Genomic DNA, 55,968 nt, shown 5'->3' with positions numbered 1-55,968 from the left:
ACTCGCGCAGCACCAGGGCGCGGATCACGTCCATGCCAGGCTCGCTGTCGTTGAGGCAGGGGATCGCGGCAAACTGCTCGCCGCCATTGTGCTTGAAGATCTCGGCATTCTCCTGCGCGATCTCCTCCAGCGTCTCCAGGCAGTCGGCGGCAAAGCCCGGCGTCACCACCGCGATGCGGCGCACACCCTCCTTGGCGAGGCGCTCCATGGTCTTGTCGGTGTAGGGCTGCAGCCACTCGTCATTGCCGAAGCGGGACTGGAAGGTCAGCAGCAGTTTCGATGCGTCCATCCCGAGCCGGCGGCGCAGCGCCTCGGTCGTGGCGACGCAATGGTCCTGATAGGGATCGCCCTTGTCGACATAGGATTTCGGCATGCCGTGGAAGGAGGCGACGATCAGCTCCGGCTTGAACGGCAGCGTGGCAAGGTGCGCCTCGATCGAAGTCGCGAGCGCCTCGATATAGGGCTCGTCCTCGTAATAAGGCGGCGTCACCCGCAGCGTCGGCTGCGCGCGCAGGCGGGCGAGCACACGGAACACCTCGTCGCAGACGGTCGCCGAGGTCGAGGCGGAATATTGCGGATAGAGGGGAACGGCGAGGATGCGCTCGCATCCCTTCGCGATCAGGGCGTCGATGCCCGAGCGGATCGAGGGATTGCCGTAGCGCATCGCCCAATCCACGACGACGTGCGCGCGGTCCGATAATGCGGAGGCGAGCTTCTCGCTCTTCGAGCGTGTGATCGTCTTCAGCGGCGATTCGTTCTTCTCGTTATTCCATATCTTGCGGTAGTCGAGCGCCTTGGTGCGCGGCCGCCGGCGCAGGATGATGCCGTTGAGCACGAACTGCCAGACCAGGCCCTGGTCCTCGATCACGCGGGGATCCGAGAGAAACTCCTTCAGGTAGACCCGGACGCCCGGAGCGTCGGCCGTATCGGGCGTACCGAGATTGATCAGGAGCACGCCGACGCGCGGCAGGCTCGCTTGCACGGCGGGCTTCGCGGTCTCAGTGGGGACAACGGTCGTCATGGCGTCCGTGGGTCGCGCGTTGCGCCGAACTTGTCAAGATGAGCCCGATTTGGCTAGGGTCGCCCCCAAGCGGGGGAGGACCGATGACACTCGCGGAATGGTGCGTTCTTGGAGCGCTGCTGCTCTACCAGGCGACGATCGTCTCGATCAAATGGATCAGGTTTCGCCGCTTCGACAATTCCCGGCCGCGCGACCCCGCCTTCTTTGAGGACTCCCTCTCGCAGCGCGCGCTCGGCGCGCACCAGAACGGCATCGAGACCTTCCCGTTCTTCGCCTTCGCGGTGCTGCTCGCCGAATTCCGCGATTCGCCGCAGCGCCTGATCGACGAGCTCGCCGTGCTGTTCCTGATCGTGCGGGTCGCCTACGTGCTGACCTATCTCGGCAACCGCCCGACGCTGCGCTCGATCCTCTGGAGCATCGGCTTTGCGATCAATCTCGGGATCTTCTTCATGCCGGCGCTGAAGCGGTTTCTGCCGGTGTGAGTTTCGACCAAGCGCAACATCGTGTCCCGGACGCACTGCAACGCTCTTGGCGTTGTGGTGCAGAGCCGGGACCCAGAAGGCCACACGCGACTGCGCGGGGAAATGGGCCCCGGCTCTGCAGCGCATCGTCGAAGGGACGCTGCGCTGCGTCCGGGGCACGAGAGCTCCGCTCAAAAACACGTCGTTCGTTCGGCGGCGATGTAGCCGAACAACAGGCCTGCGCCGAACAACAGAACGAGACCGGCGGCGGCGAATTCGATGCCGTGCATAAACAGGGCGCCCCTGCCGTCACGCGCGCCGCTGAGGCGACCGGCGACGTCCTTGGCGGAGACGGCGACGACGGCGATGGCCGCGACCGTGATTGCGGTGCCGAGCCCCATCAGGAAGGTCGCGGCGATGCCGGCCCAGAACAGGCCCTGGGCAAGCGCGAACACCAGGACCAGGATCGCGCCCGAGCACGGACGGATGCCGACGGTGAGGATCGCGGCGAACCCGCGCCGCCAGCCGCCGGGCCCGGCCAGCTCGCTCGGCGCGGGGCCGTGGGAGTGGCCGCAATGCTCGTCATGAACGTGGTCATGACCGTGGTGGTGATGGGCGTGACCATGGCCATGGCCCTGGTCATGATCATGGCCGTGATCATGGCCCTGATGATCATGCGCATCGTGATGGTGGTGATGGTCGTGATCATGCTGATGCGGGACGCCTGCGATCGCCGGCACCGGCTGGGCCGCCTGGAGCGTGCGAATGAAGGCGCCGCCCTTGACCCAGACGAGGCGCAGGCCGAACGCCGCGATCAGCGCGTAGCTCACAATCTCGATCGCCCCCTCCGCCTTGCACATGGTTTTCGCGGTCGCATTCAGCGCCCAGGCCGAGATGACGACGATGAGGATCGCCACCAGCGACTGCATCAGCGCCGAGGCAAACGACAGCGCGATGCCGCGCCGCGCGGTCTCGCGGTTGGCGACGAGATAGGAGGCAATCACCGCCTTGCCGTGACCCGGACCGGCCGCATGGAAGATGCCGTAGGCGAAGGAGATCGCAAGCAGCGTCCACACCGCCGAGCCGTCGGATTTGGCGGCGCGGATGGTCGCCGACATCTGACGGTAGAATTCCGATTGCTTGGCCAGCAACCAGCCGATGATGCCGCCGGCCTCGGGCTGGGCAGCCTGCGCGGGGCGCGGCGCACCAAACGGATTCTGCGCGAGGAGATCGTGAAGCGCGGCATCCGCCACGCCCACGACGAGGAAAACCACAGCGCAGGCGACGAGCCCACGCGTCAGTCGGGAATGAGGACGACCGATCAAGGGCAATCCACCGTGATCTTGTTGGCGAACATCATGCCGAAATTGGTGTTCTCGCCGTTGATAAAGGTCTGCTCATTGAGCTTCTGGGCGGTGGCGGAGCCGTCGCCCGGCCGCTCCAGCTTCATCTGGCAACCGGCGGGCGCGCCAACCAGCTTGACCGGGTTGTCCTTGGCCATCTGGAAATCGATGAAGAAGGAACGGTCGAACACCTCCAGCACCAGCTGCTTGGACTTGACCGGAATCTTCAGCGGCAGCGTAAAGTGCAGGGTCAGGACCGTATCCTTGTAGTCGAGGAAGTAGTCGACCGGCTCCTGGAAACGCTCCTTCTTGCCGTCGGCGCGCGCGAACGTGAAGTAGGCGTATTCCTTCAGCGACTCGACGTTCGTCTGCGCCAGCGGCGTCAGCTCCTCGCGCGTATAGGTGCCCTTGGTCTTGCCCTCGAGCCCCTGCACCGCATAGGCCGAGAACATGTCGTCGAAGGTCCAGGCGTGGCGGACGCCGGTGATCGTGCCGTCCTCCGCATAGATCAGCTCGCTGGTCGCGGTGATCCAGACATGCGGATGCGCCTCCGCCGCGCCGGCCGCAAGCGAAAGGCCGGCGCCAAGCAGCAGCCCGAACAGGCGGCGCATGTCCATCAGGCGGCCTTCGCGTCGTCGAGCAGGCCGCGGCGGCGAAGCAGCGCGTCGGGCTCCGGTGGACGGCCGCGGAAGGCCTCGTAGGCGGCTTCCGGATCGACCGATCCACCCGACGAGTAGATGTCGTCGTGCAGGCGCTTTGCCACCGCCGGATCGAAGATGTTGCCGGCCTCCTCGAACGCGCCGAAGGCGTCGGCGTCCATCACCTCGGACCACATGTAGCTGTAATAACCGGCGGCGTAGTGGTCGCCGGAGAAGATGTGACCGAATTGCGTGGGCCGGTGGCGCAGCGAGATCTCCTCGGGCATTCCGATCTTCTCCAGCTCCTTCTTCTCGAAGGCCCGGACGTCGGTAGCCGCCGTGGCTGGCTGGGTGTGGAATTCGAGGTCGACCAGGGCCGAGGAGACAAACTCGACGGTGGCAAAGCCCTGGTTGAACTTTCGCGCGGCGAGGAAGCGCTGGAGCAGGTCGTCAGGCAGTGGCTCACCGGTCTGATAGTGGCGGGCGAACTGCTGCAGCACCTCGGGCCGCTCCTGCCAATGCTCGTAGAGCTGGGAGGGCAGCTCCACGAAGTCAGTGAACACGGAGGTGCCCGACAGCGACGGGTAGGTCACGTTGGAGAGCATGCCGTGAAGGCCGTGGCCGAACTCGTGGAACAGAGTGCGGGCATCGTCGGGCGAGAGCAGTGAGGGTTCGCCGCCGGCGCCCTTGGCGAAGTTGCAGACATTGATGACCAGCGGCGCGATCTCGCCGTCGAGCTTCTGCTGGTCGCGCAGCGAGGTCATCCAGGCGCCGGAGCGTTTTGACGGCCGGGCGTAGTAGTCGCCATAGAACAGCGCCTTGTGCTTGCCGTCGCGGTCCCGGACCTCCCAGACCCGGACGTCCGGGTGCCAGGTGGGGATGTCCTTGCGCTCGACGAAGGTAATGCCGAACAGGCGTGTGGCGCAGTCGAAGGCGGCGGCGATCATGTGGTCGAGCGTCAGATACGGCTTGATCGCGGCGTCATCGAAATTGGCGCGCTGCAGGCGGAGCTTTTCGGCGTAGTAGCGCCAGTCCCAGGGCGCGAGCTGGAAATTGCCGCCCTCGGTCGTGATCATCGCCTGCATCTCGTCGCGGTCGGCGAGCGCGCGGGCCCGAGCCGGCTTCCAGACCCGCTCCAGCAGGCCCCGCACCGCATCCGGCGTCTTGGCCATGGAGTCCTCGAGCCGGTAGGCGGCGAAGGTCGGGTAGCCCAGGAGATTGGCGCTCTCCTCTCGCAGCTTCAGGATCTCGACGATGGTCGTGTTGTTGTCGTTGGCGTTGCCGTTGTCGCCGCGCGCCGTGAAGGCCTTGTAAACCTTCTCGCGGAGATCGCGGCGGCCCGAGCTCTTCAGGAACGGCTCGACCGAGGAGCGCGACAGCGTGACGATGGCCTTGCCGGCCATCCCGCGCTCTTCTGCCGCAGCCTTGGCGGCCGCGACAAAACTGTCGGGCAGGCCCTGGCCGTCGTCCTCGCTGAGCTCCATGAACCACTCCTGCTCGTCGCCGAGCAGATGATGGCTGAAGGTGGTGCCGAGCTGGGCGAGCCTCTCGTTGATCTCGGCCATCCGCGTCTTGGCCTCCTCGGAGAGGCCGGCGCCGGCGCGATGGAAGCGGGTGTAGGTGCGCTCCAGGAGACGAAGCTGCTCCGGCGTGAGATTGAGCGCGGTGCGATTTTCGTGCAGCTGGGCGATGCGACCAAACAGCACGGCGTTCATCATGATCGGATTCCAGTGCCGCGCCATCCGCAAGGAGACCTCCTTGTCGATCTCCAGGATGGCCGGATTGGAGTGCGCCGAGACCAGGTCGTAGAAGACGGCCGCGACCTTGTTCAGGAGCTTGCCGGAGCGCTCCAGCGCCGTGATCGTGTTGGCGAAGTCGGGCGCGGCCGGATCATTGGTGATCGCCGCGACCTCGGCGGAGTGGTCGGCGAAGGCCTGCTCGAAGGCCGGGACGAAGTGCTCCGGCTGGATCTCGTCGAACGGCGGGGTCGCAAACGGCGTCACCCAGGCCTTCAGCAGCGGATTGTCGTCGGCCGGCGCGGCGCCGGTATCTTCGCGGGTCTCTGACATCGTTGGTCCCGTTTTTTTGAGCTGGTTTGTTGCGGCCAGCTATAGCACGCCATGGGGCTTTTTTGGGCCTTTTGCCCTTGCTCCCGGCCGCCTTTTCGGGGAGATTGCGGCCCTCCCAGACCACGGACCTTTTGCCTATGAACGCGCCTGCCTCTTCCTCCCGCCAGATCGTCTGGCGCAGCGTCATCACCGTCATCAGCGCCGCCATCCTGATCGGCGCGGAGGTGTTTGGCGCGGCGTTCGCCGGCGGCTGGGCGCTCGCGATCCTGTTCGGGCTCGGCGACCAGGGCGCGCACATCCTCCAGGCCGCGCTGTTCGCACTCGGCGTGCTCGTGATGACCGCCTTCATCCGCGCAGCTCAGCGCGTCGAGCCCTTCATCAAGCGCATCTGACGCACACGCGCGCGAGCGACACGCGCGCCGCGCAGAGAACTTAACGCCTGTTCATCTTGAGCGTCGCTTGCGCATCACAGCGCAAGCAGATGTTAGGCAATTCTGTCCTCAGCCTAAAAAAATTCTTGCGAAGCCGAGTCAAAACGCTTATGTGCGGACTTGCCCAATTTCGCACGTGCCTGTGGTCGTGTGTCAGTCGGTAGGTATCCGGACAAGAGGCCGGACAGCCGCCAAGGGGTGAAGAAGCCGAGGGGCTCTTCGGAAGTGCAGAAGTCGGCAGACTGAAGAAGTCCAAGACCGAAGCAAACCCGAAGCGTCCAGCATCTCTCTCAAAGAGATGCCATGTCGAAGGTGACTTCGCTCTTTGCAACCGTGACTGGCAGCCGGAGGCGAACCGGCGCACCTCGTTCTCAACGGGGGACGCGACTTAAAGCAACGACGGATCGGGCTTTTTTGGTCTCTACCGGCATTCCAACGCCGGCGCGGGCTACTGAAAAGGCTTGTCCTTCATTGCCAGGTGAGCGGGCGGGAAAATTCCCAACCAATCCACGGCAGCACAATTCGGTCTAGGGTTCTTGGCCCTGTCGCGTCTCCATCGTGCGGCAGCGGCAAAGCACCCTTGTCCGAGAACATTTTGAACGGGCTCCGTCGCTGGGGCCGTTTGGAGGGTGCTATGACCGATCGCATCAGGGAATTCCTGCGCAACCGCAGCAGCGAAGGCCTCGACACCGAGCCGTGCCTCGTCGTCGACCTCGAGGTCGTGCGCGACAATTACCAGAGCTTTGCCAAGGCGCTGCCCGACAGCCGCGTGTTCTACGCCGTGAAGGCGAACCCGGCGCCGGAAGTGCTGTCCCTGCTCGCCTCCATGGGCTCCTGCTTCGACACCGCAACGGTCGCCGAGATCGAGATGGCGCTGGCCGCGGGCGCGACGCCCGACCGCATCTCCTTCGGCAACACGATCAAGAAGGAGCGCGACATCGCGCGCGCCTTCGCGCTCGGCATTCGCCTGTTCGCGGTCGATTGCGCCGCCGAGGTCGAGAAGGTCGCCCGTGCCGCCCCCGGCGCGAAGGTGTTCTGCCGCATCCTCTACGACTGCGCCGGCGCCGAGTGGCCGCTGTCGCGCAAGTTCGGCTGCGACCCGGAGATGGCGGTCGAGGTGCTCGACGTCGCCAAGCGTCTGGGCCTCGAGCCGTGCGGCATCTCCTTCCATGTCGGCTCGCAGCAGCGCAAGGTGAAGGCGTGGGACCGCGCGCTGGCGATGGCCTCGCAGGTGTTCCGCGACTGCGCCGAGCGCGGCATCAACCTCTCCATGGTCAACATGGGCGGGGGCTTCCCGACCAAGTACCTGAAGGACGTGCCGCCGGTCGTCACCTACGGCCGCTCGATCTTCCGCGCACTGCGCAAGCACTTCGGCAACCAGATTCCGGAAACCATCATCGAGCCGGGTCGCGGCATGGTGGGCAATGCCGGCATCATCGAGTCCGAGGTCGTGCTCATCTCGAAGAAGAGCGACGAGGACGAGGTGCGCTGGGTGTACCTGGACATCGGCAAGTTCGGCGGTCTCGCCGAGACCATGGACGAGTCGATCCGCTACGCCATCCGCACCCCGCATGACGGGGCGGACATGACGCCGTGCGTGCTCGCAGGGCCAACCTGCGATTCCGCCGACGTGCTGTACGAGAAGAACCCGTATCCGCTCCCCGTCACGCTCGAGATCGGCGACAAGGTGCTGATCGAAGGGACCGGGGCCTATACGTCGACCTACTCGTCGGTGGCGTTCAACGGCATCCCGCCGCTGAGGACCTACCACATCTGATCCGCCTCCTTTTCGAGGCTCGATGAACCGGGAGCCGGCCGTGCCGGCTCCTCCCTGACATCTTCGATTTCTGACGACGCCTTGGACCGGCGAGCCTTCGGGCCCGTGGGTTCAAGCGGGGACTGACGTGTCATGACTGCTCTTCGGAAGCCACAGGTCTCCCTCACCTCGAAAGCCGCTCCGTTCGCGATCCGTGCGGAGCGTGCTGCCGACGTTGCGATGCGTGAAGCGCTGCTCGATGCCTGCTTTGGCGAGAACCGCCATGGCCGCACCTGTCAGCGCCTGCGCGACGGACGCGCACCCGCCGCCGGCCTTGCGCTGTCGGCTGTGCGCGAGGGGAAGCTCGTGGGTACCGTGCGGCTGTGGCATGTCAGCGCCGGAGGCAGGGCCGCTTTGGTCCTCGGACCGCTTGCGGTCGACCCTGCCTGCCGCGAGCTCGGGATCGGCGCCGCGCTGATGCATCAAGCGCTGGCCGCCGCCCGGGCGCGCGGGCATGCTGCCGTGATCCTGCTCGGCGATGCCCCCTACTACGCCCGCTTCGGCTTCTCGGGCGAGAAGACCGGCGAGCTCTCGCTGCCCGGCCCGTTCGAACGCGACCGCCTGCTGGCGCTCGAATTCACCGCGGGCGCGCTCGATGGCGCGTCCGGGATGGTCGTTGCGACCGGCGCTATCTTGCCCAAACGGAGGGCGGTTCGCGCCCTCCAAGCACACGCGGCCTAAGGGATTGCCATGATGGCGAAGACCGAAGCCGCATACCGCGGCGATGCCCGGCCGCGCCTGAGCTAATCCCCGCTCCTTTGGGGTTGCGCGCCCCCCGGAAACGCCCTTTAACCCGCGAAACATCCCCTTCAGCCGAGGTCCAGCACCATGTCCCGTCGCCTGATTTCCACCGGCTCCCCATTCGAGAAGACCGCGGGCTACAGCCGTGCCGTGATCGACGGCGACTTCGCCTTCGTCGCGGGAACCACCGGCTACGACTACGCGACGATGAGCATGCCGGCCGATGTCACGAGCCAGTCACGCAACTGCTTCAAGACCATCGAATCCGCCCTGAAGGAGGGCGGCTTCGAGATGGCCGACATCGTCCGCGCGACCTACTACCTCACCGACGCCAGGGACGCGGACGCGCATTTCGCCGTCTGCGGCGCAGTCCTCGGCGAGATCCGCCCGGCGGCCACGCTGCTCGTCGTCTCGGCACTCTACAAGCCCGAGATGAAGGTCGAGATCGAAGTGACCGCGAAGCGCCGCACCTGACCCACCAACACCCAACCTAGACCGTTCACTTAGACCGTCTCCTGGAGATACTTGATGAGCCCCGCCTCGCAGATCTACGCGAAGATCACCGGCCCCATCGTCATGGTCGGCTTCGGCTCCATCGGCAAAGGCACGTTGCCGATGATCGAGCGGCATCTCGATTACGACAAGTCGCGCATCACCGTGATCGACCCCAAGGACGAGGGCCGCAAGGCGCATTGCGAGAAGCACAACGTACGCTTCATCCAGAAGGGCGTGACCAAGGACAATTATCGCGAACTGCTGACCCCGCTGCTCACTGAAGGCGGCGGCCAGGGTTTTTGCGTCAATCTCTCGGTCGATACCGGCTCGACCGACATCATGGAGCTCTGCAACGAGCTCGGCGCGCTTTATATCGACACCGTCAACGAGCCCTGGCTCGGCTTCTATTTCGATTCATCGAAGGGCCCGGAAGCGCGCTCCAACTACGCCCTGCGCGAAGTGACGCTCGCCGCCAAGAAGGCGCGCCCCGCGGGCTCGACGACGGCCGTCTCCTGCTGTGGCGCCAATCCCGGCATGGTCTCCTTTTTCGTCAAGCAGGCGCTACTCAATGTCGCCGCCGATCTGAAGCTCAATGCTCCCAAGCCGAAGACCAAAGCCGAATGGGCGGACTTGATGCGGCAGGCCGGCGTCAAGGGCATCCATATCGCCGAACGCGACACCCAGCGCTCCAAGTCGCCGAAGGAGCCCGATGTCTTCGTCAACACCTGGTCGGTGGAAGGCTTCCTGTCGGAAGGCGTGCAGCCGTCCGAACTCGGTTGGGGCACCCATGAAAAATGGATGCCCGAGAATGCGCGCACCCACGAAGCCGGCTGCGGCGCCGCCATCTATCTGATGCAGCCGGGCGCCAACACGCGCGTGCGCACCTGGTGCCCGACCCGTGGCGCGCAGTATGGCTTCCTCGTTACCCACAACGAGTCGATCTCGATCTCCGATTACTTCACGGTGCGTGACGCATCGGGCACGGCGATCTATCGGCCGACCTGCCACTATGCCTACCATCCGGCCGACGATGCCGTGCTGTCGCTGCATGAAATGTTCGGCCGCGCAGCGAAGATGCAGGAAAAGCACCACATTCTCGATGAGAACGAAATCGTCGATGGCATCGACGAACTCGGCGTGCTGCTGTTCGGCCATGACAACAATGCCTACTGGTACGGCTCGCAGCTCTCCATCGAAGAGACCCGCAAACTCGCGCCCTATCAGAACGCGACCGGCCTGCAAGTGACCTCCGCCGTGCTCGCCGGCATGGTGTGGGCGCTGGAAAACCCGAACGAAGGCATCGTCGAAGCCGACGAGATGGATTTCGATCGTCTGCTTGAAATCCAGATGCCGTATCTCGGACCGGTGAAGGGTTTCTACACCGACTGGACGCCGCTGACGGATCGTCCGGGACTGTTTCCGGAAGATATCGATACGAGCGATCCCTGGCAGTTCCGGAATATCCTGGTGCGCTGAGGCGCGCTCCCTCCACCCGTCATTCCGGGGTGCGCCACTTGGCGCGAGCCCGGAATCCATCGAGCGGCAGTACGTGTGGATGCATGGATTCCGTGCTCGCGCTACGCGCGCCCCGGAATGATGGCGGAGAAACCTACTTCTCCTTGGTCGGCGGCTCCTTGATCGGCGGGGCGATCTTCTCGGCAGGGGCCTGCGGCAGGACTGGCTTCGCCGCCCCCTGCGTCTGCGGATCAGGGCGTGCGGGCTCGGGCGCGGGCGTGGTCGGGCGCTCGCCGCCGGGCTTTGATTGCGCGGGAGTTTTGTCCTGATCGTCGGACGGTTTGCCCTGGAGTGGTCCCGTCGCCTGCGCCGTCTGCATCCGATACTCGGCCCGGATCTGCGCCAGTGACAGGCCCGATATCACCACGCCCGCCGCAAACAGCGAGCAGGCGACCATCAGGTCAATTTTCAGTCCGCGTTTATCCTGGTTGCCGGGCATGTCGATCACCGTCACTCATTCAGGAGATCAACGAATTCAAGGAAGCGCGGTTCCGCACCCGACCAGCCGGGAACCACGCGCTCGCGCGCCGGAACGTCGCGTCACTCGGTGGTGCTGACTTCCCAGGTGGCGTGCCGCACGCCCGGCAGGTGCTGGAGGTCGGTCGCCACCGCGTTCAGTTCGTTCGGATCGACCGCGGTCGCAACCAGCTTTGCGACGATCTCCAGATTGTCGTCCCCGATCTCGACCACGTCGACATCGGCCACCGGATATTTGGCGACCTCGAGCTTGTCGACCAAACGGTCGCGCATGTCGGGCAAGGCGTCGGTCGCAACCGCGAGCTTGAAATAATAGGTCGCCTCCAGGGCCTTCTCGTTCAGCGGGATACGGTTGATGGCGTTGACCAGAGGCCGCAGCAGCGTGTTGCCGGCGATGATGAATACGGTCAGCAGCACGGCTTGGGCGACGAGATCCGCGCCGGCGCAGGATCCGACCGCCGCCGAGGCCCACAGGGTCGCCGCGGTGTTGAGACCGCGCACGTCCATGCCCTGCTTCATGATGACGCCGGCGCCGAGGAAGCCGATGCCCGAGACGACGTAGGAAATCACCCGCACCGCACCGTCGGCCCCGGTCAGATGCATCGCCAGGTCAACGAACGCCGCGGCGCCGACAGCGACCAGCACATTGGTGCGCAGGCCCGCGGTACGCTGCCGATATTGCCGCTCGGCGCCGATCAGCGTGCCCAGCACAAAGGCCGTGAACAGGCTGACCAGGGTGTCGGCGAAGTCAGCAAGCTGGAAGGTCGTCAGAAACCGCATGGCCCCCTATACGGTCAGAACAATGACAGATTAAAGCTCCAGAAGGCCGCCGTCCCCATTTTCATCCGCAAAGGCGAGCAGCGTGCCCTTGGCGTTCCAGGCGAGCGCTGCAACCGGCGGGGTGCCGTTGCGGCGGACCAGGATCTCCGCGCCGTCCTCCAGACGCACCATCAGCACGGTGCCGTCGCCATAGCCCGCAGCGAGGATGTCGTTTTTTGGATGGCAAGCAACCACCGACACGCGCGCCTGGAGCGGCGCGATCATCGCGGGCTCCTTGCCCATCGGACCGTCCTTGCTCGCGAACGGCCACAGGATCACGGTGTCGGCGCCCGACGTCGCCAGTGCCTTGCCGCCCGCGCTCCAGGACATCGAGCGGACGCGGCCGGGATAGCCGGTCATGCGCATGTGCCGGTTGTCGGCGAGCCGCCAGCCATGCAGCGCCGGCTCGTGCATCGCGGTAACCAGGAATTTGTTGTCGGGGCTGAAGGTGACGCCGAGATGCGAGCCGGCCCAAGGCAGGAATTCGGCCGTGGCCGCCATGTTGGGAAACCACAGCGTCGCGCCATTGTAATGCGCGATCGCGAGCCGCAGGCCCTTTGGCGCGAACGCAAGACCGCCGACGGTCGAGGGCACCTCGATCGATTTCTCCTCGTTCTTGCAGCTCTTGACGACAGCCGTCTTGCCGGCCGACCAGGCGAAAGCGCCATCGGCGTGCAGTGCCACCGCATCGATCCAGCGCCGCTTCGGATCGGTGGCGAGCAGCGTCACCTCGCCCTTGGCATCGAGGCCTGTGACCTTGCCGTCGTCGCCGCCCATGACGAGGCGTTTGCCGTCGGATGCGGTGGAGAGAATGCCGCCGCTATGAACGGCAACCTTGGCGACATCACCGCCCGCATCCACAAGCGCGACATTCTCCTCACCGCCGACAAAGGCGGCACGGTCGCCGAGGAAATGCACGGAGGTCACGCCCATCCCGAGCGCGACCGGTTTGACCCGGTCGGTGACGGAGACGATCGAGGGTGAATCGGGGGCCGGTGTAAACTCTTTCATCACGAGACGATGCAGCTCTCAAAACCCTGGCGGATGGCCTCTTCCGGCAGTTCGCGGCCGATGAAGACGAGGCGGCTTTCGCGCGGCTCGCCTTCCTTCCATTTCCGCTGGTGGTTGCCCTCCAGCATCATGTGCACGCCCTGGAAGACATAGCGGTCTTCGTCGTCGTGGAAGGCGAGGATACCCTTGGAACGCAGGATCTTCTGGCCCTCCATCTGCACCAGGTTCTGCAGCCAGGGCATGAACACGTTCGGATCGAGCGGCTTGTCGGTCTTGAGCGCCAGCGACTGCATCTCCTCGTCGTGATAATGCTTCAGGCCGTGGTGATCGTGGTGGTGATGATGGTCGTGGCCGTGATGGTGATGATCGTGGTCGTGATCATGATCGTCGGCCTCGAGAAAATCCGGCTCGATGTCGAGGATACGGTCGAGATCGAACGCGCCGCGATCGAGCACATCAGCCAAGGCCACCGAGCAGCGCTCGGTGCGGTGGAGCTTTGCATAAGGATTGATGCCGCGGATACGGGCCTCGACTTCGGCGAGCTCCGGCTTGGTGACGAGATCGGTCTTGTTGAGCACGATCACGTCGGCGAAGGCGATCTGGTTCTTGGCCTCGGGCGCATCCTTCAGCCGGTCGGACAGCCATTTGGCATCCGCGACCGTGACGACCGCATCGAGGCGGGCGTTCTTCTGCACGTCCTCGTCGACGAAGAATGTCTGCGCGACCGGCGCCGGATCGGCGAGGCCCGTGGTCTCGACGATGATGGCGTCGAACTTGCCCTTGCGCTTCATCAGCCCTTCCATGATGCGCACGAGATCGCCGCGCACGGTGCAGCAGATGCAGCCATTGTTCATTTCGAACACTTCCTCATCGGCGCCGATGATGAGGTCGTTGTCGATGCCGATCTCGCCGAATTCGTTGACGATGACGGCGTATTTCTTGCCGTGGTTCTCCGACAGGATGCGGTTCAAAAGCGTGGTCTTGCCGGCGCCGAGATAGCCGGTCAGGACGGTCACGGGAATCTTGGGGGCGGTCGCTTCAGACATAACAACTCCGGACTTCGGGCTTTTTCGCGCGACGCGAGGCGGGGTGGCCCCCGCCCTATTGGTCAAGCGCGCTGGTCAGGGCCTTTATATTGTGCCTGACCATATCAATGTAAGTGGGGGCTGGCCCCTTTTCGCCGGTCAAACCGTCCGAAATCAGGGTCCCGCCGACCCTTGCCCCGGTCTCCGCGGCGATCCGCCGGATCAGCCGGTCGTCGCTGATATTCTCAAGGAACACCGCCGGGATCTTTTGGGCCCTGATCTGGCCAATGATACCAGCGATATCGCGTGCGCTGGGCTCGGTTTCCGTCGAGACCCCCAAGGGGGCGATGAACTGGACGCCGTATTCGGCGGCAAAATAGCCGAAGGCATTGTGGGTCGAGATCACCTTGCGCCGCTCGAGCGGGATTTGTGCGATCGCCTCGCGCACCTCGCGGTCGAGCGTTTCGAGCTTTTCCAGATAGGTCTTGGCCTGGGCGCGGAAGAAGTCGGCGTCATCCGGGTCGGCGGCGGCCAGTGCACCGGCAATGTTCGTTACATAGAGCTTGGCGTTCGTGACCGACTGCCAGGCATGCGGGTCGGCGTCCGATCCAAGCTTCAAGGGCACGATGCCGGCACTCGCGGTGACCACCTGCGCCTTGCCGCCGGAAGACTGCACGAGCCGCGGCAGCCAGCCCTCGAGGCCGAGCCCGTTGACGATCACGAGCCTTGCATCCGCGACCCGCTTCGCGTCACCCGGCGCCGGCGTATAAACATGGACGTCGCTGTCGGCGCCGACCAGTGTCGTGAGATTGATGCGGTCGCCGCCGACATTGCGGACGAAATCGCCGAGGATCGAGAAGCTCGCAATCACGTTGAGCCGCTCTGCGGCGTTGAGCGGCGAAGCGATCAGCAAGAGCACACAAAGCAGGACAAGCCGCATCGGCCTCACGCTTCCAGATGCCGGCCGGGAAACATCTGCCTGACGACGCCGCCGACACGGCCGAACAGGACGGAGACGACGTAGAACACCGTCGCGACCAGGATGATCGCAGGGCCCGAGGGTACGCGGGTCTGGAACGACAGCACAAGGCCGGCGTAGCCCGAGACGGCGGCGGCGATCACGGCGATGCAGATCATGGCGGTGAGATCGCGCGACCAGAACCGCGCAATGCCCGCCGGCATGATCATCAGGCCGACGGCAAGCAAGGTGCCGAGCGCCTGGAAACCGTTGACGAGGTTGATGACCACGAGCGCGAGGAATGCGAGATGCGCCGGCCCGCCGGCGCGGCTGACGGTTCGCAGGAACAAGGGATCGACGCTCTCGATCACCAGCGGGCGATAGATCACCGCGAGCACCAGCAGCGTGATCGTGGCGTTGAAGGCCACCACCAGCAGCGTCTGGTCGTCCATGGCAAGGATGTTACCGAACAGCACGTGCAAGAGATCGATATTGGTGCCCTTGATCGAGACGATGGTGACGCCCAGCGCCAGCGAGGCGAGATAGAAGGTCGCGAGCGACGCGTCCTCCTTCAACCCGGTCGAGCGCGCGACCACGCCGGCGAGGATCGCGACCGTAAAGCCCGCGATCAGTCCGCCCGCGGTCATCGCAAACAGGTTGAGACCGGAGAGCAGGAAGCCAACCGCCGCGCCCGGCAGGATCGCATGCGCCATGGCGTCGCCAACGAGGCTCATCCGCCGCAGCATCAGAAACACGCCGATCGGCGCACCGGCGAGCGACAGCGCGACGACGGCTGCAAGCGCGCGCCGCATGAACTCGAATTCGGTGAACGGGCCGATCAGGACATCATGGATCATCGGATGTCACGCCGCCTGCGAGCGCCCATCTTCGCCGCAGGCCGCGGCGCCGTCGTCGAAGGCCTCGCACATCCGCATCGCCACCAACAGATTCTCCGGCGTCAGCACCTCCGCCGTCGGTCCCCACGCCACCGGCCCGCGCGCCAGCACAAGCGTCTCGGTGAAGTGGCTGCGCACCATCTCCATGTCGTGCAGCGCGGCGAGCACAGTGCGGCCTTCGCCGTGCCAGCGCTTCACCAGCGCCAGCAGATCGGCCGTGGTCTTGCTGTCGATGGCGTTGAAGGGCTCGTCCAGCACGATCAGGCTCGCGTCCTGGAGCAGTACGCGCGCGAACAGCACGCGCTGCATCTGCCCGCCGGAGAGCGTGCCGATCGGGCGGTTCTCGAAGCCGTTGAGACCAACGGAAGCGATCGCGCGGAGGATTTTTTCCCGCGCGACCTTGCCGATGCCGCCGAACACGCCGGTCCCGCGCCAAAGCCCGGTGCCGACGAAGTCGAACACCGAGATCGGGAAGCTGCGATCGATCTCCGCACTCTGCGGCAGATACGCGATGTCCCTCGCATCGAGGCTGCCGAGATGGATGCTGCCATCGAGCGGCCTGAGGATACCGACGATGCCGCGCAGCAGCGTCGACTTGCCGGCGCCGTTCGGCCCGATCACCGCCACCAGCGTGCCGGGCGCGACCTCGCCGCTGAGGTGGTGCACGGCCGGGTGCCGGTCGTAGCCGAGCGTGACATTGTGGAAGTGCAGCGCCGCCATGCTCACCTCATCGCAAGCCAGACCACGCCCCACAACACGGCACAGACGGCCAGCGCCGCAGCAAGGCGGCCCGCCATCGTCATGCGCAGGATCGACCAAGGCGCGGCCTGCGCCGGGTGCGGGGCCGCGGGGTCGTGGACATGGGCATGCGTATGGTCGTGCCCATGAGAATGGGCGTGGTCATGGGAGTGATCGTGATGGTGGGCGTGGGACGCGGCGGGAACCATTTGAAGACGTTATATTATAACATTACGCCTGTCCACGCCCCGGCTCACGGCTTGCCGATCACCATCGCGATGGCCGCCGCGACGAATGGGAACGGCACCGAGACAGCGCAGCGGAACCAGACGAAACGGGCCGGCATGAACGGGATTTCCCACAAGATCACCCGCTGGAAGGCAAATAGGGCCCAGGCGACGACATAGGCGACCACCTGCGGGACGCCCCCGCCCGACTTTAGCGCCACCGTGCCGATCGAGAAGCCGATCACGGGACCGCCGGGCGTCGCGGCCCCGGCGACCACGGCGGTTGCCACCCCAAGCCAGCCGCTGTCCGGGCCGAGCCAGCCGGTGATCACCTCCTGGGGGATGATGGCGGCGATATAGCCGGAGCCGATCACGCCCAGCGCGATCCGCGGCACGATGTTGATGAAGTCCATCAAGCCTTCGCGGAGCGAGGACTTGAACACGGGAGGACCGCGGCGGAAGGCGATCAGGCCGACGCCGAGCACCGAACCCCACAGCAGGATGTCGATGAGAAGCGCGGCGCTCACGTCTCGTCTTCCTTGGCGATCGGCTTCGGGTAGAGCCGGACATAGACGAAGCGGCCGAGCGCGCCCGCGAGCACCGGCAGCGGAAGCGAGATCACGATCCGCCACAGCGTGAAATCCGTGCCCATGATCGGGATTTCCCAGGCTACCGCGCGGCCATAGCCGATCAGAGTCCAGCTCACGACCATGGCGATGGTGGCGCCGAAATCGGCGCCGACCGCGAGCAGCGCGCTCGCCACCGGATAGGCGGTGAACGGCCCGCCCGGCAGAATCGCGCCGAAGGCGGTGCCGATCAGAAGGCCCATCAGGCCGGACTTCGGCCCGAGCGAGCGCGAGACTTTTTCGTGCGGCAGGATCTCCGAGATGAAAGCCCCGAGCAGGCAGCCGGCCAGCACGCGCGGCAGGATGCCGCCGAACAGCGAGAGATCGTGGGTCAGAATGTCGAGAACACCGTCGGTCCCGTCACGCCGCCAGACCAGCGCCGCGCTCACCGCCACCAATGCCGCGATGATGATCGTCGACCAGCCGATCGGCTTGCGGATGCGCCCCGGCCGAGGCTCGGATTCAGCGTCCTCGGCAGTCGCCGGCTCTTTCGGGAAAGTCTCTGACAACGGGCTCGGGTCGGATTGAGGGGATGCCCGTTCTGATTAAGGGCGGCGCCGACGTGATGCAAACTGAACGGCGACGGGAGCGATGCGCGCCCTGCGCAGGGCTATGCCGGATGAGGGCCGAATTCCGCGCAGCAAAAAAGGCGGCCGCGGATGCGACCGCCTTTGTTGTTCTGTCATTCCGGGGCGGCGCGCCAGCGCCGAGCCCGGAATCCATCGAGCGTAAACCCGAGCGGATAAATGGATTCCGGGCTCGCGCTTCGCGCGCCCCGGAATGACTCCAAATACTTACGCCTTGTCGAACAGCGACTCGACGTATTCCCAGTTCACGAGGTTCTCGACGAACGCCTTCAGATAGTCCGGGCGACGGTTGCGATAGTCGATGTAGTAGGAGTGCTCCCAGACGTCGCATCCGAGGATCGGGGTGGCGCCGTGCACCAGCGGATTCTCGCCGTTCGGGGTCTTGGAGATTTCGAGCTTGCCGTTCTTGACCTGGAGCCAGCACCAGCCGGAGCCGAACTGACCGACGCCAGCCGCCTGGAAATCCGTCTTGAACTTCTCGAAGCCGCCGAGGTCCTCGTTGATCTTCTTCTCGAGCTTGCCCGGCAGCTTGGTGCCGCCGCCGTTGGGCTTCATCCAGCTCCAGAAGTGGATGTGGTTGTAGTGCTGGCCGGCATTGTTGAACACCGCGGGGTTCTTGCCGAACGAGCCCTTGACGATCTCCTCAAGGGACTTGCCTTCCCATTCGGTCCCCTTGAGCGCGTTATTGCCGTTGGTGACGTAGGCCTGATGATGCTTGTCGTGGTGATATTCGAGCGTTTCCTTCGACATGTACTGGCCGAGGGCGTCATAGGCGTAAGGGAGTGGGGGCAGCGTAAAGGTCATGGGTTCTTGTCCGCAACTGGTGGGGAACGTTCTAACGGTCACCCCTTATAGAAGGTTCCTGCGGCGTTAAATACCGCCAATTTGCGAAAATGCGTCATGCGGTCGCTTGGCCCGATTGCATAAAATCGGCGCGGCGGAGCGGCGTTCAACCGGGCCCGGTCGTTCGCCGCAAAATATCATTGCCTTTGAGGTGCTTATGGCAGAACGAATGCATGCGAAAGAGAGAGCCATGAGCATCGAGATCGACATTTTGAACGGCGACGCCTCCTGGCCGATCGCAAAGCCGCTGCTCAGCGCGATCTGGGGGCGCCACGCGGACGAGAAGCCGCCCTGGAGCCACATCAAATGGGCCAATGCCGATCTCCGCGTGCTGATCGAGACGCCGGAGGACGGCCTCGTCTGCCATGTCGGCATCCACTTCCGCACCATCAGCTGGAACGGGCGCAAGGTCCATGTCGGCGGGATCGGCGGCGTCTGCACGCGCGAGGACCGGCGCGGACGCGGCTACGCGACGATGGCGATCGATGCGGCGGTCCACACCATGCGGGCCAACGAGGCGGTCCGCTTCGCGGTCCTGTTCTGCGAGCCGCACAATTTCGCGTTCTATGAGGCCCGCAACTGGCATCGCTTCACCGGCGATGTCTTTTGCGAGCAGCCGGAGGGGCGGATCCGCTTCGAATACATGGCGCCTTTCGTGTTCGACGTCGTCCGCGCGCCGCGCCTCGGCACGCTCGACCTCTGCGGCCTGCCCTGGTGATCTCGCGATTGCCACTGATTGCGTCCAGCGGCACATGATCATTGCGGCTACCTGGCGTCGCCGTTTTCGTCCGCTGGGGCAAATCAACGCAGGAATGTGATTCCGTCGAGCGTTACACTATCCTGATTTGCTGCTATGGAGGCGCCTTCATTTTCGGGGCTCTCCATGTTTTCCAGATTCGCCGTTTCCACCGTCCTTCTGGCTGCGCTGCTCGGCGCGACCACTGCCCACGCGCAAAGCGCCGATGCCAGCGGCACCTGGCTGACCCAGGCCGGCGATGCCCGTGTGAAGATCAGCAAATGCGGCGGCGGCATCTGCGGCGTCATCGTCTGGCTGCGCGAGCCCTACGACACCGCGACCGGCCAGCCCGCCACCGACAGCAAGAATCCCAATCCCGCGCTGGCCCGGCGGCCGATCATCGGACTGCCGCTGTTCAGCGCCATGCAGCCCGCAGGTCCGAACAAATGGTCGGGGCAGATCTACAATGCCGACGACGGCAGCACCTATGCGAGCAGCATCACGGTGAGCGGCGCGGAAAGCTTGCGGGTCGAAGGCTGTGTCGGCGCGCTCTGCGGCGGCGAGACCTGGAGCCGGGTCGGCCACTAACTTTCTCACGCCATCATCGCCTTCAGCGCCGTTGCCGCCGAGGCGTAGCCGCCTCGCGCACCGTCGATGAAATGGACGTGGTCGCTGCGCAGCGCCGACGGCGTGAAGCAGGTCATCATCGCCGCGTCCTGCCGGTGCAGTCCGTAGCGCACGACGCCGTCGCGCGCGCCGGCCGCAAGGCGCTCGCTCAAGGCGCGTTCGAGCTCGGGCGCGCAGTCGAGGATCATGCGCAGACCGTCGTCATATTTGCGGAAGTCGGAATTCTCGACCACCTGTTGCTTGTAGCGCTTCGGCACGAAGCCGCCGACCTTGATGTCGAAGCGCATGATCAAATAGGCGAACAGCGTGTAGATGAGGACGCTGGCGCGGCGTTTGAGCAGCGGCCCGCCACGCGCCGCCCGCGCCTCATAGTCGAGCCCCTGCGGCGGCCACCGCAAAGGTGGCCCCTGCGCCGGCACGGGACGGCCGGAATCCGGGCTGCGTTCGACGAGGTGGATCACGTCCTCGATCACCTTGCGAAAAGCTCTGGGATCGGCGCTACCCGCCGGCACTACCAGCACCGACAGGATCAGGCCGCGCGAGGCCGGAATCTCCTCGAAGCGGCAGGATAGTCCGGAGAGATCCGGCTGCGTGCCGGCGGGCGCCGCGGGAAGCGCGAACTCGCCGCGCTTCATCGCGGCTTCGGCCCACCCCAACCCTCCGCCGGAGAACATCGCATAGGACAGGTTCGCCGACGGGCCGAAGCGCGCGACGCGGACATCGAGGCCTTGCGCGCGAATGGCGCTCACCGGCACCAGCGCGACGCGCATCTTCAGATCGAGATCCTCCCGCACCCAGGCCGCGGTCGCCTCCAGCGCCTCCCGGGCACGATCGAGATCATCGGGCGCGACCGCAAAGCTCGCGCCGTCGCCGCCGAACACGAAGGGGAATTCCCGCCCCTCCAGTGCATTTGTCACCGACGCGATCACGGCAGCACCGGCCATATTGACCGCCTTGTAGCGCTGTGCCGCGATCGCCTTGGTGGAATCGACGATGTCGGCGACGCCGATGTTCCAGTCATCCGGCAGCGGCGCATAGAGCGCCGGATCCATCAGGCTGGTGAAGCCGCGGAAGACGCGGATGTTGCCGTAGAAGGAATCGCCTGATGTCATCGCGTGATGCCGATGGTTGGGAAGCGCGTCCGAGGGAGATACGGGGCAGGATCGATCCGGGTTCGCCGGCCGGCGCGCCCTTCGAAGTCCCGATCATTGGCTGAAACGGGGGCGGACAACAAGATCGCGCCGCGCTGCATTGCCGCAGCCGGTCATTGATCCGCATCAAACAGCCTCCCGAAAACGTTGCCTATTGTCCGATCATCCAAGGGGATCAATCGAGGTGTCTGACTTCGGCAACAAGGACTCGGCCGCTCCGGTGCACCGGCATGCGGCATGCGACGTGGTCAGCGCCGTGAAGATGCCGGAAGGCTTGACCGCGGCCGTCGATGCCTGGGCTGAGGCCCATGAGCTGGTGCGCTCGGATGCGATCTGCAAGCTGGTCGAGCTCGGCCTGAAGCATGCTCCCGCGGCGGCGCCGCCGTCCCGCGCAACGGTCGACGCGGACTTCACCAGGATCGAGGAGCTCGCCGTGCACGAGATCGACCGCCTGCTCGATCCCGCGCTGCCGCTAGAGGAGCGCGAGCGCCGCATTCGCCGCCTCACCGAAGGGCCGCCGGAATTCTCACACGAACGGATTGACCTGCCGAAGCAGCGGACATGAGCGCGGGTGCGAGCTAGTGCAGCTTCCCGTCCTGCAGTCTGCGCAGCAAGGATGCCGGCACATCGTGACAGCCCACGAGACGGACGAATTGCTGCGGGTACATTTCGTGGCCGTGACCACCGGAATTCTGATTTGACATCGGCTGGCAGTTGATCTCGCCCGGCTTCGCGCCCGATGGCTCTGCCGATGTCCGGTCCTGGTTCGAAGCGGTCATGTTTGAAGCGGGCATGGACTGCTCCCTATCGATTGGGGCAGATCGATTGACGTAATCCAATCGATTGCGCGGCATCTTACGACCAAATCCGGTGAAATCAAATTGAGCCGGATCAACCGTGTTGTCGGGGCACAGTTCCGCTTACGCCGTATTGCCCGCGTCGATCGTGAAGACGGTGCCGGTCACGTTGCGGCCGCCCTCGCCGAGCAGATATTCCACCATGCGTGCGACGTCGTCCGTCTCCGGCAGGCGCCGCAACGCGCTGCGGCCGGCGATGCGCTTGCGTCCCTCGTCCGACAGATTGTGCGTGAGTTCGGTGTCGATGAAGCCCGGAGCAATCGCGTTCACGGTGATGCCGAGCTTACCGACCTCGCGCGCGAGCGAGCGGGTGAAGCCGGTGGCGGCGGCCTTGGTCGCGCCATAGACCGACAGGCCGTTATAGCCGGTGGTGGCGATGATGGAGGAGATGTTGATGATACGACCCGCACCATCCGCCATCATCTGGCGCGCGACATATTTGGTGAGGATGATCGGCGACAGCACGTTGAGCTGTACCAGCGCCTCGATCTCGGAATTGTGCATGGTGGCGAGCAGGCCTTCGGTGCCGAGGCCGGCATTGTTGACGAGGCCGTAGATCGGGCCGAATTCGTCGCGCACGAGCTTGGCGAAGGCCGGGATCGCATCGATCACGGCAAGGTCGCAGGCGCGGAAATGCAGACGGCCTTCGGACTCGCCGATCGCGGCCTTGAGCTCCCCGCTCTCGCGCCGCGCGGTCACGACCACGTTGTAGCCGGTGCCAATCAGACGCCTGGCGATCGCGAGGCCGATGCCGCGGCTGCCGCCGGTGACGAGAACATTATGCATCGGTGCGCGCCAGTTTGCCGGCCGGTGTGACGTCGAGCGCTTCGACGAAGCGGATCACGGCCGGCACCTTGTGCGAGGCGAGATGGGCCCGGCACTGATTGAGAATCTGATCGCGAATCTCCTTCGCGCGCGCCGGATCGGTCCCGTCGGCGAGGATCACGTCGGCGACGACGATGCCACCGGTGATCGGGCTGCGCCGCGATTTGGCCCGCGACATCCTCACATCGGGATGACGGTTGATGACCGCCTCGATCTCCTCGGGATGGACCTTCAGCCCACCGATATTGATGATGCCGCCGCGACGACCTACGAAATAGTAGCGGTCGCCGCGCAACTCGACCATGTCGCCGCTGTCGACAAACCCATCATCATCGGTGAGTGCGGTGGCGTTGCGGCCGATGTAAGCGTGGGCCGTGCGCGTCGAGCGGATGCGCAGCGAGCCGTCGACGACTTTCATCTCGACGCCATTGCGGTTGCCGAGATAGTCGGCCGGAAAGCCCTCGAGCCCGTCATTGACGGCAAAGCCGACGCCGGCTTCGGTCGAGGCATAGGCATGACCGACGGACGCGTTCGGAAACGCCGTCTTCAGGCCGTCGAGCACCGCCTGGTCGGCGATCTCGCCGGACAGGCGGACATAGCGCGGTGCGAACTGCGCCGCCGAGCCGCTCATCAGCAGCTTGCGCCAATGCGAGGGCGTGCCGGAGATGTGGGAGACTGCGCGCGCATTCAGCCGCGCGACGTGATCGGCGAGTGCCTCATGCGGGTCGGACAGCACCATCGAGCCGCCAGAGAGGATGGCGCGGAGAAATATCTGCAGGCCGCCATAGCGGCGAATGTCGTAGAACGTGGCCCATACCGGCGCCGGTCCGCGCGCTGGGCCTTCGGCGACGATCGCGCCGGTCAGCGCCTCCAGCGTATGGCCGGCGATCTTCGGCACGCCCGACGTGCCCGAGGTGAGCATCAGCCATTCGGTGGCGCGCTCGGTCTGCGCCGGCGTGGCGGGCGCGAGCGGCAATTCTGCGGTGACGATCAGCGCGACGCCGCTCCCCGTCCAGCGCGCAGGCTCGTCGGTGACGACGGCATCGATGCCGGCATCGGCGATCAATGCGTCGAGATGCGCCGGATTGAGATCCGGCGGGCACAGCAGCATGCGACGGGCGATGCCGTCGAGCTCGATCATGGCAAGGCCTGACCGGAGCTGGTCGGATAGCTTGAGCAGCACTGCCCGGCTCGACAGCTCGCGCAGGCGGCCGCCCAGCACTGTCTGCGACAGGATATCCGTCAGCGACGCGCTATTGTGCGCGTCCGACAGGGTGCGGCCCTTCAGCTCCGCGCCGAGATGGTCACGGAGCGCGAAGATTTCACGCGGGGACATTTTCGTAGGCCCGCACGAAATCGCCCACGGTGGCGGGGAACGCCGCGTCCTCGGAAATGGTGAAGGGATCGACGCCGGTCTCGTCCTCGAGGCGCGCAACCAGGATGGCGAAGGCGAGCGAATCGAAGCCCGTCTCGTGCAGGGACAGATCGTCCGAAAGTTCGGGAAGCGTGACGTGCTGCTCTTTGGCGATCTGCTTGATCGCTTCAATGACCTTTAACCTTACCGACATGGCTGGCTCGCTTCTTGTTATCGATCGTTCGTGTTGCGGCGGTTCTTGCTGACCGCCTCCCGAGGCCCACGCTGTTTACCGGACAGAAGTAAATGGCTTCTTGGACAATTCAGGTAAAATTGGACCCATCTCCGGATTTTCGCGCGGCTACAGCCTGATCGCGCCGTCGATGATCTGTGCATATGCGTCCTGATCCAGCGCGACATAGCTGCCGGATTTCGGATCCGCCATGTACAGCACATCGGAGATCTTGCCGGGATCGAATCCCTCGCGTGCGAGATCGCCCTTCTTCTGCTTGAACGTTTCGGTTGCATCGAGCTCGTGCGAGATGCGGATGAAGACGGGGCGTGCGTAGGCCGGCAGGCGCTGCGCCAGATGCGCCGGCAGGCTCGCGATGTCAAAACCTTCGTTCACGACGATCGCGCTCATGCCGGCACGACCGTCGGCGCCGGGAATGCTGACGCCGTAGGTGGTGGCGTCGACCACGCCGGTGAAATCGCGAACGGCGTCGTTGACCTCCGAGGTGGCGACGTTCTCGCCCTTCCAGCGGAAGGTGTCGCCGATGCGGTCGACGAAATGGAAGAAGCCCTCGTCGTCGATCCGCATCAGATCGCCGGTGCGAAACCAGGCATCGCCCCTGGCAAAGACATCGCGAAGGATCTTCTTCTCGGTCTCGCCGGCGTCGGTGTAGCCCTCGAAGCGGCCGCCGCCCTCATCCGCGGTGCCAATGCGGCCGATGGCTTCGCCGGCCTCGCCGCGGGCGCAGGCGACGCAGAAGCCTTCGTCATTGCGCCATGGCACGCCGCTGTCGGGATCGAGCTTGACGAGACTTGCGGGAAAGCGATGGGCAAGCAGCGGCGGGATGCGACCAATCGCACCGGGCTGCCCCTCGACATTGAACAGCGAGAAATTGCCCTCCGTCGCCGCATAGAATTCGAGGATGCGGGGAATGGAAAAGCGCGCCTGGAAATCCTCCCAGATATCGCCACGCAGGCCGTTGCCGCAGACCAGACGCAAATGGTGGCTGTTCTCGTATTCGGACGGCGGCGCCTTGAGGAGATAGCGGCAGAGCTCGCCGATATACTGAAACAACGTGCAGTCGTGCCGCACGATGTCGTGCCAGAAGTTCGACGCCGAAAATTTATCCGCGATCACCACCGAACCGCCGGCGGCGAGCATGCTGCAGGGCGCGACGATACCGCCGACTGAATGGAACAGCGGCAGGCAGTCGTAGAGCCGGTCCTGCGGCGTCGCGCCAGCGAGGCCGGCGAACCAGAAGCCCCAGTTGAGGATGCGGCGGTGGCTGATGCTGGCGGCCTTCGGCAAGCCTGTCGTGCCGGACGTGTAGATCAGCAGCGCGCGATCATCGATGGTGACGTTGCCATGCTCGTCCTGAGACAGCGGACCATCGTCGAGCGCTGCGAGCGCAACGTCGATGGCGCGCTCGCTGCGGGCATCGCCATGGGTCCAGATCTTGGCTGGCGTCTTCAGGTGTGGCGCTGCGCCGTCCAGCGCCTCCGTCAGGTCATGCGCAATGATGATATGCGAGGGTCTTGCCACGTCGATGCAATGCGCCAGCGACGGACCGACGAGCTTGGTGTTGATCAGCGCGACCACGCCGCCGACGCGGCTGATGCCGAGCCAGGCGGCGACGTAGTCGATGCCGTTCGGCATGATCAGGCCGACGGTGTCGCCCTTGGCGACGCCCGCCGAGCGCGCCCAGCGCGCATAGCGATTGATGCGCCTCGACAGCCCCTCATAATCAAGGCTTGCATCGTCCATGACCAGCGCGGCGCGGTCGGGCTGGCGCCGCGCCCAATCGTCGACGACGTCGGCGAACAGCCGGCCCGGCAGCGTCTCGATGCGCGCGGTGAGCTCGATCGCCTTCAGCCAGATCCTTGAAGCCGAGGGCGGACGCGCGGCTTTCGGCTGCTCGATGACGCCGGTGATCATATTGTTCATTCTTTCGGGCCGTCTCTGCGTATTCCCAGCAACTTAGACCGCGGGCTCCTGACCAGGTGTTAAGAGACAAGGTAAAACTCGGTTAGCTGATGATTAAATGCAGTCATCCTTTACCAAGCCGACGGGAACGGCGTGCGAGCCGGCGCAATTCTTGCGATAGCACTCCAGTCATTCGGGCACGCGGCCTCTCCCCGCAAGCGGGGGCGAGGTGAACTGGAGGCCAACATGATCACCAAGAGATTATTCCTTCAGACCGCCGCCTGTGCTGCGGCAACGCTCGCCGCGCCGCGCGCCTTTGCCATCGGCAATCCCTCCTATCCGTCGCGCAGCGTGAAATGGGTGGTGCCATATGCACCGGGCGGTGCGACCGACGTGCTGTCACGGCTGATCTGCCAGCGCCTGTCGGACCGGCTCGGCCAGACCTTCGTCGTGGAGAACAAGCCCGGCGCCGGCGGCAATATCGGCACGCAGGCGGTGATCACATCTGCGCCTGACGGCTACACGCTGCTGCTCACCTCGACCGCCAACGCCATCAACGCCTCCTTCGATCCGGCACTGCCTTACGATTTCGCCAAGGGCATCGCGCCGGTCGCGGGTGTCGCGCGCATTCCACTGGTGCTGGTCGTCAACAATGATCTGCCGGTGAAGACCGTTGCCGACTTCATCGCCTACGCCAAGGCCAATCCCGGCAAGCTGTCGATCGCCTCCTCCGGCATCGGCACCTCGCTGCATCTCTCCGGCGAGCTGTTCAAGTCGCTGGCCGGCGTGCAGTTCACCCACGTTCCCTATCGCGGCTCGGCGCCGGGATTGACCGACGTGATGAGCGGGCAGATCCAGGGCATGTTCGACAACGTCAGCTCGTCGTTTGAGCTGGTGCGTGCCGGGAAGCTGCGCGCGCTCGGCATCACCATGCGCGAGCGCTCGGAGATCTTGCCGGACGTGTCCCCCATCGCGGACACGCTTGCCGGTTATGAGACGAGCTCGTTCTACGGCGTCGGCGCGCCGCGCGACACGCCGCGCGAGATCATCGACCTCCTCAATCGCGAGATCGACGCCGCACTCTCCGACACCGAGATCAAGACCCGCATCGCCGAGCTCGGCGCGATCCCGCTGCACGGCAACGCAGGCGAGTTCGGCAGCATGCTGGGCGCGGAGACCGACCGCTGGCGCAAGGTCGTGGAACTGTCCGGCGTGAAGAAGGAGTAACGGCGGTATCTGCCTGCTGGGCAAAGCGGCAGTTAGCGACGCGGTCATCCACACCCACCATTCCTAGCGGCTTGCGTTCGCGTCTTGTGCGCGCGCATGTTGCCGCGCCATGACGACCAAATCCCGCGAGCGAATCTACGGCGCTTCCGTCCGTGCGGCGGCGGAACAGGCAGCGGAGGCGCGCAAGGGGGCCGACCGGCTCGCCTGCGAGGCCTGGAACAAGCGCATGCTGGGGTTCCGGGGGCCGGCGCAGCCCTCCCCGACGCTGGGAGATGCGCTCAACGCGGGCTACCTCTATCTCGAAGTGAAGTGCCTGGGGTGCGAGACGCACCAGACGGTCGCGCTCGATATCGTCAGGCGAAGGAAATCGACGCCGATCCACGAGCTCGAGCGCTACATGCGCTGCCGGCAGTGCTCGGAATTGTCGGGCCGCCCCTACAAGCGCAGCCATCTCGTGGCGCTGCGCCGGACGAAGATTTCCGCGCATGACCCGCGCTCGGACTGGTGGCCTGGCGAGCGGTGAACGCGACTGCGCTAGTCGATTCTCCTGCGGCGACGGCGCGGCGGTTCGCCAGCGGCAAAATACGGATTGAGGTCGCAGCTCGCGGCGCGGCCCGAGGCCGTGGCACGGCATTGCGGCAGCGACGTGAAGGAGCAGTCATACCAATCCCCGCCGCCTCCGCTCCCGCCGGAATAAACGTGCATGCAGACGGGAAAGCGGGGATCACCGGCGGCCATGATCAGACCGAATGAGAGGCGCATCAGACTTCTTCCTGGAGAAGCACAGGCTGCGGCGGAGCCGCTGCGCGGCAACAGCAACGGGCTTGCACAATCCGAAGATGTGCGCGGGCCGCTAGTACACCTTCTTGTGGCGCCGGCGCGAGGGCGGCGGCGGCTCGTCGAAGGCATAGTAGGGATTGAGGTCGCAGCTCGCGGCGCGACCCGATGCCGTGGCCTGGCACTGCGGCAGCGAGGTGAAGGAACAGTCGAAATAGTCACCGCCACCGCCCCGGCCGCCGGACGTGAAGACGTGCATGCAGACCGGAAAGCGCGGATCGTAGGTCTGCGCGCTCGCCGGCGCGACGGCTTGCAGCGTGGCAATCGCCATGATGGTCAGGAGCGGTAGGCGCATCGGAAACTTCCTCAGATCGGTGGCGGCGGCGTTATGCCAATTCGATATGGCACAACACCGCGAAAGAAGCGACCATTCCTCAACATACCTCTCCCGCTTGTGACGCGCGTTTGAAAAGTTGAGAAGCAGCGTCGGACGGCCGGGAAAGGAGAAAGAGCGGCCCGATTCCGACCTGCACAAAACGCATATCTCGCGGCCGTTCTCCTTCGACAAAGGTCGCAAACATCCGGCGCAGGATTCCATTCGCAGGCCCGAGCGAACGGACTACTCTCCTGAGACAACGCCGGCTCCGGATCGACGACGATCCGGGGCGATCAACAAACATATGGGCTGAAGGAAACGCACATTCGCGCTCGGGCTCTCGGGCGCGACTCCGCCGCATGCGAGGAGAAGATGCGCTGGCCAATCGATGGTTTCAGGGCATGCAAGAGAGCTTCTCGTCTCTGTTCATCCGCTATCCGATCGGCACGTCGCTGCTGATGGCGGGCATCCTGTTCGTGGGCCTCGTGGCCTACCCGCTGCTGCCGGTCGCACCCCTGCCCCAGGTTGACTTTCCAACCATCCAGGTGTCCGCCTCGCTGCCAGGTGGCAGCCCCGAGACCATGGCCTCCTCGGTCGCGCAGCCGCTCGAGCGCCAGCTCGCGCAAATCCCCGGCATCACGCAAATGACCTCGACGAGCTCGCTCGGCTCGGCGTCGATCACCATCCAGTTCGATCTCAACCGCCTGATCGATGCCGCCGCCAACGACGTGCAGGCCGCGATCAACGCTGCAAGCGGCCAGTTGCCGAAGAACCTCCCCTCGCCGCCGACCTATCGCAAGGTCAACCCGGCGGATTCGCCGATCATGATCCTGTCGGCGACCTCGGACACGCTGCCGTTGACCACCGTCAGCGACCGCACCGATGCCCAGCTCGCGCAGCAGATCAGCCAGCTTCCCGGCGTCGCGCAGGTATTCGTCGGCGGGCAGCAGAAGCCTTCCGTGCGCATCCAGGTCGATCCGGCCAAGCTCGTCGCCAAGGGATTGTCGCTGGAGGACGTGCGCAGCCAGATCGCGATCGCGACCTCCGACGGCCCGAAAGGCAACATCGACGGCCCGACGCGCGCCTACACCATCTACGCCAACGACCAGTTGCTCGAGGCGGCGCACTGGCAGGACGTCATCGTCGCCTACCGCAACGGCGCGCCGTTGCGGGTCCGCGACATCGGCGAGGCTGTGGCAGGTCCCGAGGACATGAAGACGGCCGCCTGGGCCGATGGCAAGCGCGGCGTCTTCCTGGTCATCTTCAAGCAGCCAGGCGCCAACGTCATCGAGACGGTCGAGCGTATCAAGGCGCAGCTGCCGCGACTGATCGCGGCGATCCCGCCGGCGATCAAGATCAAGATCATCAGCGACCGCACCATCACCATCCGTGCCGCGGTCGAGGACGTGCAGATCACGCTCATGATCACCATCGCGCTGGTGGTCATGGTGATCTTCGTCTTCCTGCGCAGCTTCTGGGCCACGATCATCCCGAGCATCACCGTGCCGCTGGCGCTGCTGGGCGCCTGCTCGCTGATGTGGGTGTTCGGCTATTCGCTGGACAATCTGTCGCTGATGGCGCTCACGATCGCGGTCGGCTTCGTCGTCGACGACGCCATCGTGATGCTGGAGAACATCACGCGCTATGTCGAGCGCGGCGAGAGCCCGCTCGCCGCCGCTTACAAGGGCGCGGCCGAGATCGGCTTCACCATCGTGTCGATCAGCATCTCGCTGATCGCCGTGCTGATCCCGCTCCTGCTGATGGGCGGCATTATCGGCCGGCTGTTCCGCGAGTTCGCGGTGACGCTGTCGATGGCGATATTCGTCTCGCTGGTGGTGTCGCTGACCCTGACGCCGATGATGGCCTCGCGCTTCCTGCGCGCCGACCGCGAGGCGCGGCACGGCCGCTTCTACCAGTGGAGCGAGCGGATGTTCGAGCGCCTGCTCGGCGCTTACGAGCGCGGCCTGGACCTCGCGCTGCGGCACAGCCTCGTCACGCTTCTCATCTTCTTCGCCACCGTCGCACTCTCGGCTGTGCTGTTCATCCTGATCCCGAAGGGCTTCTTCCCGCAGCAGGACAACGGCTTCCTGACCGCGGTCTCCGAGATGCCGCAGGATATCTCCTTTGCCGAGATGAAGCGGCGGCAGGAGGAGCTCAACGCCATCGTGCAGGCCGACCCTGCCGTCGATTCGATCGCAATGTTCATCGGCGGCGGCGGCACGGCGCTGAACTCGGGACGCATGTACATCACGCTGAAGCCGATCGCGGAGCGCGACGCCAATGCGCAAGCGATCATCGCGCGGCTGCGGCCGAAGCTCGCCGAGGTCGAGGGCGCCCGCCTCTACATGCAGGCCTCGCAGGACGTCCGCCTCGGCGGCCGCGCCACCCGTACCCAGTTCGAGTTCACGCTGCAGGACGCCAATCTCGCCGAGCTGAACGAATGGGCGCCGAGGATCCTGGCGAGCATGAAGAGCCTGCCGCAGCTCCGCGACGTCGCCACCGACCAGCAGACCGAGGGCACGACGCTACAGCTCACGATCAACCGCGACACTGCCGCGCGCTACGGCATCCAGCCGCAACTGATCGACGACACGCTCTACGACGCGTTCGGCCAGCGCCAGGTCGCGCAATATTTCACCCAGACCAACAGCTATCACGTGATCCTCGAGATCACGCCGGCCCTGCAGGGCAAGCTTGACACGCTCGACAAGCTCTACATCAAATCACCGCTGACCGGCGAGCAAGTGCCGCTCTCGGTGATCTGCAGCTGGACCAACGAGCCGGTTCGGCCGCTCGCGATCGCGCATCAGGGCCAGTTTCCGTCGGTGACCATCAGCTTCAACCTTGCCGAGGGGGTGGCGCTGGGACAGGCGACGGATGCCGTGCTGCGTGCAGTCGGCGAGATGGGCGCGCCGCCGACGCTGGCCACGAGCTTCCAGGGCACCGCACAGGCGTTCCAGCAATCGCTGAACACCGTGCCGATGCTGATCCTCGCTGCGCTCGTCGTCGTCTACCTGGTCCTCGGCGTCCTCTATGAGAGCTACATCCACCCGCTGACCATCCTCTCCACGCTGCCGTCGGCCGGCGTCGGCGCGATCGCGATCCTGATGATCTTCGGCTTCGATTTCAGCCTGATCGCCCTGATCGGGGTCATCCTCCTGATCGGCATCGTCAAGAAGAACGGCATCATGATGGTGGATTTCGCCATCGTCGCCGAGCGCGAGCAACATCTGACGCCGGAGCAGTCGATCCGCCAGGCCGCGCTGCTGCGCTTCCGCCCGATCATGATGACGACGATGGCGGCCCTGCTCGGCGGCGTGCCGCTGATGCTCGGCCACGGCACCGGCGCCGAGATCCGCCAGCCGCTCGGCTACGCCATGGTCGGCGGTCTCCTGGTGAGCCAGGCGCTGACGCTGTTCACGACCCCGGTCGTCTATCTCTATCTCGACCGCTTCTCCAATTTGCTGTCGCGCTGGATGGAGAAGAAGCCGGAAGCGGAGGCCGAGAGGGATGAGCGAAAGGACGCGGCGGAGTGAGCCTCGTTGCGAGGAGCATAGGCGCGCCTCAGTTGAGGTCGTCATGGCCGGGCTTGACCCGGCCATCCACGCAGAGCCGCGTGTGACAAAAGACGTGGATGCCCGGGCATAGGCGAGCGGAAGCGACGCCGTCCTTCAGACGGCTGTGCCCGGGCATGACGACGGAGTACGTGGCGAGCTTTCGCCTAACCGCCCAGCCCCTGCAGCACCAGCCGGTTCAGCCGGGCCGCGAACGCGGCCGGGTCTTCCGGCAATTCGCCATCGAGGATCTGCGCCTGCTCGAGCAGGAGCAGGCTGAGATCGTCGACCACCTCTGAGCCGGCCTGGGCCCTGGTGATCGCCGCCACCATCGGATGGCGCAGGTTGATCTCCAGGATCGGCCTGGTGCGCATGCCGCGGTTCTGCTGCGCCAGGATGCGCTCCAGCTCGCGGCTTGGGCCCTCGGTGCTGGCGACGAGACAGGAGGCGGAGCTGGTGAGGCGCGTCGACGCCTTGACGTCGCTGACGCGCTCGCCGAGCGAGGCCTTGATCACGGCGATGGTGGAAGCCTCATCGGCGGCCGGCTCGTCCTGCTTCGCCTCGTCGTTCTCGTCGAGGCGCGGGATCAGGTCGAGATTGAGGTCACCCTGGCTCAGCGACTTCAGCGGCTTGCCGTCGAACTCCGTCGGCATCGAGGTCCAGAAGGCGTCGACGGGGTCGGACAGCAGCAGCACCTCGATGCCGCGCGCGGTTGCCGCCTCGAGCCGCGGATTGGACTTCAGCCGCTCGATGCTGTCGCCGACGAGATAATAGATCTCGGTCTGGTTCGGCTTGAAGGCTGCGACGACGTCCTTGAGCGAACGCTTCTCGCCGGCGGTCGTGGTGAAGCGCGACAGCGCGAGCAGCTTTTCACGGCGCTCGAAATCCTCGTAGATGCCTTCCTTGAGAACCGAACCGAACGCGTCCCAGATCTTGGCGAAGGCCTCCACGTCCTTCTCGGCGAGGCTCTCGAGCTCGTTGACGACGCGGGTCGCCACCGCCTTGCGGATCTGTGCGAGCTGCGGATTGTTCTGGAGCATCTCCCGCGAGATGTTGAGCGGAAGGTCCTCGCTATCGACGACGCCGCGGACGAAGCGCAGATATCCCGGCAACAGATCGGCATCGTCGGTGATGAAGACGCGCCGGACATAGAGCTTGACGCGGCCCTTGCGTGAGGGCTCGAACAGGTCGAACGGCTTGGCCGACGGCGCGAACAGCAGAACCGCGTAGGAGTAACGGCCTTCCGCGCGATAATGCAGTGTCATCGCGGGATCGTCGAAGGCCGAGGCGATCTGTTGATAGGCCTTCTTGTAGTCCTCCGCGGTCAGCTCGGATTTCGACCGCTGCCACAGCGCGCTCGCCGAATTGATCTGGCGCGGCTCGCCCTCTTCCGGTACGAGTTCGATGGGAAACAGGATGTTGTCGGAATAGGCGCCGACGATGCGCTCGATCTCGTAGGTCTCGAGGTATTTCTTCGCGTCGTCCTTCAGGTGCAGCACGATCTCGGTGCCGCGCGTCACGCGACCGGCGTCCTCCTCGCCGGCGCGGGCGATCTCGAAGCCGGAGCCGCCGGAGGAGGTCCAGGTCCAGACGTCGCTCTCGGCGGCGTGGCGGCTGATGACGACGATCTTCTCGGCGACCATGAAGGCGGAATAGAAGCCGACGCCGAATTGGCCGATCAGGCCGAGGCCGTCCTTGGCCTCCTTCAGCTTCGCCACGAAGGCCTTGGTGCCGGAGCGGGCGATGGTGCCGAGATGGTCGATCAGCTCCTGCCGCTCCATGCCGATGCCGTTGTCGGCGATCGTGAGCGTCCCGGCGGCCTTGTTCGGGGCGATGCGGATCTTGAGCGCATCGCCCTCACCCAGCAGCGCCGGATTGGCGATCGCCTCGTAGCGGAGCTTGTCGCAGGCGTCCGACGCGTTGGAGACGAGCTCGCGCAGGAAGATGTCGGTCTCCGAATAGACCGAGTGCACCATCAGGTGCAGGAGCTCCGAAACCTCGGCCTGGAAGGGCTGCGTGTGTGCAGCCGTATCTGTGGTCGTCATGCGTTTACCCGGTCAAATCGAAGGGAAGAAACCCGGGATATAGCGCGATGAGACGGGGGATCAAGAGGATGTGATGGGGGGTCTTACCCTCCCCTGGAGGGGAGGGTTATCAAGCGGCGGCGGCTGGCCAACCCAAATCACGCCGGCTGAAGCACCTGCGCCTCGCGCCGCGGTGAGAACACCAGCGCCACCAGCACCGCCGCAAGCGCGATGCCGGAGGCACCGAGGTAGAGCCAGGCGTAGCTGTTGTTGGCGTCGAAGATGCGTCCGCCGGCCCATGGACCGAACGCCATGCCGATCGCCGAGACCATGGTCAAGGCGCCGAACACGGTGCCCATGATGCGCTGGCCGAAGGACTCCCGCGCCAGCACCGCATAGAGCGGCATCACGCCGCCATAGGCCGTGCCGAACACGACCGCGATCGCATAGAAAGCCTCGAGGCGGTTCACGAACAGATAGACCGCGATGCAGACGGATTGCACCAGGAGCCCACAGATCAGCACCGGCTTTGCGCCGAAGCGGTCGGCGAGCAGGCCGAGCAGCAGGCGTCCGCCCAGCCCGGAGAGGCCCTCGACGCTGTAGATCGACACCGCCGCAAGCGGCGCGATTCCGCAACCGATGGCATAGCTCACCATGTGGAAGATCGGTCCCGAATGCGCGCCACAGCACAGCAAGAAGGTCAGCGCCAGCACGATGAATTGCGGCGAGCGCAGCGCTTCGCCGACGCTGAGCCTCGGCTCGTCGACGGCACGCGCTGGCCCCGATGGGAGTTCTGCAGGCGCGCGCCGCACCAGCAGCGCGGCAGGGATCAGGAGGACCCACGCGGCGATGCCGATCGTCATCATCGCCGTGCGCCAGTCATAGGTCGAGATCAGATAGCGCGCGAACGGCGAGATCGTCATCGGCGCGACGCCCATGCCGGCGGAGACGAGCGACACCGCAAGGCTCCTGCGCTTGGGCTCGAACCAGCCGGTGGCGGCCGCGATCATCGGCGCGAAGAAGGCGCCGGCGGCGAGCCCGACCAGCACGCCATAGGTGAGCTGGAACGAGACGAGCGACGTCGTCCCGCTTGCCAGCACGAGGCCAAGCCCGAGCAGGCACGCGCCCGTCAGCGTGACCGCGCGCGGACCAATGCGATCGGACAGCGCGCCCCAGCCGAAGCCCGCCGCGCCCATCACCAGGAAGTCGATCGTCATCGCACTCGAAATACCGGTCCGCGACCAGCCGGTGTCGGCCGACATCGGCTGGAGATAGACCGCGAGCGAAAACATCGCGCCGATGCCGACGCAGGTCATCAGGGCCCCGCAGGCCACGATCACCCAACGATAGGAGTTCATGTCGTTCCCCTTTGCAGAAGTTGCGCTGGCTCCAAGACGAACGGGCCTGCGGGAAATCGACAGGTCGATATGCGAAATTTTTCGTCGTCCGGGCGAGCGGACTAACGTTCACGCAATCGCTACTCGGATAGGGCGGTCGTTGCCGCTAAAAGCAGCGCCCCTGATTCCAAAAGCCATTTTTCGATGAAACCGTCCGTCCAGGCGAACCTCGCCGCATTTCAGCATGATGCCCGGCTCTATTTGACGCTCGGGATTGCCAACTGGTCTATCTTCATCGACCACATTCCGAACAATGTTGCCAACCTGCTGACATTGCGCAATTTCGGCTTCAGCGGCGCCGCCGACCTGTTCGTGTTCGTGGTCGGCTATGGCGTTGCCATCATCCACGGCAGGATGGCGCTGGAGCGCGGCTACGTCGTCGCGGCGACGCGGATCTTCCGCCGTGTCTGGCGGCTCTATGCCGCCTATGTCGTGCTGTTCGTGATCTACATCGACACCATCGCCTATGTCGCCTCGCAGTCGATGGCGCCGGAGATCATCCACGAATACAACATCTCCGGCATCCTGGAGCATCCGCTGCGGATCCTGGTGCGGGGACTGGTGCTGCAGGAAGAGCCGCTGAACCTCGACCTTCTGCAACTGATGATCCCGCTGATGGCGTTCTTTCCGTTCGCGCTGTGGGGTCTGTTGCGGAGTCCGAACCTGACGCTTGCGGCATCGGTCGCGCTGTATGTCGCCGCGCGCTGGTTCGACTGGAGCTTTCGCCTCTATCCGGACCAGGAATGGACCTTCAATCCGTTCTGCTGGCAGATGCTGATGGTGCTGGGCGGCTGGTTCGCCGTGACCGGCGCGCCCGGCCGCGCGCTGCACGGCATGGCCTGGCTGCGCGCACTCGCTGGCGCCTATCTCGTGTTCGCGATGGCATTGATGCTGATGCGGCATTCGCCGGCGCTCGCCGCCTACCTGCCGGATTTCTTGCTCAACGGCATCTCGCCGACCGACAGGGAGAACCTCGCGCCCTACCGCGTCGTGCACTTCCTCGCGCTCGCCTTCCTCGCCACGCATTTCGTGCCGGCCGACCATCCGGCCTTGCAATGGAAGTCGCTGCAGATGGTCATCAGATGCGGCGAGGAGTGGCTCGCGGTGTTCTGCGTCGGCGTATTCCTGTCCTTCGCCGGCCATCTCATCCTGATCACCGGACCCAATTTGGTGGTGATGCAGATCGTCGTGAGTCTCGCCGGCTTCGCCGCCATGACCGCGGTCGCCTATTACATCGCCTGGTCGAAGCGGCAAGACCTGCCGGCAGCCCTGCGGCAGCGCGCCTAACCGCCCGGCCTGCGCGCCCGGGCCAACGGCTGCGGATGCCGATCGTCGCGGCTCAGGCGATGGCCGCGATATATCGCTCCACCGAAGCGGCAAACGCCGCCTTGGCGCCCACCGCGATGTTGCGGCCCCACCAGGCGCCGTAGATGCGGTCGAATGCGAGCGGCGCGACCGCGGTGGCGATCCGCCGTGCCGCGGCCGCGTTGAGCGGCATATAGTTCGGATAGGAATACATGAAGCTGACGAAACGTCGGTCCATCGTCACCTGCGCGATGTCGCCGGTGAGCAGCGCGCCCTTGCCGTCCGCGCCGCGCGACCAATGCAGCATGGTGGCGCCGGCGAAATGACCGCCGGTGCGCAGGAGCAGCACGTCGTCCGAGATGCGCTGGCTGTCTGTCGTCCAGTGCACGATCGACGGATGCGGCCGCGTCACCCACTGGCGATCGTCTGCGTGCAGATAGACCGGAACGCCGCCGAACGCTTCGCTCCAATCGGCGAGCGCGCCGTAGTAATGCGGATGGGAGATCGCGATCGCCTTCAGCCCGCCGAGCGAACGCACCTGCGCAACCGCTGCCGGGGTCGCCAGCGGCACGCAGTCCCACATCACGCAGCCGTCGCCGAGCGGCACCAGCAGCGCGCGCTGCCCGATGGCAAAGCTCGGCTCGAGCGCGAGGCCGGTGAGGCCGAGATCCTCACGCCAGACCAGCCGGTGACGTTCCGCTAACGCCTCGCGGGTGAGGAAGGTCTGCCCCTTCCAGTTCACATATTGGCGCTCGTCCTCGCAGATCGGGCAGGAGGTCGGCGGCGTTCCGCTATCGGGGAATTGCGCGCCGCAGGTTTCGCAGGTCCAGAGAGGCATGGCGTGATCCGAAAGAGACGGGACAGCAATGAGGTGACACCGCGACGCTTCGATCGCAAGGGGGAACGGAACCAACTCGATCAGCGCCAGTTGACTTTTTATCCGCGCCGGCGCGATCGACCGGAGCTCACATCACCTTTGCACGGGACCCAATTCGTTTTGGCAGCATTGCGTTCAGCGTCTCGATGACATCGCGCTCCCCCTCCCGGCTCCGTCTCTGGCCCCTGTTCGCAGTCAACTTCTTCATGGCCGACATGCAGTCCGGCATCGGGCCGTTCGTCGGCGTATTCCTGCAGGAGCGCGGCTGGGCGACCGGGCTGATCGGCACAGCGCTGACGATCGGCAACATCGCGGGCATGCTGATCACCACGCCGATCGGCGGCTTCATCGATGCCAGCCGCAACAAGCGGCTTTGGGTCGTCATCCCCGGCATCTGCGTCGTTCTGGCCTCGGCGATCATCCTGATCTCGCAGAACTTCTGGGCCGTGACTTTCTCGCAGGTGGCGCAGTCGCTCGCGAGCGCTGCGATCGTGCCGGCGGTGACCGGCATCACGCTCGGCATTGCCAAGCAGAAAGGCTTCAATGCGTTGAACGGCCGCAACCAGGCGTTCAACCACGCCGGCAACATGGCCGGCGCAGCCCTGTCGGGCTATCTCGGCTACAAGTTTGGCTATGTCTCGGTGTTCGTGCTGGCGGCGGCATTCGGCGCCATCGCGATCGCCTGCGTGTTGATGATTCCGGCGAAGGCGATCGACGACCGCGCCGCGCGCGGCAGCAAGGAGGACGATCCTGATCACCCGCCGGACGCCCTCACCATGCTGCTCAGGCACAAGCCGTTGCTCGTGCTGGCGGTGGCACTTGCGCTGTTCCAGCTCGGCAACGCCGCGATCGTGCCGCTCTATGGACTTGCGGCGGTGGCCGAGAGCCAGGCCAACGGGCCGAGCTTCGTCGCGACCACGATCGTGATCGCGCAAGGCGTGATGATCGCGACCTCGCTGATCGGCATGCATGTTGCGGGCAAGCGCAACTATTGGCCGGTGATCCTGGTCTCCTTCATGTTCCTGCCCGTCCGCGGCGTGCTCGCGTTCTTCCTCACGGGGTGGTGGGGGGTCGTGCCGATGCAGGTGCTCGACGGCATCGGCACCGGACTTCAGACCGTCGCCGTCCCCGGCATGGTCGCCCGCTCCCTCAACGGCACCGGCCGCATTAACCTCGGCCAAGGCGCCGTCATCACCGTGCAGGGCGTCGGCGCCAGCCTCAGCCCCGCGCTCGGCGGCTGGATCACACAATGGATCGGCTACGGTCCCACCTTCCTGCTGCTCGGCTGCTTTGGGCTGGCGTCGATCGCGCTGTGGCTGGCGTTTGGGGCAGCGGTGAAGAAGTATTAGCGAACGCGTTTCGGCCGACCACACGCTTCATGTCGGATCATTTCGCGTGCACCTCAGCGCGATTCGACCGTCAGGCGCCGCGTCTCCTCTTCGATTGCCATCCCGGCAGCGGACTCACGCGAGCTCGACTTCATGAAGGCATGCGCGGGGAACAGAATGATACAGCCCACTCCGACCGCAAGGTGCACCCACTTCGCAACCGCTTGGGTCTCCTCACCGCCGTAGTACAACACAAGCGCGGTGACGCTCAGAATGGCCATGGTCGCGGTCACCGCAACGCCGGTAATGATGTTTTGTCGGCGCAGCCATCCCGCCCTGACATGAAGCGGCAGAAGCGAACCGACGATCACCAGAAGCGCGTAGGACGTGACGCCATGCAGCATGAGGAGAATGCGAGCGGGCTCGCTCCAATCGTCAGCAAGGAGATCATGGAAGATGAACCACAGCAGGCCCGACAGACCGACCATGGTGACCGTGAAGAGGACTGCCGTCTTCTGCCAGGGTCCGAGACGCATGATTCAGACCGCCCTGCCCTTGATTTCACCCGAGGCCGTGACGAAGGCCATCGCTCCGAAGCGCCCAAAGCAGGCGGCATGCGGATCGCGGAGTTGCACCAGGACCTTGGTCAAGGCGTCGGCCAGCAGACACGTCGGAGCGACCACTGAATAGGCTGCACCCTCAGGATCGGATGCGAACGTTGCCGCCGGCGCAGCCTGCACACTGCCCTTGCGCACGGTCGCCCCAGCCGCAGAGGTGGCGATCGCGGCGTTGCGCAGGAGCCCGACCCGCAGCAGGTGTCGCTCGTCATCCGGACAGCGAATGTGGACGGGCTGTGGCGTCTCACCCATCACCCGCATGTCGCCGCCGGCATTGACCAGCGCGTCGCGAACGCCATGGGCTCGCAACGTCGCGACGGCGCGGTCGACCGCAAATCCCTTGGCAATACCTCCAAGGTCGATGGCGATCCTCGTCGAAAACCTGATCGCCGTGGCGGAAACGCACTCGAGCGCCGCAAATGTCCCGCGCTCGAGCTGGTCGAGGCCCAGCGAGGGCAACAGTCCGCGCTCAATCGCTTCATGGCCGACCGCGCAATCGAACAGGCCGTCGGTCGCCTGGTATAGCTTGCGGGCTTTGCGCAGGACCTTCATCGTCCAGGGATCCACAGCCACCGGCGCGGATGCGGCGTGGCGGTTGAGACGCGAAATGTCGCTGTCCGGGTCGTGAAAGCTCATCAGCCGATGGACGCGCTCGATTGCCTCGAACGCATGCGCGATAGCTCGATCTAGCGCCGAATCGACAAGGCCGTTGGCCTCGATCTCGACGAACGTCCCGAGTAGCGGGCGTGCCCGCCTCATCCGCTGGCCTTCAGGCCCTGGAGGACCCGCTTCACGCCGTCAGTGATGTGCTTGGACGACAGCGTCGCGCCGCTGATGTTCTTGATGTCGGCACCGAGCTGCAGCGGCGAGTTCGCGCTCTTGCCGACGAACTGCGCGCGCCACGATGCGTCGCGAACCTCGTAACCATAGGATTCGCGGTAGTCCATAATCTCGATCTGCTTGACCGTGCCGTTCGGGTTGATGCCGATCGCAACCGTGATGTACTCGTGCTTGCCCACGACGCGCTCGACGACGAAATAGCCGCCGTTGGACGTCCACCAGGTATTCGGCTTGCCGGTGCTCGTGAACGAAGCACCGGGGAAGATCGCCCGCTGCGCCTGCTCGACGCTGAAATAGGTCGTCGCATAGGCCGAGGTGCTGATAGCGGCAACCGGCAGCCACACCCAATGACTTGCTTTCATCACATCACCTCAGAACGTATAGCCGGCCTTGAATCGAAAGCGGAATCGCTCGAAGTCGTTGTCGAGCACCAGATGGTTCACCAGCGTGCCCGGCACGGTATCCGTGTGCACGCTCGCCCACGGCATTTGCCAGAGCGCCGTCGCCGTGAAGAAGAAACGTTCTCCGCCGAAATGAATGGTGGGGCCGAGGTAGTAGCCACTGTTCGACATGTGACTGAAATCAAAGCTGTTGTACTCGCGCTCGTTCAGGAATTCGAAGCCGGCGGACCAATTCTCGATGAAGCGGTAGGAGACGCCGATCCCGAAATTGACGTCAGTCTCCTCCTGCCAGTTGAGCACCGTCGGATTGTCGTCACTCGGAACGTTCCGGTATTCCGGCGCGTAAGTGAAGTTCACCGCAATGGTCAGCAGGTCGTCGAAGAAATTCTTCTGCAGGATAACTTTGTTTTCCAGCTCGAAGAAGTTCTTGCCGATGGTCGGCTCGGTGTAGAGCGCAAGGCCGATGCCGTCGGTATAGGGACTGAGAATGCGGTAGATCAACTCACCGGAAACGCCGGTGAAGCGTTTGGCGTTGAAGAAATCATCGGGCCCCGCATTGTAGTCCGCGAACTGCTCGGGCGGCGTCGTCGCGTTGAAGGGACCGTTGTGATAGGCCTGCGTCCAGGCATAGTTGAGGTAGATCGCGCCTTGCAGGTTGCTGGCAAGACCATACTCATACTCGGTGCGCCCTTCGATCTGATCGTAGGTTCCGCCGTTCTTCTGATGCCGCCACGTCATCCATTGCTCGACCTCGGACTTGCCTTGGGGCAAGAGGTCAGTGGTGTAGACGAAAGCGAAAATCGATTCTTCGGCGGAGGCGGCCGAGGCGACCGTCGCGAGCATCGCGGCAAGCACGGCCGCACGGGCTGCGTGGCCCGTGCATACGGGCATCCGGCGAACCGCCTCGAACGTAGCGTTGCGCTGTTGCCCAGCTGTTTGAGATTTGAACAGGTAATTCATTCCAACCATCGCCCCCTTTTTCGGGTTCGTGCCAAGACCACTTCCAGAGATCGGTTCTGTGGCTGGCTTCCTCCGCTCTCGCAGAGGTGGCTGGCTGAAAACGTGACCTGCATTGACTTCGTGCCGGCGGGAATTCCCCAAATCCCCGCCCGCTATTTCGTCAGGATGAGCTTGCCTGCAGCCGTGAGCTGCAGGCGATAGATCTCCTCCTCGTGCTGAATGACCAAGAGCCGCTCGCCTCCCAGGAGGTCTCGACTGCTGACCGTTCGCGGCGCGCGCGCCGCCGGCTGTGCAGCGTCCGTGCGATTGTCTTCAACAGATTTGTCCGCCATCGACGTTTCGTAAGCGCCCCCATCGGCCAGCCGACATCGCTCTTCGCCGACGCGCAACCGCCGGCGGACTCGCCTGTCTGGATTCCAGAGTTTCGGCCCAACTCGTTCTCACAGCGCCCACCCCAGGCCTGCGAGCCGTTCGCTCGGTTGATGACCGCAATAAACTGCGAAGTGAGGTTGAGACAATATGCCCCAGCTAGAATCAATCTAACAATCGATGCGGAACGATCGCACGTTTCCAATTGTTGCTGGCCTGCTCCGCCAACGGGATCAACTAGATAAGATTGCCGAACGACGGCAAAGCACCATCGCGCCGACGGTCAAGCCGGCCGATTTGGAAATCGTCTAAATGAGAGGCGAGGCGCGAACGTGCCCACACCTCAAGACGACACTGCGCGTCTCACGTCCCGAAATTCTTCTGGATCGCCTTGTCGAGCGTCTCGCCGCCGACGAAGCGCTGGCGCAGCTCGCGCTTGAGCAGCTTACCGCTGGGGTTCTTCGGCAGGCTGTCGACGAAGATGACGCGCTTGGGCACCTTGAAATGCGCCATCTGGCCGGCGCAGTGCTTGATGACGGCGTCCTCGTCCAGCTTTTCGCCGCTCTTGACCACGACGATCGCGGTCACCGCCTCGATCCAGCGCGGATCAGGCAGACCGACGACTGCAACCTCGGACACCTCCGGAATGCGGTAGACCATCTCCTCGACCTCGCGGCTCGCGACATTCTCGCCGCCGGTCTTGATCATGTCCTTGACGCGGTCGACCACGGTGATGTGGCCCTCGGCGTCGACGGTCGCGAGATCGCCGGAGTGGAACCAGCCGCCGGCAAACGCCGCCGCCGTCTTCACGGGATCGTTGTAATAGCCGGAGAGCAGATGCGGCGAGCGGTGCACGATCTCGCCGACCTCGCCGACTTTCACATCCTCCATCGCGGTATTGACCACGCGCGTCTCGACGTTGAGCACAGGCTTCCCGGCGGAGCCGGCCTTGCGCAACTGGTCCTCGGGCCGCAGCACGGTCGCGAGGGGCGCGATCTCGGTCTGGCCGTAGAAATTCCAGAACTTGACGTTGGGCAGGCGGCGCTGCAGCTCGAGCAGCACCTCCACCGGCATGATCGAGGCGCCGTAATAGCCCTTCTGCAACGTCGACAGGTCGGTCTTGTCGAAGTTCGGCGAGCGCAGCATTGCGATCCAGATCGTCGGCGGCGCGAAGAAGGAGGTGATTCTGTGCGCCTGGATCAGCGCCAGGATATTGTCCGCGGTCGGCTTGCCCGTGATCACGCCGGAGGCGCCGAGATAGATTTGCGGCCCCAGGAAGACGTCGAGCTGGGCGCAATGATAGAGCGGCAGCGCGTGCAGATATTTGTCCTCGACGCTCATGCCGCCGTCGATGATGCAACTGACATACTGCCACATCACGGCCTCATGGGTCAGCATCGCTCCCTTGGGCAGCGATTCCGTGCCGCTGGTGTAGACGATCTGAGCGAGGTCGCGGCTGTCGACGGAAGCCTCAAGGAACGAGCCGTCGGCGATCAGAAGTTCGTCGAAGGTGGTGAGGCCCGCGGGCGCCTTGGCCGGATCCTCACCCGGCAGCCAGATCATCTTCTCGACCGCGCATTCCTTGGCGGACGCGGCACGTGCGGGCTCGACGAAATCCGGACCGGTCGCGAGCAGCTTTGCGCCGGAGCTCTTCAGGATGAAATTGATCTCGTCCGGATTGAGCATGAAGTTGATCGGCACCAGCACCGCGCCGATCCGCGCCACGGCAAAGCGCAGCGCGGCGAAGGCATGCGAATTGCGCGAGAGCACCGCGAGCCGGTCGCCCTTCTTCACGCCGAGACCGAGCAAGCCGCGGCCGAGCCGGTTACAGATCGCGTCCAACTCCGCAAAGCTCCAGCTCACATCGCCGCAGCTCACCGCGAGCTTGTCCGGCTCGCGGCCCGCCGAGCGGCGCAGGAGATCGCCGATGGAATGCTCGCGGGCTTTCGCGATGGTGGCTGTGATGTCGCCGGTCATGTGTCCCTCCGTTTGATGTCTTTATTTGCTAGATTTCGTTGAATTCTTGCGGCTTGTCTTTTCTTGCGCATGATCTTTTCGGAAAACCGCTTCACACTTTTCCGGATCATGCGCTATCTGCGCCGGGCCGCCTGCGCGTGCTCCATGTACATGTGCTCGACCGAGCGATCGAGGTTCGCGATCTTCTCGAAACCGCGCCGCCAGTCCTGCAAATGCCGGCGCGTCCACAGCACGCCGGCCTCGCGGTCGCGGCGGCGGATCGCGTCGATGAGATGGCGATGCGCCGCGACGAGGCGCGGACCGCCTTCGGCAACGCCGGTCACGATCATCTCGGTGGTCGGATAGAACAATTGCGCGGCCGGCTCGCGCGCGAGCTGAAGCACGCGGTTCTGCGACGCCTTCGCGACCAGCACATGGAATTCGGCATCGCATTCGGCGAGCGCCGCGGGATTGCCGACCACGGCCTCGCTGCGCGCGAGATTGTCGGTGAGCTCTGCGATGTTCTCTTCCGTCGCCCGCTCCACCGCCCCCTCGATGCTCGCGACCTCCAGCGTCATCGAGGCCTCGTAGAGCTCACGGAACGTCACCTCATGCAGCACCAACGCCCGGCTGAGGCGGCTCGCGAGCTTGCTGTAGCGCGGCAGGCAGGCGTGCAGACGGCGCGAGGAATCGCGGCGGATCAGCCCGCCCTCCTCCAGCACGCGAATGCCTTCGCGGATGGTCGAGCGGTTGACGCCGAACTGCCGCACAAGGTCGTGCTCGGTGCCGATGGGATCGCCGGGCTTGATCCGGCCATTGACGATCTCGCGTTCGATGGCGTCGGCGACCTTCTGATAGGCCGGCGCGACATCGATCGGACGAAACAACGGCGCGACGGCCAAACCGACCTCCCAATGGCGATTGTCCGACAAACTATAGGATCAGTCGGAAAGCGCGTCAAATAGCGTCACGCATACTGCAGATGCAGCAAATTGACTCTGCCGGAACCCGACTCTAACTTTGTCGGACAAAGGGACAGTATAGTCTCACACAAGAGGAAACGCTTCCATGAGACCCATCGCAGCACTCGTTTCTGCGGCCGGCCTGCTGTCGGCCGCCCTGATCAATCCCGCGTCCGCCCAGCAGACCCCATTGAAGATCGGCGTGCTGTCCGACTTCTCGTCGGTCTATTCCGACATCGGCGGCATGGGGAATGTCGAAGCCACCAAGATGGCCATCGAGGACTTTGGCGGGCAGATGTTCGGCAAGCCGATCGACATGGTCTCTGCCGACGTGCTGAACAAGCCGGACGTCGCCGCCTCGATCGCCCGCAAATGGTGGGAGACCGAGGGCGTCGACATGATCATCGACCTGCCGACCTCGGCCACGGCGCTTGCGGTGATGGAGCTGTCGAAGCAGTACGAGAAGGTGATGATCGTGACTGACGCGGCGAGCTCCGACATCACCGGAAAGTCCTGCTCCCCCTACACCGCGCACTGGACCTACGACACCTATGCCAACGCGCACACGGTCGGCAGCGCCATCGTCAAGAACGGCGGCGACACCTGGTTCTTCCTCACCGCCGACTACGTGTTCGGCCATTCGGTCGAGCGCGATACCGGCGACGTCGTGAAGGCCGCCGGCGGCAAGGTGCTCGGCAGCGTCAAGCATCCGCTCAACACGGCCGACTTCTCCTCGTTCCTGCTGCAGGCCCAGGCCTCCAAGGCCAAGATCATCGGACTTGCCAATGGCGGCGGCGACACCATCAACGCGATCAAGCAGGCCGGCGAGTTCGGCATCGTCGCCGGTGGCCAGAACCTGGCCGCGATCGTGATGTTCATTTCCGACGTGCACAGCCTGGGCCTGAAGCTCGCGCAGGGGCTGATCATCACCGAGGCCTATTACTGGGACCTCAATGACAGGACCCGCGCCTTCGGCAAGCGCTTCCTGGAGCGCGTCAAGCGCATGCCGACGATGAACCAGGCCGCGACCTACAGCGCGACGCTGCATTACCTCAAGGCGGTGCAGGCCGCGGGCACCAGGGACACCAAGACGGTTATGGCCAAGATGCGCGAGCTGCCGGTGCGCGACGCCTTCACCGACAACGGCGTGCTGCGCGAGGACGGCCGCATGGTGCACAGCATGTACCTGTTCCAGGTCAAGAAGCCCGAGGAATCGAACAGCCCGTGGGACTATTACAAGCTGCTCGCCGAGGTCCCCGCCGACCAGGCCTTCCGGCCGCTGAAGGACGGCGGCTGCCCGCTGGTGAAGTAAGATCGCGGGCAATGCCCGCGTGCCCGCCCCCACACGGGTTCGATCTCAGAGCTTATGCCCCTTCTGGCGCAGCGCCTCGATCAGGCGCTGCTTCAGCTCATCGGCGGCCCTCTGGCTGACATCCTGGGCGATCTGGGCGCTCGCTTGCGCCAGCGCATCCGACTTCGACAGAAGCTTCTGCCCGGCCGGTTGGGCGTAGAAGGCCTCGATCTGGCGCAGCTCGTCGATGGTGAAACTGGCGGCGTAGACGGCGGCCATCTGGTCGATCATCGACGCGAAGAACGGCGCATAGATATCCGCGCCAGGTGCCGTCATCGCATCATAGTCGCGCTCGATCTCCGGCCTGTCCTGCGCGACCACGGGCCTCAGCTTGAGCAGGAGCTGCGGCAGCAGCGCACGATACTGGTCCGCGATCCTAAGCGTGACGACGAGCTTGCGCGCTGCGCTCATCGCCTCGGGCGACGGCGTCTCGGCCGACGCCCCGCAGACGAGGAGCAGGAGGATGCCGGCGATCGTGAGCAAACGTCTGGACATGGACCTCTCCAAGAGAATGCAGGCCGAATGCAGGCTGGCGCCGCGACGCCTTCAGCGGCTCGCAGGCGCCACGGTAGCGGTCGCGGCCGGCGCGGCCTCGGCCAGGGCTTCAGGCTCCTCGACCTCAGCCACGTTCACGAACAGGTTCGGCACCCGCTTGGCGCGGTCGAGCAGCCATGCGGCACCGATCATGATGACGATGCCGGCAATCGAAACCGCAAGCTGCTCCCATACGCCCTTGGTGTACTGGGTCAGGATCCAGTGCGCCGAGAACGACAGGAACACGCCGAGACAGAAGATCGGCAGCGAATGCTGGCCGCACAGGATGACGGGCCGCAGCCAGACCGTGTGCAGCGCCTTCCATTTGCGCGAGACGAAATAAGTCACCCAGATCGCCAGCGCCAGGAAATGCGTGAAGCGCAGCATGTCGAGGTCGGTCTTGTCGATCGGGTAGATCGCCTTGATCATCCATTTCGGGATCAGTGCCTCGAGCGCGTGGATGTGCCAGGTCATCACGATCAGCAGGGCGAAGATGATCCAGGCGGCAGCCAGTCCCATCGTCGCCTTCGACCAGACCCATGTTGCGATCCTGTCGATCTGGCCGGTGCCGCACCAGGCTGCGAACACGAACATGAGCTGCCAGCAGAACGGGTTGAAGTACCATTTCGTGCCGGGCGGATAGGAGGCGACGTTCCAGTCGAACCAGCGTGACAGCACGTAGAGCACGACGGACGCGGCGAGCGTCAGGTTCGGCCGTCGGACCAGGCCCCAGACGATGAAGGGCGAGGCAAACACCAGCGTGATGTAGAGCGGCAGCACGTCGAGATTGACCGGCTTGTATTTCAGAATGATCGCCTGCCCGATCAGCTCGTCCGGATGCGCCAGGAAGTTGAACACGTTGAACTCGTGCTCATACATCGGATTGTCGAAGCGGCGCGCGGTGCGGGCGATCTGCGCCGTGAACAGCAGGAACAGCATGATGTGGGCAACGTACAGCTCGGCCGCCCGCCGCCACAGCCGCTTGAGGGCGGCGAGAAACCAGCCGCCGGCGACGATCGGTCCGTAGATCCAGCCGACCAGATAGCCCGAGATGAAGACGAAGAACTCGGCGGCGTCGCTGAAGCCGTAATTGCGCAAGGTCAGCCAGGCTACGACGTCGTGCGGGATGTGATCGAGGAAGATCATCCACAGGCCGATGCCGCGGAAGAGATCGAGCCGCAGATCGCGCTCGATCGGAGACAAGAGAGCCGACTGGTCCCGTATGATCATGGCCCCGCCTCTTTCGGTGGGCGTCGCGCCGTCGCGGCGCCGGCAAAATGGGATGCTAAAAAAGCTTCGTCAATAAAACACCTAGCCCTTCGGGCAGCAGCCAACGGTACCCCACCTTGGCGTCGGCGCAAGGGTCTTTGTCGCCGTGACGGGAGCCGGAACGGCAGGGCTTCCATAAAATGTCGAAAACAACCCCATGCAAAGTAGCCGCGGCCCGTTAGGGCCTTGTGTCGCCGGCGAAACCCATTTGACACGTCGGGCAAAACACCGGCACGATGGTAAGATCACACGCCAAGCCGGGAGAGAGCGGGTCAGATCAGCTCATCGCCACGGACGGGCATCTCGTTCAGCATCGCCTCTGCCCTCTGCCTGAGCGGGAGCGCGCCGCTCTCGGATGCAATCGCGATCGTCGCGCGCAGGGCGGAAAGGATCGCCGCCTTGTTCTCCGCGCTCGATGGCGGCGTCACCGTGGCTTCGCCGAACAGGGCTTCGGCCTCGAGGCCGGAAAATCCCTGCTGACGCGCCGTGTTGCGCGCCTCGCGCAACATGTTCTGCGCGGCCTGGGTATCGCCGAGGCGGCTGGTGGCAAGCGCAAGGTAGATCGAGCTGCGCAGGACCGCCGAGGTATAGCCGACCGCCTTCGCCTCCTCGCGCGCTTCGGCCAGCATGCCGCGCGCCCGGTCGAACAGGCCCTGCTCCAGATAGGCCATGCCGAGATGGCAGGCGAGCACCGGCACGAACAGCCGGATGCCGTGCTTCTGCGCCAGCACGAAACCCTGTTCGAGAATGGCAGCGGCCGCCGCCGGATCGTTCCGCCCCAGCATCAGCCAGCCGCCGCTATAGGCTGCGGCGACACGGTCATAGGGACGGTTGGTCTCTTCCGCGATCGCGGCCGCCTGCTGCTGGAGCTGCTCGGCGGCATCGAGCTCGCCCATGATGATGTGGGTGAAGCTCATCATCATGCAGCAGAGCACGAGCAGGTTTTTGGGCGCCGTACCGATCGGGGCACGGGGCTCGGGTCCCGCCAGTTGTTCGTGGGCCCGCGCGACGGTTCGTTCGGCATCGCGGTAGCGGCCGGCGAGGAAGTAGGCCTGCCCGAGACCATATCGGGCGAGATTAAGCCAACCCGGATTGCCCCACTGTTCGGCCAGGCGGACGACCTCCTCGCCAACCGCGACCGCATCGACTGGCGTTCCATAGAAATTCTGAGCACCCGCTCCGACCGTCATGGCGGCGACCTTGCGACCGATGTCATCGATTGCGTCGGCGCGGCGCGCGGCCTCCTTTCCGAGGTCCAACCATTCCGCGACGTGACCCGACGCGATGAACGCCGCGCGCGCTTCCATCCGTAGATCGATGGCATCCGCCTCCCGCAAGGGCGTCATCGGCGTCTTGTCGAGCGAGCCCATCGCGATCTCGAAATAGTTGGCCGCATCGGCAAAGGCCGAGCGGCTCAAGGATTTCCGCCCAGCGTCCGTGCCGTGGCCAAACGCCTTTTGCCAATCCTTGGCCCGCACCGCGTGATAGCACAGCGTATCGGGCTCATCGGCGCACGTTCCGTCCGTCTCGAACGTTGCAAGGATGCGCGCATGAATGTCTTCGCGCACCTTTTCGACCATCGAGTCATACGTCACCTGACGAACCATCTCGTGCCGAAACTCGAGCGCGTCGCCCAAATCACGATCGATCCCGACCAGCAGCTCGGTGCGATCGAGCGCGGCAAGGCTATCCTGCAGGACCTTCTCGGGCAGCTTCGCAATCTTCCGCAGCATGGCAACGTCCAATCGCGACCCAAGCGCTGCGGCGATCTGGAGAAGGGAACGTTCCTGCCTCGACACGCGATCAAGGCGCGCCGCAATCACGCCCTGGATGCTCGTGGGGATGCCGAGTTCATCTATCGGACGCACGAGCGCGAGATCGCCCCATTGACCGCGAAGCGTTCCGCTGTCCTTCAGCCCGCGGCAGACCTCCTCGATGAAGAGAGGCACATTGGCCGTATGCGAAATGATCCGGTTCTTCAGATCGGCGTTCGCAACGGAGGGGCCGAGCATGTCGGCCAGCATGGCAAGCCCCGAATCATCGTCGAGGGGCCGCATCGCGACGACCTCCGCGCGGCACCGCGCGATCCAGACCGGCATGCCGTTAGGCCTGGAGGTGAGGAGCACGAGAAGGCCAGGCATCTGCAGCGAAGCAATCGCGGCCACGACCGCATCGCTGGCCCGGTCGATCCAGTGCAGGTCCTCGAGCAGAACCACCGTGCGATGGTGACGCGTCATACTCTCGACGATTGCGCAGCTCGCATCGGAAATCGCGCGCCCCCGCGCATGAGGCTCCAATTCGGTCCACTGCGGCTCCGATATCGGCAGATCCAGCACGGCATCGAGGGCGCATCGCTGGATCAGCGGCCGATCGCCCCGGGGGTCTCCTGAACCGTCCGGATTCCTCGCGGCCGCATCCAGGATCGAGAGCAGCAGGCGCTTGAGTGTACTGAACGGCGCGCCCTGAAGGTTCGGGCTGCACTCGGCGTCGATCAGGCGCCAGCCATCGGCCTTGAGCTCCTGGGCAAACTCGTGCGCCAATCGCGACTTTCCGATACCGGCGTCGCCCAGCAGCAGGACTGTCTGACGGCCAGTACCGACACGTTCCGCAGCGCGCCCCAACAGCGCTCGCTCCGTCGTGCGATCGACGAACCGTGAAATGCTGCGTGCTCGTCGCACGCGCCAGCTCGAAAGATCGCTGGCGCCGACGATGCGGTAGACCGGCAGCGGCTGGCTGAATCCGCGTAGCGCCTTGCCGCCGAGAAACTCGAAACGAACATGTCCGTCCGCGAGCTTCTGGCAGGCTTCCGACACGTAGATCTGATTCGCCTCGGCCTCAGCCTCCAGCCGCGCCGCGAGATGCTGGGCGGCCCCGCCGATCTCATAGACCTTGGAAAACTCGCTGGCGACCATGTAGGCGACGACGTGGCCGGAGTGGAGGCCAACCCGCACCTGCAGGCCGGGATCGCCGAGGCCGGAGACGCGCCGGACGAGTTCGATCGCCGCATGGCAGGCGAGCGGCGCATGGTTGTCGTCCGCGATCGGTGCACCGAACACCGCCGCAAGCCCATCACCCAGCTCCTTGCTGACGATGCCCCCGAACTGGCGCACCGCGCCTCTCATCGCGGCCAAGGCCGGCTCCAGGCGCGAGACAGCGTCCTCCGGCTCCAGCTCGGCAACAAGCCCGGTGGAATCGATGACATCGGCGCGGAGGATGGTGACGAATCGGCGTTCGCTATCGGGATCGGAGCGTCGCGTGATCGCCCCGCATATGGGGCACCAGCGATCGCCCGGCTCGATCGTCGACTGACACGCGGCGCAATGCATTCCTGTGCCTTCAAAGGTCACGATGGCCTTCTCTGCCGGCCACCGCCCGCGAAGAGCTTCGATCAAGATGACCTATCGGGAAACGCATGGCAATCGAACTTGCAGGGATGCACACCTGCGTCAGCGAATGGTAGCGCTCTGGACGAAGCACATTCTTGAGTGGTACCGTTCCTTGCGCAAAAAAAATGGCGTCGCGGGCACTTGGGGGGCATCGAGGCTTTTATTCCGGCCGACGAGCTTTGCCGGGCTGCACGTTTTCCCTGATTGATTTGATTGCATCGAAGGACAAGGTGATGGGCGGAAGGGTGTACAACGGCAAGTCATTTCGAGACTTGATGAACAGTAATTACTTTCCTTTGGAGAACATGAAAAAGAGCGTCGCGAAGCTCAAGGCATCGGACGACATCGACCTGCCGACTTTGGAATACGGCCAGTACCACCTGATTTTGACTCCGGCCTCGAAGTGGCCGCAGGGAAGCGCCAAATACTGGCACAAGGAGAAGGGTCGGGCTCGCGTCGACCTCAGCACCCAGCCGAACACGATCCCGCTGTCCAAGGATGAGCCCGGCGTCGTCCCCCTGACGCGATGCGATCTGCTCGATGCCTGCGTCCGGAAATGCTTCAATTCCGAGCCGCCGATTCCGATGAAGACCAACATCATCACCCACGAGGCAAGCGACGCCTATGCCCACCGGCACGAGATCCGGCTGGAGTGGGAGTACGACAAGGGCGAGGACAAGGCACCGACGCTGCTCTATCTGACGATGGTCTGTCCGCACAGACCCTGACCTGCGGCTGCGGGGCGGAAGCGTCCGTTTCAGTCAAACAATGAGGTTCGTCGCCACTGCCGTGCGCGCCAGGCGCATGAGCCTTGTGCGACGGACCTCCCCCCACTTGGCTCTTCCCGTCAGCCCGTCAGCCGCCTCGTAGGGTGACCTGGCGCAAGGCCGCGGCTGTCCACACGGAAATGATGCAGCGCACCCGTTGGACCTCCCGTCACCGGGCTGTCGCACGAAAATGATTCGCTACCTGAAGGTGTGCACACGAGTCGCTTCCTCGAGGCGACCGTTGCGCTCGTTTGACAGGAGCAGCCGATGCCCGTTGGACTGTTGGAAGTCGAAGGCACGATCGATGTCAGCCAGTTCTGGCCGGAGGGACGCTCGGACGCCGACACCACGAAGGTCGTTGTGAGCATCGCGGCTGAGGCGATCCGCTTCCGCAAAAGCAATGCTGCGCCGTTTCAGCCGACCCACGTCTTCGACAACGCCAAGGTCAAGGGCCGGACCGCGACGGCGCCGATCAAGAACGGCAAGCTCACCATCCGCCTTCAGGGCATCGACGCGCCGGAGCTGCACTATCAGCCGTCCCCGCTTTCGACTTCCGAGAAGAAGGGGCTGACCGCGGCCAAGCGCGAGGCCTATCACGAGGTCACGCATCCCTACCGGCAATTCCTCGGCGCGACGACGAGCAAAGCGCTGCATGATTTCCTCGCCGGCACCGGCGAGGCGACGCTCGCCTGCCGCGTCTTCACCCATGTCGATACGCCGAACGAGGTGTTCGACACATATGGGCGGCTGGTCGGCGACATCGAGGTGACGGTCGGCGGCAAGAAGGTCGACATCAACCACTGGCTGGTCGAACAGGGCTTTGCTTATCCGACGTTCTACTCCTCCATGAACGACGATGAGATCGAGGCCTTCCTCGCGCTCGCCAAGACCGCGCGAACCAAGAAGCTGCCGGTCTGGAAGAACCTCGCCAAGACCATTCCCGCCTTCGACTTCGACCTGCGAGAGCCGAAGAAGAACGAGACCAGCGTGCTCGCGACCGACAAGGGCCCGGTGATCCTGCCGAAGCTCTACCGGCGCTACACCAACTGGTCGGCGCGCAAGAAGGCCAAGATTACGAGCCAGAATTTCCAGAAATTCCTGGCGACGGGGTCCGGCGGCAAGCCCGACACCTGCTACGAGACCAGCGACTTCCTGGCGAACGGCGTGCACGCGGCGACGCCGCGCAACTTCGCCGACTTCGTCGAGGGCGGCAAGACCATCAAATTCCAGCCCGACAGCCTGGTCTTCGGTGAAGCGCCATCGTCGCTGGTCGACGCGAACGGCAAGCCGATTACGACGTTTTGAGGACGCCCGAGCCGCAAAACAAGAATGGCCCGCGCGAGGCGGGCCATTTTCCCATCAAGGCCGCGAAGGTCCCCTTCGGGACAGCCCTTGAAACGTAGTCCCGCAGGCGCGTTATTGTCCGAACTTGTAGCTGACCCTGACGCGCGCGACATCTGTCGTCAGCTGATTGCGAACGACGCAGTTCGGGTGCGCGAAGAACGGACTGGCGCAGGCATTGCCGCCAGCTGCAGTTACAATATTCGCATCACGATCCCGATAGATCGTGTGAAGGAATTCACCGCCGACGATCCAGTTGTTGCTCAGGGCGAACTCGACACCCGCTCCGATCACCCCACCCCAGAGCATGCCGCTGCGGTTGGCAGTGGTCCCCGTAGGAGCGCCGAGACTCGGACTGAACACGTTATTGTTGAATTCGATTCCGGTCTGCTCAACGTCGGCCCAGGCAGCACCGCCGGTTACATAAGCCAGCGCGTTGTCGACCACCAAGCCGGCGCGGCCTCGGATCGTTCCGCTGACGTCAGCTTCTCTAATCGGCCGTTTGAGGTCAAGCACTTTCAGACTATCCGCCACTGCAGTGTCGATGTCGCTCACGGGCTCGCGCTTCTCTTCGGAATCGGCACCAGGGCCCTTCCATCATGGGATTCGAGGACGAAGTAGAACAATCTTTTGCGCGGCCTTGTCGTTAGTTTGAACGACAGGTTCAAGCGGACATGCGAACTCACCTCATCCATCGTCCCGCGAGGGACATCTTTCCACTGCTGGGTGGATCTCGAGTTTCCTCCTATCGGCTTTGATCCTGAACGGTTTTCATGCTGCTGTCGCGGTTGGCTCCCGGGTCCACCGGAACTCGGTGCCATCGACCCATATGCGGTGCATGATGACGGCCAGCCGACGGGCCAGGGCCACGATCGCCTTCTTCATTCCGCGACGCCTGGCGATCTGCATGGCCCAGGCCTTGAGCCAGGACCATTTCTTCGAATGCAACATGCTCTGCGCTGCTTCGTAGAGCATCACCCGCATCATCTCATCCCCGCAGCGCGATATCCTGCCGCTCCAATCGATCTCGCCTGATTGATATCTGGAGCTCGTCAGCCCAAACACTGCCCCGACCGACTTGGATTTTCGGAATCGGGCTGGCACATCGACGGTCGCGCGATAGGTCAGCGCCACCACCGGGCCGACACCGGGGGTCGTCATCAGGCGCCGGCACACCTCGTCGTCGCGCACGATGGCCAGCAAGCGGCGGTGCAGGATGATGATCTGTTCGCGTAGCGCCCGCCGCACGACGAGCAGCGGTTCCACCAGGATCGCCAAGTCGGGAATAGTCTCGACAAGCTCCTGGATGCGGGCCTCGAACCTCACCATTCCGACTATGCCCACCTTGAGGCCGAAGTTACGCAAAGTCCCTCGCAGATCGTTCTCGATGGCGATGGCCTTCGACTGCAATAGCTTGCGATGGGTTAGCAGCATACGCAGTTTCTGGCTGCGTAGCGTCTTCACATGCACCGGGCGATACACTCCCACCCGCATCATCTGAGCGATGCCGCGCGCGTCATTGCGGTCGGTCTTGTTGATCTGCGCCTTCAGCACCGCCTGCATGTGCCGAGTCTCCACACAGATCACTGGTAACTCGGCTTCGGCGAGAGCGCTGAACAGCCATTGCGATAACGGCCCGGCTTCCAGTCCGATCCGCTTGAAGCGGTAGGCGGGATTCCCCAGAACCTTCAGAAGCGCTTGGGGCTCACTCGCCACCTTCACTTCCTTCAAGATCTTGCCCGTATCATCCAAAATGCAGACACTCGTCTCCTTGACCGATACGTCCAGTCCGGCAAAATGGTCCATGCTGCGCTTCTCCTGATGCTTGAGGCCGTCACCACGGACCTCGTTTTCACCATCAGCCTGAAGCGCAGCACCTTAAATATTCAGCTATCCACAAGCTGGGCC

The 55,968-nt window shown here is 64.5% G+C and carries 55 protein-coding genes (1 of these 55 only partly in view); 17 read left to right on the top strand and 38 right to left on the bottom strand.

What is annotated here, in order from left to right; translation table 11 throughout:
- Window positions 1-1,021 carry the 5' portion of a ferrochelatase gene (gene hemH / locus AXW67_RS12905; protein ID WP_063678190.1) on the bottom strand. It extends 17 nt beyond the left edge of the window, so the window shows 1,021 of its 1,038 coding nt (coding positions 1-1,021); it begins with the start codon at window positions 1,019-1,021; its stop codon lies off the left edge, out of view.
- Window positions 1,022-1,104: 83 nt separating this feature from the next.
- Between hemH and AXW67_RS12900 the strand changes: the two genes are divergently transcribed.
- Window positions 1,105-1,503 carry an MAPEG family protein gene (locus AXW67_RS12900; protein WP_027552056.1) on the top strand — a complete coding sequence of 133 codons (399 nt, stop codon included), beginning with the start codon at window positions 1,105-1,107 and terminating at the stop codon, window positions 1,501-1,503.
- A 170-nt stretch (window positions 1,504-1,673) separates the two neighbouring features.
- Here the strand turns inward: AXW67_RS12900 and AXW67_RS12895 are convergent, their stop codons facing one another.
- From AXW67_RS12895 to AXW67_RS12885, 3 genes are read right to left on the bottom strand one after another with little or no spacing between them, the layout of a single operon-like run.
- Complete coding sequence (locus tag AXW67_RS12895; protein WP_145927582.1) at window positions 1,674-2,813, bottom strand: nickel/cobalt transporter; 1,140 nt, start codon at window positions 2,811-2,813, stop codon at window positions 1,674-1,676.
- Window positions 2,804-3,442 (bottom strand): DUF1007 family protein, encoded by a 639-nt coding sequence (locus tag AXW67_RS12890; RefSeq protein WP_063678189.1) that lies wholly within the window; start codon window positions 3,440-3,442, stop codon window positions 2,804-2,806. The genes AXW67_RS12895 and AXW67_RS12890 overlap by 10 nt, the downstream gene beginning before the upstream one ends.
- Complete coding sequence (locus AXW67_RS12885) at window positions 3,442-5,532, bottom strand: M3 family metallopeptidase (RefSeq protein WP_063678188.1); 2,091 nt, start codon at window positions 5,530-5,532, stop codon at window positions 3,442-3,444. The genes AXW67_RS12890 and AXW67_RS12885 overlap by 1 nt, the downstream gene beginning before the upstream one ends.
- A gap of 137 nt (window positions 5,533-5,669) precedes the next feature.
- Between AXW67_RS12885 and AXW67_RS12880 the strand changes: the two genes are divergently transcribed.
- From AXW67_RS12880 to AXW67_RS12860, 5 genes are all read left to right on the top strand, one after another.
- Window positions 5,670-5,924, top strand: coding sequence for a hypothetical protein (locus AXW67_RS12880; RefSeq protein ID WP_063678187.1), 255 nt, complete (start codon window positions 5,670-5,672; stop codon window positions 5,922-5,924).
- A gap of 673 nt (window positions 5,925-6,597) precedes the next feature.
- Window positions 6,598-7,740, top strand: coding sequence for a type III PLP-dependent enzyme (locus tag AXW67_RS12875; RefSeq protein ID WP_027552061.1), 1,143 nt, complete (start codon window positions 6,598-6,600; stop codon window positions 7,738-7,740).
- Window positions 7,741-7,872: 132 nt separating this feature from the next.
- Complete coding sequence (locus tag AXW67_RS12870; protein WP_063678186.1) at window positions 7,873-8,460, top strand: GNAT family N-acetyltransferase; 588 nt, start codon at window positions 7,873-7,875, stop codon at window positions 8,458-8,460.
- A 147-nt stretch (window positions 8,461-8,607) separates the two neighbouring features.
- Window positions 8,608-8,994, top strand: a complete 387-nt coding sequence (locus tag AXW67_RS12865; RefSeq protein WP_063678185.1) for a RidA family protein — start codon at window positions 8,608-8,610, stop codon at window positions 8,992-8,994.
- Between the two features lie 54 nt (window positions 8,995-9,048).
- On the top strand, window positions 9,049-10,491 hold the full coding sequence (locus tag AXW67_RS12860) for a homospermidine synthase (RefSeq protein ID WP_027552064.1): 1,443 nt from the start codon (window positions 9,049-9,051) through the stop codon (window positions 10,489-10,491).
- A gap of 133 nt (window positions 10,492-10,624) precedes the next feature.
- Here AXW67_RS12860 and AXW67_RS43145 read toward each other — a convergent pair whose 3' ends face one another.
- The 11 genes from AXW67_RS43145 to AXW67_RS12805 form a co-directional block, all read right to left on the bottom strand.
- Window positions 10,625-10,969 (bottom strand): hypothetical protein, encoded by a 345-nt coding sequence (locus tag AXW67_RS43145; RefSeq protein ID WP_063678235.1) that lies wholly within the window; start codon window positions 10,967-10,969, stop codon window positions 10,625-10,627.
- A gap of 101 nt (window positions 10,970-11,070) precedes the next feature.
- Window positions 11,071-11,787, bottom strand: coding sequence for an MgtC/SapB family protein (locus AXW67_RS12850; RefSeq protein ID WP_063678184.1), 717 nt, complete (start codon window positions 11,785-11,787; stop codon window positions 11,071-11,073).
- Between the two features lie 30 nt (window positions 11,788-11,817).
- Window positions 11,818-12,837, bottom strand: coding sequence for a WD40 repeat domain-containing protein (locus AXW67_RS12845; RefSeq protein ID WP_063678183.1), 1,020 nt, complete (start codon window positions 12,835-12,837; stop codon window positions 11,818-11,820).
- Window positions 12,837-13,883: a CobW family GTP-binding protein gene (locus tag AXW67_RS12840; RefSeq protein WP_063678182.1), complete on the bottom strand. Its 1,047-nt coding sequence runs from the start codon at window positions 13,881-13,883 to the stop codon at window positions 12,837-12,839. Before AXW67_RS12840 ends, AXW67_RS12845 begins: the two co-directional genes overlap by 1 nt.
- A 55-nt stretch (window positions 13,884-13,938) precedes the next feature.
- Window positions 13,939-14,802 carry a metal ABC transporter solute-binding protein, Zn/Mn family gene (locus tag AXW67_RS12835; RefSeq protein WP_063678181.1) on the bottom strand — a complete coding sequence of 288 codons (864 nt, stop codon included), beginning with the start codon at window positions 14,800-14,802 and terminating at the stop codon, window positions 13,939-13,941.
- A gap of 5 nt (window positions 14,803-14,807) precedes the next feature.
- Window positions 14,808-15,677, bottom strand: coding sequence for a metal ABC transporter permease (locus AXW67_RS12830; RefSeq protein WP_027552070.1), 870 nt, complete (start codon window positions 15,675-15,677; stop codon window positions 14,808-14,810).
- Window positions 15,678-15,683: 6 nt separating this feature from the next.
- A complete protein-coding gene (locus tag AXW67_RS12825) occupies window positions 15,684-16,436 on the bottom strand; it encodes a metal ABC transporter ATP-binding protein (RefSeq protein WP_063678180.1) in 753 nt (250 codons plus the stop codon).
- 2 nt (window positions 16,437-16,438) lie between these two features.
- Window positions 16,439-16,663, bottom strand: coding sequence for a hypothetical protein (locus AXW67_RS43960; protein ID WP_063678179.1), 225 nt, complete (start codon window positions 16,661-16,663; stop codon window positions 16,439-16,441).
- A gap of 44 nt (window positions 16,664-16,707) precedes the next feature.
- Entirely contained in the window at window positions 16,708-17,208 is a 501-nt protein-coding gene (locus AXW67_RS12815; protein WP_063678178.1) for a hypothetical protein, read from the bottom strand.
- A complete protein-coding gene (locus AXW67_RS12810) occupies window positions 17,205-17,816 on the bottom strand; it encodes a permease (protein WP_063678177.1) in 612 nt (203 codons plus the stop codon). Before AXW67_RS12810 ends, AXW67_RS12815 begins: the two co-directional genes overlap by 4 nt.
- Window positions 17,817-18,101: 285 nt before the next feature.
- Window positions 18,102-18,698 carry a superoxide dismutase gene (locus tag AXW67_RS12805; RefSeq protein ID WP_026312923.1) on the bottom strand — a complete coding sequence of 199 codons (597 nt, stop codon included), beginning with the start codon at window positions 18,696-18,698 and terminating at the stop codon, window positions 18,102-18,104.
- Between the two features lie 229 nt (window positions 18,699-18,927).
- Here AXW67_RS12805 and AXW67_RS12800 point away from each other — a divergent pair, with 229 nt between their 5' ends.
- Window positions 18,928-19,455 (top strand): GNAT family N-acetyltransferase, encoded by a 528-nt coding sequence (locus AXW67_RS12800; RefSeq protein WP_063678176.1) that lies wholly within the window; start codon window positions 18,928-18,930, stop codon window positions 19,453-19,455.
- A 165-nt stretch (window positions 19,456-19,620) separates the two neighbouring features.
- Window positions 19,621-20,061, top strand: a complete 441-nt coding sequence (locus AXW67_RS12795) for a DUF2147 domain-containing protein (RefSeq protein WP_063678234.1) — start codon at window positions 19,621-19,623, stop codon at window positions 20,059-20,061.
- A 5-nt stretch (window positions 20,062-20,066) separates the two neighbouring features.
- On the opposite strand, the gene AXW67_RS12790 is transcribed toward AXW67_RS12795, so the two are convergent.
- Complete coding sequence (locus AXW67_RS12790; RefSeq protein ID WP_063678175.1) at window positions 20,067-21,212, bottom strand: DUF3095 domain-containing protein; 1,146 nt, start codon at window positions 21,210-21,212, stop codon at window positions 20,067-20,069.
- Window positions 21,213-21,435: 223 nt separating this feature from the next.
- Between AXW67_RS12790 and AXW67_RS12785 the strand changes: the two genes are divergently transcribed.
- Window positions 21,436-21,816, top strand: a complete 381-nt coding sequence (locus AXW67_RS12785; protein ID WP_063678174.1) for a hypothetical protein — start codon at window positions 21,436-21,438, stop codon at window positions 21,814-21,816.
- Between the two features lie 13 nt (window positions 21,817-21,829).
- On the opposite strand, the gene AXW67_RS12780 is transcribed toward AXW67_RS12785, so the two are convergent.
- From AXW67_RS12780 to AXW67_RS12760, 5 genes are all read right to left on the bottom strand, one after another.
- On the bottom strand, window positions 21,830-22,045 hold the full coding sequence (locus AXW67_RS12780; RefSeq protein WP_201723665.1) for a hypothetical protein: 216 nt from the start codon (window positions 22,043-22,045) through the stop codon (window positions 21,830-21,832).
- Between the two features lie 126 nt (window positions 22,046-22,171).
- A complete protein-coding gene (locus AXW67_RS12775; RefSeq protein WP_063678172.1) occupies window positions 22,172-22,894 on the bottom strand; it encodes an SDR family NAD(P)-dependent oxidoreductase in 723 nt (240 codons plus the stop codon).
- Window positions 22,887-24,269, bottom strand: a complete 1,383-nt coding sequence (locus AXW67_RS12770; protein ID WP_063678171.1) for a class I adenylate-forming enzyme family protein — start codon at window positions 24,267-24,269, stop codon at window positions 22,887-22,889. The genes AXW67_RS12775 and AXW67_RS12770 overlap by 8 nt, the downstream gene beginning before the upstream one ends.
- Window positions 24,256-24,501: an acyl carrier protein gene (locus tag AXW67_RS12765; RefSeq protein WP_027552082.1), complete on the bottom strand. Its 246-nt coding sequence runs from the start codon at window positions 24,499-24,501 to the stop codon at window positions 24,256-24,258. Before AXW67_RS12765 ends, AXW67_RS12770 begins: the two co-directional genes overlap by 14 nt.
- A 147-nt stretch (window positions 24,502-24,648) precedes the next feature.
- Window positions 24,649-26,463 (bottom strand): long-chain-acyl-CoA synthetase, encoded by a 1,815-nt coding sequence (locus AXW67_RS12760; RefSeq protein ID WP_063678170.1) that lies wholly within the window; start codon window positions 26,461-26,463, stop codon window positions 24,649-24,651.
- A 225-nt stretch (window positions 26,464-26,688) separates the two neighbouring features.
- Here AXW67_RS12760 and AXW67_RS12755 point away from each other — a divergent pair, with 225 nt between their 5' ends.
- Complete coding sequence (locus tag AXW67_RS12755; protein ID WP_063678169.1) at window positions 26,689-27,669, top strand: Bug family tripartite tricarboxylate transporter substrate binding protein; 981 nt, start codon at window positions 26,689-26,691, stop codon at window positions 27,667-27,669.
- Between the two features lie 109 nt (window positions 27,670-27,778).
- Window positions 27,779-28,192, top strand: coding sequence for a hypothetical protein (locus AXW67_RS12750; RefSeq protein WP_063678168.1), 414 nt, complete (start codon window positions 27,779-27,781; stop codon window positions 28,190-28,192).
- An 11-nt stretch (window positions 28,193-28,203) separates the two neighbouring features.
- Here the strand turns inward: AXW67_RS12750 and AXW67_RS12745 are convergent, their stop codons facing one another.
- Together AXW67_RS12745 and AXW67_RS12740 are read right to left on the bottom strand one after the other, a co-directional pair.
- Entirely contained in the window at window positions 28,204-28,431 is a 228-nt protein-coding gene (locus AXW67_RS12745) for a DUF3551 domain-containing protein (RefSeq protein WP_063678167.1), read from the bottom strand.
- 91 nt (window positions 28,432-28,522) lie between these two features.
- The gene (locus AXW67_RS12740) at window positions 28,523-28,801 is read right to left on the bottom strand and encodes a DUF3551 domain-containing protein (RefSeq protein ID WP_063678166.1); all 279 of its coding nucleotides are present in this window, start codon (window positions 28,799-28,801) and stop codon (window positions 28,523-28,525) included.
- 422 nt (window positions 28,802-29,223) lie between these two features.
- Between AXW67_RS12740 and AXW67_RS12735 the strand changes: the two genes are divergently transcribed.
- Complete coding sequence (locus AXW67_RS12735; RefSeq protein WP_063678165.1) at window positions 29,224-32,358, top strand: multidrug efflux RND transporter permease subunit; 3,135 nt, start codon at window positions 29,224-29,226, stop codon at window positions 32,356-32,358.
- 185 nt (window positions 32,359-32,543) lie between these two features.
- Here AXW67_RS12735 and htpG read toward each other — a convergent pair whose 3' ends face one another.
- A complete protein-coding gene (gene htpG / locus AXW67_RS12730) occupies window positions 32,544-34,421 on the bottom strand; it encodes a molecular chaperone HtpG (RefSeq protein ID WP_063678164.1) in 1,878 nt (625 codons plus the stop codon).
- Window positions 34,422-34,558: 137 nt separating this feature from the next.
- Window positions 34,559-35,758, bottom strand: coding sequence for an MFS transporter (locus tag AXW67_RS12725; protein WP_063678163.1), 1,200 nt, complete (start codon window positions 35,756-35,758; stop codon window positions 34,559-34,561).
- Window positions 35,759-35,941: 183 nt separating this feature from the next.
- On the opposite strand from AXW67_RS12725, the gene AXW67_RS12720 reads away from it, so the two are divergent.
- On the top strand, window positions 35,942-37,084 hold the full coding sequence (locus AXW67_RS12720) for an OpgC domain-containing protein (protein WP_063678162.1): 1,143 nt from the start codon (window positions 35,942-35,944) through the stop codon (window positions 37,082-37,084).
- A gap of 52 nt (window positions 37,085-37,136) precedes the next feature.
- On the opposite strand, the gene AXW67_RS12715 is transcribed toward AXW67_RS12720, so the two are convergent.
- Window positions 37,137-37,940 (bottom strand): MBL fold metallo-hydrolase, encoded by an 804-nt coding sequence (locus AXW67_RS12715; protein ID WP_063678161.1) that lies wholly within the window; start codon window positions 37,938-37,940, stop codon window positions 37,137-37,139.
- 185 nt (window positions 37,941-38,125) lie between these two features.
- Between AXW67_RS12715 and AXW67_RS12710 the strand changes: the two genes are divergently transcribed.
- Entirely contained in the window at window positions 38,126-39,328 is a 1,203-nt protein-coding gene (locus AXW67_RS12710; protein WP_027555587.1) for an MFS transporter, read from the top strand.
- A 53-nt stretch (window positions 39,329-39,381) separates the two neighbouring features.
- Here the strand turns inward: AXW67_RS12710 and AXW67_RS12705 are convergent, their stop codons facing one another.
- The 7 genes from AXW67_RS12705 to AXW67_RS12675 form a co-directional block, all read right to left on the bottom strand.
- The gene (locus tag AXW67_RS12705) at window positions 39,382-39,843 is read right to left on the bottom strand and encodes a hypothetical protein (protein ID WP_063678160.1); all 462 of its coding nucleotides are present in this window, start codon (window positions 39,841-39,843) and stop codon (window positions 39,382-39,384) included.
- Between the two features lie 3 nt (window positions 39,844-39,846).
- Window positions 39,847-40,683 carry an FAD:protein FMN transferase gene (locus tag AXW67_RS12700; protein ID WP_063678159.1) on the bottom strand — a complete coding sequence of 279 codons (837 nt, stop codon included), beginning with the start codon at window positions 40,681-40,683 and terminating at the stop codon, window positions 39,847-39,849.
- The gene (locus tag AXW67_RS12695) at window positions 40,680-41,126 is read right to left on the bottom strand and encodes an FMN-binding protein (protein WP_063678158.1); all 447 of its coding nucleotides are present in this window, start codon (window positions 41,124-41,126) and stop codon (window positions 40,680-40,682) included. The genes AXW67_RS12700 and AXW67_RS12695 overlap by 4 nt, the downstream gene beginning before the upstream one ends.
- Window positions 41,127-41,135: 9 nt before the next feature.
- A complete protein-coding gene (locus tag AXW67_RS12690; protein WP_201723664.1) occupies window positions 41,136-42,266 on the bottom strand; it encodes a DUF6662 family protein in 1,131 nt (376 codons plus the stop codon).
- 11 nt (window positions 42,267-42,277) lie between these two features.
- A complete protein-coding gene (gene hemP / locus AXW67_RS12685) occupies window positions 42,278-42,457 on the bottom strand; it encodes a hemin uptake protein HemP (protein ID WP_063678156.1) in 180 nt (59 codons plus the stop codon).
- Between the two features lie 400 nt (window positions 42,458-42,857).
- Window positions 42,858-44,471, bottom strand: a complete 1,614-nt coding sequence (locus AXW67_RS12680; RefSeq protein ID WP_063678155.1) for an acyl-CoA synthetase — start codon at window positions 44,469-44,471, stop codon at window positions 42,858-42,860.
- A gap of 113 nt (window positions 44,472-44,584) precedes the next feature.
- On the bottom strand, window positions 44,585-45,352 hold the full coding sequence (locus AXW67_RS12675) for a FadR/GntR family transcriptional regulator (protein ID WP_063678154.1): 768 nt from the start codon (window positions 45,350-45,352) through the stop codon (window positions 44,585-44,587).
- Between the two features lie 166 nt (window positions 45,353-45,518).
- On the opposite strand from AXW67_RS12675, the gene AXW67_RS12670 reads away from it, so the two are divergent.
- Window positions 45,519-46,724 (top strand): ABC transporter substrate-binding protein, encoded by a 1,206-nt coding sequence (locus AXW67_RS12670; protein ID WP_063678153.1) that lies wholly within the window; start codon window positions 45,519-45,521, stop codon window positions 46,722-46,724.
- A gap of 45 nt (window positions 46,725-46,769) precedes the next feature.
- Here the strand turns inward: AXW67_RS12670 and AXW67_RS12665 are convergent, their stop codons facing one another.
- The 3 genes from AXW67_RS12665 to AXW67_RS12655 form a co-directional block, all read right to left on the bottom strand.
- Complete coding sequence (locus tag AXW67_RS12665; RefSeq protein WP_063678152.1) at window positions 46,770-47,258, bottom strand: DUF2059 domain-containing protein; 489 nt, start codon at window positions 47,256-47,258, stop codon at window positions 46,770-46,772.
- Between the two features lie 51 nt (window positions 47,259-47,309).
- A complete protein-coding gene (locus tag AXW67_RS12660) occupies window positions 47,310-48,527 on the bottom strand; it encodes an OpgC domain-containing protein (protein ID WP_063678151.1) in 1,218 nt (405 codons plus the stop codon).
- Window positions 48,528-48,838: 311 nt separating this feature from the next.
- Entirely contained in the window at window positions 48,839-51,892 is a 3,054-nt protein-coding gene (locus AXW67_RS12655; RefSeq protein WP_063678233.1) for an ATP-binding protein, read from the bottom strand.
- 293 nt (window positions 51,893-52,185) lie between these two features.
- Here AXW67_RS12655 and AXW67_RS12650 point away from each other — a divergent pair, with 293 nt between their 5' ends.
- On the top strand, window positions 52,186-52,680 hold the full coding sequence (locus AXW67_RS12650; protein ID WP_063678232.1) for a hypothetical protein: 495 nt from the start codon (window positions 52,186-52,188) through the stop codon (window positions 52,678-52,680).
- A 306-nt stretch (window positions 52,681-52,986) separates the two neighbouring features.
- Window positions 52,987-54,024 carry a thermonuclease family protein gene (locus AXW67_RS12645; protein WP_063678150.1) on the top strand — a complete coding sequence of 346 codons (1,038 nt, stop codon included), beginning with the start codon at window positions 52,987-52,989 and terminating at the stop codon, window positions 54,022-54,024.
- Between the two features lie 111 nt (window positions 54,025-54,135).
- Here AXW67_RS12645 and AXW67_RS12640 read toward each other — a convergent pair whose 3' ends face one another.
- Window positions 54,136-54,615 (bottom strand): outer membrane protein, encoded by a 480-nt coding sequence (locus tag AXW67_RS12640; protein WP_082907871.1) that lies wholly within the window; start codon window positions 54,613-54,615, stop codon window positions 54,136-54,138.
- 216 nt (window positions 54,616-54,831) lie between these two features.
- Window positions 54,832-55,866 (bottom strand): IS110 family RNA-guided transposase, encoded by a 1,035-nt coding sequence (locus AXW67_RS12635; RefSeq protein WP_063676386.1) that lies wholly within the window; start codon window positions 55,864-55,866, stop codon window positions 54,832-54,834.
- Window positions 55,867-55,968: the final 102 nt, after the last annotated feature.

This window comes from Bradyrhizobium neotropicale (assembly GCF_001641695.1).
GTDB lineage: Bacteria > Pseudomonadota > Alphaproteobacteria > Rhizobiales > Xanthobacteraceae > Bradyrhizobium > Bradyrhizobium neotropicale.
This window is presented reverse-complemented; position numbering and strand designations above follow the sequence as displayed.

Bases quoted from the DNA above. Each gene is read 5' to 3' on its own strand.
- AXW67_RS12700 (WP_063678159.1), bottom strand. From the start codon at position 40,683: ATGAGGCGGGCACGCCCGCTACTCGGGACGTTCGTCGAGATCGAGGCC.
- AXW67_RS12715 (WP_063678161.1), bottom strand. From the start codon at position 37,940: ATGCCTCTCTGGACCTGCGAAACCTGCGGCGCGCAATTCCCCGATAGC.
- AXW67_RS12790 (WP_063678175.1), bottom strand. From the start codon at position 21,212: ATGACATCAGGCGATTCCTTCTACGGCAACATCCGCGTCTTCCGCGGC.
- AXW67_RS43145 (WP_063678235.1), bottom strand. From the start codon at position 10,969: ATGCCCGGCAACCAGGATAAACGCGGACTGAAAATTGACCTGATGGTC.
- AXW67_RS12665 (WP_063678152.1), bottom strand. From the start codon at position 47,258: ATGTCCAGACGTTTGCTCACGATCGCCGGCATCCTCCTGCTCCTCGTC.
- AXW67_RS43960 (WP_063678179.1), bottom strand. From the start codon at position 16,663: ATGGTTCCCGCCGCGTCCCACGCCCACCATCACGATCACTCCCATGAC.
- htpG (WP_063678164.1), bottom strand. From the start codon at position 34,421: ATGACGACCACAGATACGGCTGCACACACGCAGCCCTTCCAGGCCGAG.
- AXW67_RS12835 (WP_063678181.1), bottom strand. From the start codon at position 14,802: ATGCGGCTTGTCCTGCTTTGTGTGCTCTTGCTGATCGCTTCGCCGCTC.
- AXW67_RS12680 (WP_063678155.1), bottom strand. From the start codon at position 44,471: ATGACCGGCGACATCACAGCCACCATCGCGAAAGCCCGCGAGCATTCC.
- AXW67_RS12755 (WP_063678169.1), top strand. From the start codon at position 26,689: ATGATCACCAAGAGATTATTCCTTCAGACCGCCGCCTGTGCTGCGGCA.
- AXW67_RS12845 (WP_063678183.1), bottom strand. From the start codon at position 12,837: ATGAAAGAGTTTACACCGGCCCCCGATTCACCCTCGATCGTCTCCGTC.
- AXW67_RS12875 (WP_027552061.1), top strand. From the start codon at position 6,598: ATGACCGATCGCATCAGGGAATTCCTGCGCAACCGCAGCAGCGAAGGC.
- AXW67_RS12635 (WP_063676386.1), bottom strand. From the start codon at position 55,866: ATGGACCATTTTGCCGGACTGGACGTATCGGTCAAGGAGACGAGTGTC.
- AXW67_RS12650 (WP_063678232.1), top strand. From the start codon at position 52,186: ATGGGCGGAAGGGTGTACAACGGCAAGTCATTTCGAGACTTGATGAAC.
- AXW67_RS12765 (WP_027552082.1), bottom strand. From the start codon at position 24,501: ATGTCGGTAAGGTTAAAGGTCATTGAAGCGATCAAGCAGATCGCCAAA.
- AXW67_RS12770 (WP_063678171.1), bottom strand. From the start codon at position 24,269: ATGTCCCCGCGTGAAATCTTCGCGCTCCGTGACCATCTCGGCGCGGAG.
- AXW67_RS12805 (WP_026312923.1), bottom strand. From the start codon at position 18,698: ATGACCTTTACGCTGCCCCCACTCCCTTACGCCTATGACGCCCTCGGC.
- AXW67_RS12760 (WP_063678170.1), bottom strand. From the start codon at position 26,463: ATGAACAATATGATCACCGGCGTCATCGAGCAGCCGAAAGCCGCGCGT.
- AXW67_RS12775 (WP_063678172.1), bottom strand. From the start codon at position 22,894: ATGCATAATGTTCTCGTCACCGGCGGCAGCCGCGGCATCGGCCTCGCG.
- AXW67_RS12900 (WP_027552056.1), top strand. From the start codon at position 1,105: ATGACACTCGCGGAATGGTGCGTTCTTGGAGCGCTGCTGCTCTACCAG.
- AXW67_RS12660 (WP_063678151.1), bottom strand. From the start codon at position 48,527: ATGATCATACGGGACCAGTCGGCTCTCTTGTCTCCGATCGAGCGCGAT.
- AXW67_RS12795 (WP_063678234.1), top strand. From the start codon at position 19,621: ATGTTTTCCAGATTCGCCGTTTCCACCGTCCTTCTGGCTGCGCTGCTC.
- AXW67_RS12645 (WP_063678150.1), top strand. From the start codon at position 52,987: ATGCCCGTTGGACTGTTGGAAGTCGAAGGCACGATCGATGTCAGCCAG.
- AXW67_RS12880 (WP_063678187.1), top strand. From the start codon at position 5,670: ATGAACGCGCCTGCCTCTTCCTCCCGCCAGATCGTCTGGCGCAGCGTC.
- AXW67_RS12740 (WP_063678166.1), bottom strand. From the start codon at position 28,801: ATGCGCCTACCGCTCCTGACCATCATGGCGATTGCCACGCTGCAAGCC.
- AXW67_RS12850 (WP_063678184.1), bottom strand. From the start codon at position 11,787: ATGCGGTTTCTGACGACCTTCCAGCTTGCTGACTTCGCCGACACCCTG.
- AXW67_RS12780 (WP_201723665.1), bottom strand. From the start codon at position 22,045: ATGCCCGCTTCAAACATGACCGCTTCGAACCAGGACCGGACATCGGCA.
- AXW67_RS12710 (WP_027555587.1), top strand. From the start codon at position 38,126: ATGACATCGCGCTCCCCCTCCCGGCTCCGTCTCTGGCCCCTGTTCGCA.
- AXW67_RS12750 (WP_063678168.1), top strand. From the start codon at position 27,779: ATGACGACCAAATCCCGCGAGCGAATCTACGGCGCTTCCGTCCGTGCG.
- AXW67_RS12670 (WP_063678153.1), top strand. From the start codon at position 45,519: ATGAGACCCATCGCAGCACTCGTTTCTGCGGCCGGCCTGCTGTCGGCC.
- AXW67_RS12860 (WP_027552064.1), top strand. From the start codon at position 9,049: ATGAGCCCCGCCTCGCAGATCTACGCGAAGATCACCGGCCCCATCGTC.
- AXW67_RS12735 (WP_063678165.1), top strand. From the start codon at position 29,224: ATGCAAGAGAGCTTCTCGTCTCTGTTCATCCGCTATCCGATCGGCACG.
- AXW67_RS12655 (WP_063678233.1), bottom strand. From the start codon at position 51,892: ATGCATTGCGCCGCGTGTCAGTCGACGATCGAGCCGGGCGATCGCTGG.
- AXW67_RS12840 (WP_063678182.1), bottom strand. From the start codon at position 13,883: ATGTCTGAAGCGACCGCCCCCAAGATTCCCGTGACCGTCCTGACCGGC.
- hemP (WP_063678156.1), bottom strand. From the start codon at position 42,457: ATGGCGGACAAATCTGTTGAAGACAATCGCACGGACGCTGCACAGCCG.
- AXW67_RS12890 (WP_063678189.1), bottom strand. From the start codon at position 3,442: ATGGACATGCGCCGCCTGTTCGGGCTGCTGCTTGGCGCCGGCCTTTCG.
- AXW67_RS12695 (WP_063678158.1), bottom strand. From the start codon at position 41,126: ATGAAAGCAAGTCATTGGGTGTGGCTGCCGGTTGCCGCTATCAGCACC.
- AXW67_RS12800 (WP_063678176.1), top strand. From the start codon at position 18,928: ATGAGCATCGAGATCGACATTTTGAACGGCGACGCCTCCTGGCCGATC.
- AXW67_RS12825 (WP_063678180.1), bottom strand. From the start codon at position 16,436: ATGGCGGCGCTGCACTTCCACAATGTCACGCTCGGCTACGACCGGCAC.
- AXW67_RS12720 (WP_063678162.1), top strand. From the start codon at position 35,942: ATGAAACCGTCCGTCCAGGCGAACCTCGCCGCATTTCAGCATGATGCC.
- AXW67_RS12830 (WP_027552070.1), bottom strand. From the start codon at position 15,677: ATGATCCATGATGTCCTGATCGGCCCGTTCACCGAATTCGAGTTCATG.
- AXW67_RS12885 (WP_063678188.1), bottom strand. From the start codon at position 5,532: ATGTCAGAGACCCGCGAAGATACCGGCGCCGCGCCGGCCGACGACAAT.
- AXW67_RS12745 (WP_063678167.1), bottom strand. From the start codon at position 28,431: ATGCGCCTCTCATTCGGTCTGATCATGGCCGCCGGTGATCCCCGCTTT.
- AXW67_RS12725 (WP_063678163.1), bottom strand. From the start codon at position 35,758: ATGAACTCCTATCGTTGGGTGATCGTGGCCTGCGGGGCCCTGATGACC.
- AXW67_RS12865 (WP_063678185.1), top strand. From the start codon at position 8,608: ATGTCCCGTCGCCTGATTTCCACCGGCTCCCCATTCGAGAAGACCGCG.
- AXW67_RS12870 (WP_063678186.1), top strand. From the start codon at position 7,873: ATGACTGCTCTTCGGAAGCCACAGGTCTCCCTCACCTCGAAAGCCGCT.
- AXW67_RS12705 (WP_063678160.1), bottom strand. From the start codon at position 39,843: ATGCGTCTCGGACCCTGGCAGAAGACGGCAGTCCTCTTCACGGTCACC.